The following is a 57671-nucleotide window of genomic DNA, read 5'->3' as shown; positions in this document are numbered from 1 at the left end:
ATCGGGTGTCCGCCTGTGAACACTCCGATGCCGTCGGCGTCGGACTGGTCGCGGCCGGGCTGGTCGCCGGCAGTGCGCTACAGCCGCCGAAATGCTTCAGCGATCCCTTCACGCTCTCGGCGCGCTATCTCAAGCCGAGTGCGGCTGAGGAGAAGGCAGCTTCACGCTGATCGATTCCTGGCTGCGGCGAACCCCGTCGGTGCCGTAGTAGATGGTCGTCTTCTTTCGGTGGTCGTAAACGGCGGTCAATTTCACACTCCGCGGCCCGTGCACGCAAAAGTACAACCCACACGATTCTCCGCCACGTAAGACCTGTCGACGTGTCATCGGAAACTGTCCCGGTTCCAATTGACCGAGCCGGCACAGGTAGGCTTCGACGTGTCGGCAAAATTTGTCGAAAGAAATGGTTTGCGAAGAAAACCCGATCATGTAGGCAGATTCACTTGGTGGTGGACGGACGAGGGGAGACGAATGCCCCGGCAGCCAGTCCACACCTTCGGTCGACCGGCCACCGTTGCAGCGTTGGTATCGGCGGCGGGGACGCGGAAAATTAGTTTCCGAGAAAAGCTATAGGTGGGAACGTCGAGCGTCTTGTTCGGTCACACGCTGGAAAATGTCCCTCAAAATCCGTTGTTCCAGTGAAGTGTCGCGGCCGAGTGAAATCCAACCCAAGGTCTGAGGGGAATCACCCGCGCCGCCGACCTGGCGAACGACGGTGCCGTCGTGGCGCCGCGTCGCAGTGGTCTCGGTGGCGTATTGCGTCCGGTCGGTGTCCTCAAGGTCCTTTTGAACGATCACCTCGACCGTGTAGGCGGCGCCGCGCGGGCGAACGATGACGGTCGCCTTGCGGCGGATCGATTGCAGCGTGCTTTGCAACGCTTCGAATCCCGCCGTGCTGTCCTTGCGCCACGGCTCCAACACCGACGCGCCGACGCGATACGACGTTTCCAACCGTCCGTCCAACAGATAGTTGGCCGAATTCTGCACCGGCTGTTCACGCGAGATGCGGAAGTAGTCGTCCACCGTGTCGACGACTTGAGACCAAACGAATTGGTCTTCTAGCGGCGGCAATTCCAACGGGTTGGGGATGAACTGCTCGGGCGCGCGGCGGTCCAATCGATAAGCCAATTGACCGCAACCGGCGACGACCAGCAAGCAGCCAATCACAAGCAGCAGCGATGCGACGTTTCGGAATCGTGGGACAAGCATCCTGCTAGGCACGGTTTGGTTTGGAGGAACTCAACAGGCCGTCAAGCCTTTCGCTTTTCGCGGCCGGCGAAACTCTTGGCGAGTTCCGCTACTGCAGTCTGCTAGTATTCCGCCGCAGCTTCACTTGCGGGTAGCCGAAGGGTTCGGAGAGTCGCCGTGTTCTCCGAACTCGGCACCCACAAAGCGAAGCGTTGCCACGCGCCGACCTCGGAGAGGACGGCGACTGTCCGGCCCAACCGAAAACCAAGCTGCGGCGGAATACTAGACGTTCCGATCACCTTATCGGTAATCCGAATCGCGTGTCGGCCCGGTCGCGATGCTGGTCGGACGCAGCGGTTTGGCACCGGGCATGTCGTCGGGATACATCGACCAGACCGGGACCTTCTTTTGCATCTCGCGCATCATCTTGGCTTGGGAGGCGGCGATCTTTTCTTGTTTGATCTTTTCGCGAATGTCATCCTGCACCTGGGCCAGTGGTGTCACTCCGGCCTCTTTTCGTTCCAAGACACGAATGATGTGCAGCCCCTGATCGTCCTCGATGATCTCGCTCATCTTGTTTAGCGGAATCGAAAACACTTGCTGTTCGATCGGCTTGGACGCCAGCGACCCTTCGGAGGTCCAATCGTGTTGCCCGCCGTCGGCTGCAAAGGGTTCTTCGCTCTTTCGTTTCGCAGTCTGAACCCAGCCCGAGTTGAAGTGGACTTCACGACCGATTTCGATGATCCGCTTCCTCGCTGCTTCCCGTGAGGGATGGTTGGCAAACAGCACCGAAAGTTGTTCCCATCGCGCTTTGGCTTTGTGGCGATAGGAATCCAAATCATGTTGGTAGGCGGCGTTGATTTCGGAGATCGTGACCGGCGGGTCTTTTTCGATCTTGCTGCGCATGTACATGTGGCCGAGCATCATGTCGGTGAACTCACGTTGACGCGCTCGCAACGACGTTCCCGTTTCCCGCAGCTTTGCGTCCAACTCGGTCAGGTCTTCGGTGCCGTACTTTTCCTTCAGCCCTTGGAGTTCGTTTTCGAAGAACATCTGTCGGGCGCGACTGGTCATCATCTCACTGACTTCACGGCGTTTTTCGGCAGCCTGGGTTCCGACCTGTTCCAGTAAGAACGACTCACTCATCATCTTGGTTTGGATCGCTTGGGTCAGCGCGCCGCGGGCCAGGTTCATGCGGGCCGGGGCGAGTTGTTCCGGAGGAAGTTTCAGGTTTTTCTCTTCGAGCACCTGGTTGATCCGGCCGTCCACCTTGGGCTGGATATCGCCCCACAGGATCGGCGATTGACCGACGACGGCCATGATCGTGGCCGGATCGTCGGGCAACGGGGCGACGTCGGCCGGCAGCGTCGGGACTTGCCCGTGCAGCACCGTCGGCGATTGACCGGTGACGCCGACCAGCAGGGCGGCCGCCAGCAGATGCAGGACGGCTCGGCGGATCGCCGGCCTCTGCAGCGGCGGTCGTGATTGCGAATTGATTTGAAAAGGGGACATCATCCGCCCGCAGCGAAAGGGTGGAACAAAAAATCATTGAGGAATTGAATTGCACGAATTGGCTTGTAGACACCGCCAAGCAATGAAAACAAGAGCATTCGCAGGGGAACGCCCCGAATCGCCCTCTCGCCGGTTACCAGCCTCCACGACGCTCATCATTCTGCCATCGCTCTCCCAGCTCCCACCTCCCAGCTCCCAGCGAGGTGACGGGACACCGAGGCCAGGTGGCGAGGTAGGAAGATTTTGGAGTTTAGAAAATTGACCCGATCGATTCGGCCTGCCGATCAGATCGCCATTGACAGCGGTGCATACCGGCGGCTATTTCGGCGTTTATGGCTTGGGTCGGACGGCCGTCGAGGCGACCGGTCCGAGCCGAACGACCGAATCAACACCGCACACACAGGCGGATTTCGAACGTAGGCAAACGTTTTGCGGGAATCGTTTCCTGTCCCCAGGTTTTCTGGGCGACGGAGCATTCAACGCGACTGACGACGGTTTCTGGGTCAACCGTCTTCGGTGGTAGCTCCACGCCGAAATCCGCCCGCATCGGGGCGCTGCACCGCAGCGCCCCGATGCTCGATCCACCGGCGGCCGCATCGCCCGGTCAACCAACGCGTCGGGCGATGGCACCGCTTATTTTCTCGGCCGCTTTGCTACCGGTCGCCCGCCAAAACTCGATTTCGTTGATCGGCCTGACACGCCGGACGTGAGACTTGGAAATTCTTTTTCCAAACCGTACACGAATCAATTGTCAGAATCTAATCTTGTGACCGTCTTCGCCGGCGGTAGCGTTTGACCGCTGCAAGTCTGGCCGATGGGCAAAGGGTCGCCAACGCATTTGTTGGTTCGACGCGTCACCTCTCTTGGTGTGATCATTCACATGCCAGCTTCTTTCGCTTTGGGGCTTCGAAGGTCGGCCTCAACGTCAGCTCACTCCGCCATCCCAACGAAAGCCAAAGGTCCTGCACAAACACTCCATCAGACGAAAAAGAATCTCGCGAAGCGACGACATTCGGACCGGCGATTATCAGTTGAAAGTTTAGAAGCGCGTCGTGTCTTGGCCAGCTTAGTCTTGCTCGACTTCACGCCCGACACAATTGCCGCGGAATGGAACACGGGGCGTTTCTCCGACGTGTTCGCACCCGCGTCCGTTTCTGTCACGAATCAGTTCCTGGACTACAACGGGGACAATCAAATCAGCGTTGCCGACGCCGAACTGGCGGCTCGAAAAATCACGGCTCGGGTCGGCCGGTTGCTTCAGCCGTTCAAACAGGCGGGCGTCAACGTCGTGACGATGTACACGCCGGATCTGACAGGGGCCGCCGATCCGGGAGAAGGCGAAACGCGACTGGCGCTCGGACGAGCCTCTGATACGGACAATACCTACGTCATCTATGTCGGTGATCAGAAGCCCCCGGCATCGCCATTTCGATTCGGTGTCGCATCGCAGGCCGCGGCCGGACAAAATCTTGAAACCTATGCCTACGTCTTCGCCGGCGAACTGGCTGATCGGTTTTCAGCCGGCGAATACGGGTGGAAAAAGGCTGGGGCGCTCAAGCCGATTGATTTTACCAATCAAGTGGCGTTCGGTATCGCGCACGAACTGGGGCACATGCTCGGATTGGGGCATCTGAAGGATGCCAAGACGGGACTCTTTCCTCGCAATTATCACGACGTGATGAATGCAATGAAATATGCGAACCCGGCGATTTCGACTTTCCGCACAGATGCCAAACACTTGATGGAGATCGGTGATTTCGCAACGCAGTCGTTCGACTACGTCGCTAATCTTAACGCGTTTGCCGAAGTGCACGATTCGATGAGCGTCGATTCGAACGGGAATTTCACGCAGGTGACTCTGCCAAACTCGCAATACCCTTACGTGCCGACGTTTCTAGAACTTTACGGATCGGAACTGGGACCGGCGTATGCGATTCCGGTGCCGAATTCGTCGGTGCCTCCGTCGACCGTGGGGCGGGCTTCGGATCACACGATCAATAGCATCGCCGGCGCGATCACCTCAGGATTCAACTCGCTTCGGTCGGACGTTTTGGGAAAGTTTTCCGATCGGTTTAACCTCCCCGAAAATGCATTGCCGTTGATCAACGGTGATCTTGGGGATCTGTTGCAACTTGGCAACGCTTTGTCAGCCACAATCCCCACGATCAATGCGTCCGCGTCGACGACGATGTCGCAAATGCGAACGACGCTGACCAATGCTGGATTTAACGTTGACTACGCATTAAGCGACGCGGAGTTCGTCGCACTCGCGAGTGAATCCCCGGCGGATTTCATTCGAGTGAGCCGCACGTACACGCTTGCCGAAATCGCGAAATCGGCAATGCTATCACCCGCGGCCTTGGGCGGCATCGGAGAACTCGCCGGCGTCAATTGGACGGGGCAGCTTGACGTTGCAGCCGACATCGCATTCACGATTTCTTTCGGCGTCGACTCCGGCGGTTTTTATCTCGTGCCCGGCAACGGCCTCGTGGGCAATCTTACTGTCGGCGGAAACCTAAATGCCACTCTCGGACTCGGCAGCGTGACTGGGAACGCAGCGATCTCGTTTTCTCCGTCAGTGCTACTAAGGACATCGGACGCTGACGGGCGAATTCGACTCGATTCCCTGTCCGACCAGTTTGCGACGTCATCGGAATTGATCGTCAACGGCGGGGCGGGCGTGAATCTGGATTTCAAGTATCCGATTCCAGGGTCGCCCGATTTTTCGTTCGGGGGAGATTGGGTCTGGGATTTGCAGCCTGACGGAAATGGTTTTGTATTGGATGCCGCGAATTCCGGATTCGACACCGACGCTTTTCTCAATTCATTGACGGATGCATTCGGCGTCGGCTTGAACAAACTGTCCGGGCAAGCGCAGGAGATGCTCGCGAAGGTCGATGACGTTCCGATTGTCGGATCGAGTCTAAACGCAGCAATCCTGCCACTGGTTTGCGACACCTTGTCCTACAACAACCAATGGGGAACGGCAGAATCCTATTTGGCGGAACGGGGAATACAGATCGTTTCCGTGGTCTCTCCACAGGACATCGTCAACGGAACCTATCTCCAGGGCGATCTGATTCAGCTGCAGTTTCAGCGTACGCTGACGCGCGACAATCCGATGACGTTCAACGCGACGGGGCAGAAACTGAAATTCGGAAACGGCCCTACACCGGTCACCGTTGGCGTTGCCGGTCAGGTGTCGGTGGATCCGATGTTGACATTCAATATGCAGTTCGGGCTCGATGCGACGCGTGGCCCATACGTGCTCGAAGGGGCGTCGATGGTCGGCCAGTTGCCCGTGACGATTCCGCATGCCACGCCGTTGATCGGAACGCTCGACATCGGAAATCTGTTGGCCGTCTCGGCGGTGGCCAGTGGTGCAATTGACGCATCGGCAACGTTTACCTTAAGTGATTTCGATGCCGATCCGAGCGAGCGGTTTTATCTGCGTGAACTCAATCTGGCGATCGAAAACCGACGCAACGGTGATCCGAATGATCCTCAGCAGCAGTCCGTCCGTACGGCTGGCGATCTGACGTTGGACTTGCAGCTATCCGTCAATTCGCCAAGTACCAGTTTGCCCGAAGTACTTCGCGACGTGATCACGGACAGTTTTTCTTGGCAGGCGGAAGTGACCTACCAGTGGCCCGGGAATGTCGGCAGCTACGAATTGGTGAGCTATCCAACGTTCCCGGATTTTGAAACGGCGCTACGCGACAAGTTTTTCCAGAAACTCGATCAGTTTAACCCGCTGCCGAAAGAATTGAGGAACTTTCTTGCACAGCCACTTCCATTTTTCAATCGAACCGTCGTCGATATCGTTTCGGCGAGCGAGGGGGCCAAGCTGTTCTTGAACTCCGCCCATCCAGACTATGCCAGCGGGGATGTCGAGTCGATGGTCGATCATCCTCCCGATGAACATGGTGAATACGTCGATTTAAACTACGACTTTACTGAAATTTCGAGCGTGATCGCGTTATTGAAAGGCGAACCCGCAAACCTCTTTTCACTGGACATCTACCAGATCTTTGCTTCCAAGGATTTCGAGTACGAGGCGTATCCCAGGACGACCGTCATGTCCTACATGGGTTTCGTCAATGGTGACATTGAGGTCAACTTGGTCGCGGGGCTTGAGTTCGGAGTCGATCTTTTCGTCGGTTTGGACACCAACGGCTTTTATTTGAGAAGCGACGCCGCGCCGGCCGTCTTCCTTTCTGCATCCATTGCCGCGCAGCCTATTTTGACAGGCAGCATTGCAAGTGCAATTGATTTTGCTGAACTCACGGGCGAAGTGACTTTGGTAGCAACAGGAGGTCTTGATGCGAGAATTCCCGAGCGAGATGTCCAATCGCACGCAGACGGGAAGATTCGCGGCAATGATCTGTACCGCAACGGAGAGCTGAACGAAAACTATGCCGAACTATCACTCACGCTCGATTTGAATTGGTCGCTCCAGGGACGCGTGTTCATCGAAGGTACTAGTCTGGAAAAGCAGACCGGTACCTATGCGGATACCAAGCGACTTTATGAAAAACGAGTGGGGGTCAGTGAACTAACGAGCGAAAACTTTTCGGACCAGTCGGATGACATGAAGAATCGCATTGATTCGATTCGCCTTTGTGGTGTCATCGGTGCAACGAACTATGCGCATCTCTGCCCGACCGAAGTGATGATCGACCCGGAGAAAGAGAAAGAGCGGGTGGCGGCAATCGTCAAAGGCGCTGTTGACAAGGCGGACCGGGACGGACAGATCGTCAAAGCAAACACCTATGACAAGTCGGATGAGGGACACAGGAGAGCATCCGAAGCTGACAACGGTCTTCGTAAGGGCGTTCCAGGGGCGGCGCTGCTGCGAGACTTTGAGTACTACCTGCAGCATCCGGACAAGCAACTTGAATTGCTGAAAGACGTCCAGGCGAAACTACCGACTCCGGTTCCGGCGACGCCGGACAATCCGCTTGGGCTTCCCCCGCCTCCGGACCCGCGCGACGTTTTTGGGCTGACCTGGGTGAGCACTCCGACCGCACCAGACGACCAGGCGACATTCTCCACCGATGTGCAAGGGAACACGCTGTACGTGACGTGGTTCGAGAATCACGGCTTCAACCTCTATCAGCAAGAGGACGACCTGGCAGCGACCCTGCGTGTCACGTACGAGGAGGGGAAGTTTGTGATCGATGGAATCGATTTTGTGACCGACGTGACCATCGCTCAGCAAATCAGCACCACGGTGGTTCACGATAGCGAAACGGCGCAAGTGATTTTCCCGAATCGTGTCACAGTCGATGCAGGAACCATCACACGCGTCGTTATCACTGGGTCATCGCGTTCAGACGTCATTTTGGTTGACGGCACGCTGCCCGTTCCCGTCACGATTCTGGGCGGCGAAGGCGACGATTATTTGCAAGGCTCCATGCACGATGACTTCATTTCCGGCGGTGGTGGAAATGACACCCTACTCGGAATGGCGGGCAACGATGAATTGGCCGGCGACGGAGATGACGACATTCTTTTCGGAGACTACGGGAACGATACACTCGATGGTGGTACGGGAAATGACACCCTTGATGAAGAAGTCGGCGACGATTACGGCGGACTCTTCTTGGTCCACCCGTCACGTGACGCAGAAATCAATTTCATGGTGGGTGGAAGCGGCGATGATTTGCTGTTGGGATCGCCGGGACAAGACCACATGGACGGTGGGGTGGGTAAAGATTTCTTGTTCGGCGCGGCGGGGCGGGACACCCTACGCGGCGGACCTGATTCGTTGCAGGTCGCTTACGTCGTCGAAGACGAATCCGATTCTCTCGATGGCGGGCACGGCAACGACACGTTGTTCGGAGGAATCGGAAACGATCTGCTGATCGGTGATCGCGGAGACGATGAGATTCATGGTGGCGCCGATGACGACATTGCCTACGGCGATGACGTGCAGCGAAAAGAGACCGGGGCCGATATCCTGCACGGCGATGATGGCGATGACGCACTTTTTGGCGGAGCGGATGTCGATCGGATCTATGGTGGACGCGGTGCCGACCACCTGCATGGCGAGGCAGGCGACGACACACTGATCGGAGCCATGTTGAACGACGAGGAAGCTGTCGGGGACGGCAACGACGCACTCTATGGCGGCGATGGCAACGATACATTGATTGCGGGGCGAAGTGGCGCAACGCTCCGCCGCTTCAGAGGTCTGGGCGATTCGCTGCCCTACGATTTGTTGCGCGGTGGTGATGGGGACGACTACCTTGCGGGCGGTTCAGGACGTGACGTCATGGACGGAGGACGCGGCGGGGATCTTCTCGAAGGAGATTCCGGCGACGACTACCTGTCGGCGGGCGGCGGGCCCGACGGTTCGGATCCCAACTCCAGCCAAGATGTACTTCGCGGTGGTGAGGGCAAAGACGAACTAGTGGGCAGCGATGGGATCATCATTGTCCAAGGCGTTCCAGTTGCCGTCGGTTCAAGACTGGAAGGCGGTGCTCAGGATGACGTCTTGATCGGCGGTGCGCGCGAAGCGGATGTGATGATGGGTGGGCCGGGATCAGATGAACTATTCGGTTTAGGCGGCAATGACCAACTGTACGGCCACGATGACTCGGGCCAGAACGATGACAACCTCCGTGATGTGCTGCACGGCGGTGATGGCGCTGATTTGTTGCATGGCAACGGAGGCCCCGATTTCGTCGACGGTGGACGAGGCGACGATCTGATCTTGGGGCAGGACGGGGACGACACGCTTTACGGGGATGAAGGGGATGACACGGTCTACGGTGGCAACGGTGATGACACAGTCTTCGCGGGCATCGGCAATGATCTGGTCGCCGGAAACGCCGGTGCGGACGAGCTGCGCGGCGGAGACGGGTACGATTTGATCTTCGGCCATAGCGAATCAGGAATCGGCGATGATGCAGCGGAGGATCATCTTTTTGGAGACGAGGGCAGCGATGAGCTTCACGGCCAAGCCGGGGATGACCATGTTTTTGGCGGCGAGCATGATGACTCCATTTTCGGAAGCCTCGGAAACGACCATCTTCGCGGTGGTTCAGGCAATGACCTGATCATCGGAGATGAGGGCGACGATACAATCGAAGGGAACGAAGGCGACGATACGATTGTCGGTGGAGAAGGCTCGGATACCATCGCCGCCGGTGCCGGAGATGACCTCGTCGAAAGTGGATCGGGAGACGATTTTCTGGCCGGAGACAGCGGTAACGACTTGTTGTACGGAGGTGACGGTGACGACGTGATTTACGGAGGAGAACACGACGACTGGATCGCAGGAGAGGCGGGGAACGACCAGATTTTTGGCAATGATGGCAACGATTATCTGGACGGCGGAAAGGGGAGTGATCTCATCGAGGGCGGTGCCGGAAACGACGTCTTGGTCGCCGGCCTCGGCATCGGCAACCTGCTCCGAGGAGACGGCGGCAACGATATCATCACCGGATCCGACGAAGGAGGTGAGCATGATCCGGATTTCACCGATTCCGTCTACTTCGGTGACTTCATCGATGGTGGAACGGGCGCAGACACCATCAACGCCCTCGGTGGTGCGGATCACATCCTCGGTGGCGAAGGAGATGATTCCATCAACGCCGGAGGGGGAAGCGACTTCGTCCAAGGCGGCTCGGGGGATGACCTGATCGATCTCGGTGGCGGGACCCACGACGTCGGCCACGGAAATGAGGGCAACGACGTCCTATACGGATCCGTGTTCGGCGACGACCTCCTGATCGGTCACAGCGGCGATGACAAACTATTCGGCCGCGGCGGCAACGACAGCCTGTACGGCGGAGACGGGGACGACCTGCTCGATGGCGGCACCGGAACGGATCTGATCCTTGGAGACGCCGGCGATGACGAGTTGATCGGCGGCGGTGGCGTCGGCGACCAACTGTCGGGCGGTGCAGGCAACGACGTCATCCGCGGCAGCGACGACGGTGCCGACATCGCCGACGGCGGATCCGGTAAAGACGTGATCTATGGTTACGGCGGAAACGATTCCTTAGCCGGTGGCGATGGCGACGATGTGATTCATGGCGGATCGGGCGACGACCTGATCGAAGGCGGACGCGGCAGCGACACCTTGCTCGGCGAAGCAGACCACGATGTGATTTACGGACACACCGTCGTCGGCAGCGATGACGACGCCGCGGTCGATTTTGTGTACGGTGACTTCGGCATCGGCAGCGTCGGCACAACCGTGCTGGTCACGTCGGGCAATCCCGGGCGGGATCAGCTGTTCGGCGGCGGCGGGAACGACTTGCTGTTCGGCGAAGGCGATGATGATGCGATCCATCCGGGCGCCGGGGCGAGTGATGTCGTCGATTTCGGTTCGGGTGAGTCCGCCGTCCCGAATGATTTTGTGGCACCAACGCCCACCCCCGCCCCCACGGTCCGGTCGCAGGGCTTGCCGCTATCGCAAGCGTCGACGCTCCCAACCGGCGCCGATGAAGCCGGACGATGGCACGGAGTCGGCGGTTCCAATGGGCCCGACGGGATCAGCGGACGTGTCGCGTTGGCAATTGAACCCTCGATCGCCATGCTTGGTGACGTTCGCTACATCGCCTGGGCGGACGACCGGTCGGGCACCTACCAGATCTACGTCGCACGCCATGACTCCGCCAGCGGCTGGACCGAGTTGGACCAGTCCGCCGGTTACGGCGGCATCTCCAACAGCGGAGCGTCTTCGCGCGCACCCTCGATCACGGTCGATGCCAGCGGCCGACCCGTGGTTGCCTGGACCGAGCGATCCGGGACTCAGTCGAACATCCATGTGGCGGTCTGGAATCCTGTTGACGGCCACTGGCAATCGCTCGCCGGGGCGGGGCAGTCGGTCCGTGCCAGCCAAAGCGGGCGGGCGTCTCAGCCCCAGATCGTTTCAACGTCCGCCGGCATCGTCGTCTTTTGGATCGATGAACTCACCGGCACACGTGATCTGGCGGTGTTTCGTTTTGATGGCGTGGCCAACCAGTGGGTCGGGCTGGACGGATCCTCCAACGGTTTTGGTGTTTGCCTGACACAAAACGTGCTGGACTATTCCGTCGATGTGGATGGTTCGAAGATCGCCATCGGATACACCAAAACCGATGGCACGGTCTCGAACGTCCATGTGAAAGAGTTCGGAGGAGCAAGTTGGACGGACTTGTCCACATCACCGGTCACCGGAATCAGCGCTGCGGCAGAATCCGCGTCCGAAGTGGCCGTCGCCTATCATCAAGGCGAACTGTTTGCGGCCTGGACCGATTCGCTTTCCGCCGACTCATTCGGCTCGGAAGTTTATGTTCTGCGCCGGACGGGGACGACGTGGACTGATGCGGGAACCGGATCGGCGACCGAACGAGGCGTTTCGGGGCCGATCCGCCAATCCGCCGGCAGGGTTCACGATCCCGTGCTTTCGTCGAACGCCGGGCGATTGTATCTCAGCTGGATCGACCACCGCGATGCGATTGATCCTGGCAAAGTGTTTTCGCTTCAATGGTCGGGGCTGCAATTCCAAGCGGCAATTGGCGGCGATGCGAACGGTGCGGGCATCGTCCGCGGGCAAGACAACATCGACACGATCGTGTCGTCGGTCGACTCGTCGGGGCGACTCTGGTTGACATGGGCGCGACAACATGACGGTGTCGGGTCGATCGGGTTGGTCGGTCAAGGCAACTCGGCAACGAACGTCTTTCTGGCCGATTCGACCAATACGGTCGCCAACATCCTGGCAACGACCGATCTGAATCCCGGCGACAGAATCTTGGTTGTTGGCGATCAACCCGTCGGATTCACGGTGCTCGCCGCGGACTCGGGCGTCCAGATCCTCGGTGCACCAGGAGTTTCAATCCATGGTCCCGTTGCCGTCGACGGCGCCACCGGCGTGCTGATGCAAAACCTGCAGCTTGAGTCTTCGTTGTCGATCCTCGACGCGTCAAATTTCACCATGCGTGATTCCTCGCTTCCGGTCGGCGGCGTGTTCGTCAACGGCGGAAACAACCTGAGTTTCATCCGCAATGACTTCGGCTTTCCCGTGACCCTGGCCGGTGGCGGCAACGGAATCTTGCTGTCGCAGAACCGTTTCGAATCGGGGCTGGAATTGACCGGGTATGTCGTCGACGTGGCAATCAACGACAACATCGTCGCGTCAGACGGGATCGATGTGATCGGCGTGACAAGCGGTGTCATGCGAGCCAATTCTGTCGTCGGCACACTCGATCTGCAAGCCGAATGGACGGGCGTGATCGAGGACAACCGTTTCCATGGTTCACCGGTCGGTGTGCGTTACGCGGCGCCCGCGCAACTGCGGGACAACCGAATCGATGGAAACCAGACCGGTGTGGTGGTCGACTGGAACGATCCCGTTTCCGGGTTCGGTCAGGTCGGCGCTGACGCGACCAATCAAATCGAACGCAATGGGACCGGCGTCTTGCTGAATACGACTGGCGCGACCGTTTCCGGGCAACAGATTCACAACAACGGCGTTGGCATCAGCGGCGTCGGCCGTGCGGGGGGCTTCGATCCGCAGCGGCCGAACCGATTGATCGGAAATTCAATCGGCATCGCCACAACTGGGCCGATCGAATTCAATACCATCATCGGCGGATCGGTCGGCATTAGCGCCGCGTCCACGCAAATGATTACGCACAACGTCTTTCAGAAGAGTGCGACATCGATCGACGTCAGCGGCACGACCAGCACGCGAATTCTGAACAATACTTTTATCGACACCAGCGGCACCCATGTCCACATCCACAACCAAGCGATGGAGACGGAGATTCGTGGGAACCTGATGTCGACGTCGGGAGGAACAAACATCGTCGTCGCACCCGATAGCGAGTCGGGGTTCTATTCCGATCACAATTTGCTGCACGCGGAAAACGGCGGGCATCTGGTGCGTTACTTGGTGACGGACTTCGATGACATCTTGGACTGGCAACGCGATCTCCACAAGTTCGGTTTGAACTCGTTCGGGACGACGGTGGTGTCCCCGACCGGCATCGAGCCGGTTTATTCGCTCGGGACATCGCCACCGGACCGTTTGACACCCGCCGCGGCGAATCAGCGTCGGACCGGTCCGGGAACCGACGGCGGATCGCCGTTGACGCCGGTGGCGACGTCGGTCGCGGCAAACACGATCGCGAATCCCGTGTTCTCCGGCGGCATGACCGGATGGACGGCGTCACCCACGCTGTCACGTTCGCTCAGTACCGAAGCATTCTATGAAGGCAACCAGTCGCTGCGGATCGCCACCTCGGTTTCAGGAACGCTTTCGCAAGTCGTTGGGCTCAATTCGGTCGGCATGGATTTGACGAAAGTCGACGCGGGACGAATGGATGCGATCGCATCCATTCGTGTACGCGTTGAAGGCGGCGGGCAATCGAAGTCAACGTTGCGGCTGGAGTTGGAGTTTCGTTCGGCATCCGATTCCGTCTTGAAGACGGTCCAGGTCGATGCCGACGCATCCAATGATCGCTGGTCTCTGGTCGGCGACCGTGTCGCGATCCCACCATTGACGCGCAGCGTGGCGTACCGCTTGGTGTCCGATGGTGCGGCGCCTGCTGGAACACAGGAATTGATCGACGACGCATCGCTGATCTTCGTTGCTGACGCCTTTGCGGCGGACCTTGGCGCGGGCGGCGGCTCCGAATCCGATGCCGGCCAGATCGCGGGACCACGTCTGTATCTCCGCCGTCCCGACTTGTATCTCGATTGGGAACGCGATGTCCCAAAAACGATTCACTGGGATTCACACGATGTGCCGACGAACGAACCGATTCGGATCGAATTGTGGCAAGACACAAGCGATGGGCCCGCCTTCCTGACGACGATCACAACCGCGACGGCAAACGATGGGCAATACACCTGGACTCCCGTGTCCAGCGGAATCGATTTCGGCACCCATGGCTTGCGGCTTCAATTGTCCCTGGCGAACGATCGGATCGTGTTTGACCGCAGCTTTGAATCGTTCAGCGTTCCGGAGCAATCCTCACAGTACTTCGTCAACGATGTCCTGAGCGGTGCAGACCAATACACGACGGCCGCCGGTAGCCACCGCAATACCGGCCGCTTGGCCGATCGTCCGAAACCGTCGATCGATTCGGTGCTGCAGGCATACATGTTGTCGGCCGGTGACACGCTTTACGCGGACAACGGAGATTACCGCTTGTTTTATCCCGTCACCATTTCGAATGTTCCCGGAGTCGGCGACGACGAAGGGTTCGTGATGCGCGGCGCTCAAAGTGGGACCACGACGCTGCGTCACGCCGGACCGTTGACCGTCGCGCCCTTGGTCGAGCTGATCGACGCCGATTTCGTCACCATTTCGGATTTCCGACTGAATGATGCCCAATACGGTTTGTTCGCGAGCGACGGAACGACCTCGCTGACGGCCGAGCGGCTTGAGGTCAGCGGTCATGACGTGGATGGCATCTATCTTGGCAGTGGACATGCACAGCGACTGGCCCAGATCACGGCGGCCGATAACGGGCGGTTCGGAATCTATTCTCAAGGAACGGTGGGCGAGTTGGTCGCCGCTGACGTCTTCGACAATGCCAGTGACGGCGTTCAGATCATCGGAAATGTGGGATTAGTCGACCACTCGTTGTTCTACGACAACGGCGGCAACGGGTTGAATTTGGGCCAGGCCGGGGCGGTCACGATCACATCCAGCGCGGCGTATCGCAACGACGAGCATGGTCTTTTTGCGTACGGATTAGTCGATGGTGCCGTGATCGGCAACAGCAACCTTTCGTCTAGTGCGGGCAATAAGTTCTATGAAAACGCGGGCGACGGTGTGTACGTCAGTGGACTCGCATTGATCGCCGGCAACGTCGCTTACGGCAATGCCTCCGGCGCTGGCATTCGAAACACGTCTGGCGGAACCGTTCGAAACAACGTTTCGTTTGGGAACCTGGTTGGAATCGATTCGTATGGGCCGGTGACCGGGAATCGCGTCTACGACAATCGCGACGGCGTTCGTGGATACTACGGTGAATCAATCCGCGACAATGTCATCTACTCAAACGATTTCGGCATCCTTGCTTACAATAGTTCCGGGGATGTCATCAACAACCTGATTTATGACGTTGCTGAGGTCGCGGTTTGGTTCAACCAACCACTGGCGACAACTCAGATTCGTAACAACACGATTGTGGTCGATGGCAACGCCGCGGCGGTGCGTGTCGTCAATGGCGGCGGTCCATCCATCACGAACAATGTTCTGGTGGTGGATGACGGCAGCGTGTTCGATTTAGATGGTCCTAGCCAGTTGACCCATCGGTCGAATTACAATTTGTACCATGTCACCGGAACGGGCAATTTGGGTGTCTGGGCCGGGGTGGCGCGAAACTCACTCACCGCGTGGCAACTTGTCAGTGGTGCCGATGGCTCCAGTTTGGTCGGCAACCCACACTTTGTCGACGTTGCCGGAGCCGATGGGATTGTTGGTGCCAGCGGAGCGGCTCACGGGTTTGACGACGATTTTCACTTGCAAAGCCAATTCGGCAGCTTGCATGGTCAGAGCTTTGGCCCCGTGATTGATCCCGTAAGCGGATTGCCGGTGTTGGCCGTCGGGACTTGGATGCTGGATGCGCAACAATCCATCGGAATCGACCGGGGGGATCAATCGATCCCGGTGGGGGCCGAACCGAGCGACAACGGCGGCTACATCAACTTGGGGGCCTATGGAGGAACCACCGCAGCATCCAAGAGCCCGACGCAGTTCATGTTGGTGACCAAACCGTCCGCGGCCGCCAACTGGCCAGCCGGTCAGTCCTTCCCCATTCATTGGCGCACCAGCGAGCCGGGCGGGACGGTTGACATTCAACTGGTTCCCGACGGTGGCGGCACGCCAATTTTGATTGCCGATGACACCACCAACGACGGGCAATTCACGTTCACCGTTGACACGTCCGTCCCTCCGGGAGCCTACAACGTCAGCGTTGAAACGGCGGCTGGCCTGGCCGGCATGACTCCATTCCCGATCCATGTGACCGGTCAAATCAATGCGTACTACGTCAATATTTCCGGCGACGCTGACCTGACCGACAACCAGTACACCACCGCCGCCGGCGACCCCTCATTCAGCGGCATCTCGCCCGATGCACCCAAGTCGTCGATCCGGGAGATCTTGTTCGCCTACGACCTGGAACCCGGAGACATTATCTTTGTCGATACGGGGCTGTACACCGTCGAAGCGAACATCGTGATCGATGCGGAAGATTCGGGGGTGCGTATCGCGGGTCCGACGGAAGTCGGCAAGGCGGCGATCCTGGATCGCGGCAACACCAACGCCGGCAGTTTCGTGTTCGACTTGGTGGGCACCGATTCGGTGACGCTCTCGAACCTGTCGATCAGGGGCGCCGATAGCGGGATTCATCTGGGCGCAAGTGCCGGCAACACGAACACGACGATCGTCGGCAACGATCTGTTCGGCAACCAAACGCACGGTGTGGTCGTGTTCGGCGGAAACACGGACACGTTGATCGAAGGCAACGCGGTTCACGATAACGTGTACTACGGTGTTTGGATCGACGGTGACCGGACGACGGTCTCGGGCAACCGCGTGTACGCGAACCAATACGGCGTGTGGGCTGGCTTTGTCGGCGCTCAGACCCAGCGGCGAATCATCGACAACGTGGTGTATTCCAACACGCACCAGGGCCTCTATCTTTCGGTCGGCACCGAGGCGATCGACAACGAGGTTTACGGTCACAGCGTGGGGGTTGGGATCCAGGTGGATCCGGGGGCGGTGGCGCGTGGCAACGTGGTTCGCGGCAACGATGTCGGGATCTACACCCAGTACAGCGCGACGGTCGATTCCAACCGTGTCTATGACAACCGGATCGGAATTCGCACCGCCAACGGCTTTGACACGGTGCTGGTCGGCAACCGGGTTTATTCCAACAGCGACGGGATCCGCGTTGAAGGCCAGAATTATGTCACGATTTCAAACAACCTGGTCTACGCCAACACGAACTCGGCCGTCTTTTTAGATGGCGGCTACCGTAGCGTTGACGCCCATCCGGGGATCATCGGCAACACGATCTACCAATCGGTCGGCGATGCGGTGACGATCGAAAAATCCAGCGATGTGCGTTTGTCGAACAACATTCTGTGGGTGGAAAACGGTGCGGCGATCAGTGTCGCCGCCGATGCTCAGGTCGGATTTGCCAGTGATTACAACCTGTTCCATCTGCCCGGAACGGGGATTTTGGCTCGCTGGGACGGACAGGGGATCGATGGCTTGGCCAGTTGGCGGTTTGAATTGGGATTTGATTTCAACGGGCTGGCCGGTGCCCCGATGTTCTTGGATGTTGATGGTGACGATGGCCTGGTCGGTTTCGGCCGCGACGTGCTTTCGACGACGATCATCGATGACGGTGACGCGGGATTCAGCACCACGGGAACCTGGACGACGTACACCACCGGTGGCGGCAACCCCGGCGGATTTGATGACGATTACCGGCAGGGAGATTTTGGTGACAACGGGACGGCCACCTGGACGTTCTCGGGCCTGTCCGCCGGCACGTCGTACCGACTGGCTGCGACGTGGCGGGGTGACTACTACGCCGACGCACAATACCGCATCAGCAGCGGTGGTCGAGAGATCGGAGTGGTCAACAAACGCCAGTACGAGTCCGGCGACGCGGCGGACGACTTCATCGCCGACGGGCACGGCTGGGAATGGTTCGGCCACTATGTGGCGTTGGGTGACACGATCCAGGTCACGCTGATCGATACCGGTGGGTTCCGCTATTCGTACGCCGATGCGATGCGTTTGGACGAGATCGCCGGGGATCGCGGGATCGACGATGATTTTCATTTGCGTAGCGGTTCGCCGGCGATCGACCGTGGCGATCCGCTCTCGCCGTACTTCCTGGAACCACTGCCCAGCGGCGACCGGATCAACCTGGGGGCCTACGGGAACACGTCCGAAGCGACGCCGAGCAACTCGCAAACCGTCCAGGTCACTTCGCCGGTGGGTCTGGAAAAGTGGACCGCGGGCGACACCGAAACGATCCAGTTCCGCAGCAGTGGCTTGACGGCGATGCGAACCGCGTTGGCGCTCAATGCCGGCGGAACGGCCGTCGGCGGTTGGAGTGAAAATGCTTTCCAGGGCAATTCGAACCAGGCCAGCGTCGCCCAACCGATCGATCTGACGGCGGTGACGAGCCCTGCACCGGCGGAGATCTATCAAAGCTATGCGTACAGCGTTAGCTCTGTCGATCCACTGCGTTACGAGTTGCCGCTTCGCAGCGGCAGTTACACCGTCCGGCTGCACTTTGTCTCGACACCCTACACGACGTTCGATTTGTCGCTGCAAGGTCAGTTGGCGGAATCAAGTGTCGATCTGAATGCCCAGGCCGGCGGAACGGAACGGGGGCTGGTCAAAGAGTTTGCGGTCACGGTGGTCGGCGAGGAAGGGCTGGTGATCGAGATGGCCAGTGTCAACGGCTGGTACGCCGAAGGCTTGGCGGGGATTGAGGTTTTGCAGCCCAATGCGGGCGGCACCGCCAACCCGACCGCGTCAATCGACGTCTCGACCGATGGCGGATCCAGCTGGACGGAGATCGCGACGGGAGTCGCGTTGAATACGCGCGGTCAAGGCCGCTACGACTGGACGATCCCCAGCGGATTCATCACCAGCGGATCGACGGCGCTGGTTCGTGCGCGCAGCGGCGGTGTCAGCGGTCGTTCAGCATCGGCGTTCATGATCACGCCGGCAGGCAACCAGTTTTACGTCAACGTCGCCGGTGACACGAACCTGACGGACAACCAGTACACGACCGCGGCCGGGGACAACGCGGCCAACGGCCGCTCGCCGGCGACGCCGATGGCATCGATCGCGGCGCTGCTGCGGGCCTATGACCTCAATCCCGGAGACACGGTTTATGTCGATACCGGGACGTACGACCTGCCGGCCAACATCGTGATCGATGCGGAAGATTCGGGGGTGCGTATCGTGGGTCCGACGGAAGTCGGCAAGGCGGCGATCCTGGATCGCGGCAACACCAACGCCGGCAGTTTCGTGTTCGACTTGGTGGGCACCGATTCGGTGACGCTCTCGAACCTGTCGATCAGGGGCGCCGATAGCGGGATTCATCTGGGCGCAAGTGCCGGCAACACAAACACGACGATCGTCGGCAACGATCTGTTCGGCAACCAAACGCACGGCGTGGTTGTGTTCGGCGGGAACACGGACACGTTGATCGAAGGCAACGCGGTTCACGACAACGTGAGCTACGGGATCTGGATCGACGGTGAATCGACGACCGTCTCGGGGAACCGCGTGTACGCCAACCAATACGGCGTGTGGGCTGGCTTTGTTGGGGCTCAGCTGCTGCGGACGGTCATCGGCAATGTGGTGCATTCCAACACGCATCAGGGCATCTATCTTTCCGCCGGCACCGAGGCGGTCGAGAACGAAGTCTACGGACATAGCAGCGGGGTCGGTATCCAAATGGATCCGGGCAGCGTGGCGCGTGGCAACGTGGTGCACGGCAACGATGTCGGGATCTACACCCAGTACAGCGCGACGGTCGATTCCAACCGTGTCTATGACAACCGGATCGGGATTCACACCGCCAACGGCTATGACACCGTGTTGGTCGGCAACCGGGTTTATTCCAACAGCGAGGGCATTCGGATTGACAGCCAGAACTATGTCACGATCACAAACAACCTGGTCTATGCCAACACGAACTCGGCGGTCTATTTGAAGGGGGGCTATCGTAGCGGCGATGCCCATCCGCGGATCACCGGCAACACGATCTACCAATCGGTCGGCGATGCGGTGACGATCGAACAGTCCAGCGATGTGAGTCTATCGAACAACATTCTGTGGGTGGAAAACGGCGCGGCGATCAGTGTCGCCGCCGATGCCCAGGTCGGATTCGCCAGCGATTACAACCTTGTTCACTTGGGAACCGGTTCTTCGGTCAGCTACGGCATTATTGCTGGGCAAGTTCAGAGTGATTTGGCGGCTTGGCAGGCGGCAACCGGCGATGCGGCACATTCGCTGGCCGCTGATCCGTTGTTCTTGGATGTCAACGGGATCGACAACCGACTCGGGTACGTCGACGGCCAGGACTACTCTCGGGACGACAACTGGTCGCTCGGAAAAACATCGCCGGCGATCGACAGCGGGCACAGCTGGTACGCGGGGTCGACGGACGCCGTGGGCTCGGCGCGTCGCGACGACATTGCGAGTCCGGATTCGGGATCGATCGATTACTTTCAGTCGCCGACGACCGACATGCCCTTTGTTTCGTCCGGAACGGCGATGAACTGGAAAGCCGGGTATCCCGATTACTCCAGCCAATACGTTCTTCCATTCGAATTTCCATTCTTCGACCGGTCTTACCAGACGGTGACGATCACCACGGGAGGTCTGATTCAGTTCGAAAATACAGGCTCGATCCACTGGGACGAGACGGCCGCGAATCGATTCTCCGATGCGGCTCAAATCGCCGCTTTGTGGGACAATTTGCGAACCAACGAAACGGACGATGACATTTTTATCGACGAATCGACTGCGGATCAGGTGACGATTCGTTGGGATGCGACCCATGTCGACGATGGGCGTGACGTCGATTTTGCGGTCACGCTGTATGCCAGCGGAGAATTCCGATTTAGCTATGGCAGCGAAGTCACCGGCAATCCGGTGGCCGGGTACGCGGACCCGCGATTCTTTCGGACACACTTCGCCCTGCCTACATCGACGCAACCGCCGATCACGAATCAGGCGATTGATTTCGAACTCAGGCCGGGTCAGGTGGATCGAGGCGCGCTGGAGTTTCGCGGGTCCAGTGACGACAGCCTGGCCCCCATCGTCACGTCAACATTCCCCGGTGCGATCGGTCAGCAACAACCGATCTCGGCTCTGATCGATTCGATTCGGATTCAGTTTAGCGAAGAAGTGAATTACTTTGACGCCGGCTCGTTTGCGGCGTATGAGTTGCGTGAGGCCGGGGCAAACGGGACGTTCGGCGATGGCGATGACGTCGTCTATCAGCTCGTACCACAGTTCAATCTAGGCGACTCGTTCGTCGATCTTCAAGTCTTGTTCGCTGCGGTCGCGCAAAGCCCACTCGTGGAAGGTCTGATCGCCCAAAGCTCGCCCGCGCAAAGTCCCGTCGGTCAAGGTCTCGCCCAGGTCCTCGGCGGGAATTATCTGCCCGAAGGCAATTACCGCTTTTCCATTCAAAGCGATCAGACTGGTGGGGTTCGTGATACCGCGGGATTGTTGATCGACGGCGACGGAGACTCCAATCCCGGCGGCAGCTACGTCCGAGAATTCGAGGTCTTTTTCCTGCCAGAGTTTTCGTCTCTTTTGCTTTCCGCCAATGTGAATGAAGGAGGGACGGCGACGCTTTCCGGGGAAATCATCGATTACAGCGCAGCGACGTCACCCTCGGTGCAAGTCGACTGGGGTGATGGCACGCCGCCTGCGATCTACGCGATTGCGGCCGGAGAGACGTCCTTTCAGATCAATCGCATCTATGCCCAGGACAGCGTGTCGGCAGTTGGGGGGCAATTCGCTGTCACCGCCACGTTGGTTAATGATCTGGGGCGATCCAGTGCCGCGAGCGACGCGTTTGGCATTGTCGTGCACAACGTTATTCCGATGGTCAGCAGTTTGACCGGGCCGAGCGATGTCACCGAGGGGCAGGAGTTCACGTTGACTGGGCAGTTCAGCGATCCGGGCACGGCAGACGCGCATGTGTTGATCATTGATTGGGGTGACGGCGGACCACCCCAACAGGTGGCGCTTCCATTGGGCAGTCGCCAGTTTTCGATGCCGCATACCTACCAAAACGTGCCTTCGCGTTTAGCGCCGATCGATCGCACCATTGCGGTCATGGTCCGTGATGACGGCTCCACCTCCGCCGCGGCGAGTCATTCGGTTCGATTGACCCCGATCAACGCGCCACCGTCAATTGACGATGCGGTGATGGTTGTCGCCGAGATGGCCGACGATGGACAGGTCGTCGGGCAAGTCGTCAACGCTGACTCTGATTTGATCGTCCCCAATGAAGACACACAATCGTTCGCCATCGTGGGCGGATCCGGGTTGGGGCGATTCCAGATCGACAACAGCGGTACCATCACGGTCGTCAACGGTGCGGCACTGGATTATGAATCGGTAAGTTCCTACTCCCTGGTCGTCGAAGTGACCGATGGTCATGGATTAAAGGACCAGGCGGTGATCACGATCCTTTTGGCGAACGTCCCGGAAGTCGAAGCGATCCAGATCGGCGACGGAACAGCCCAGCGGAGTGTTATCCGTAAAACCATCGTTCGATTTGATTCGCTGGTTGCTTTCGATCCCGGCGCGTTTGAAATCCAAAAGATCGGCGGCGAAGTGTTTCAGCCCGTCGTGGTGACCGAAGTGGTCAATGGGAAAACGGTCGCAACGCTCTCCTTCCAAGGTCAATCCACGATCGGCGGATCTCTCTCCGATGGCAACTACCGCTTACGGATTGTTCACGACAGGGTTGTCGCAGGCCAGATGCGGATGCGCGCCGACGCGGTCGACGATTTCTTCCGCTTCTTCGGCGACACCGACGGCGACCGGGACGTCGATGGCCAGGATTATGGTCGGCTCGGATTGACGTTCTTGAAATCGTCGACAAATCCAGCCTTCAATCCCGCCTATGATTTTGACGGAGATGGCGATGTCGATGGCCAGGATTACGCGAATTTCGGACTGCGGTTCCTGCGGAGACTTTCCCAGTAGAGGTCGTGCGGTTTTTGGATATCACCCTCCTGGCAGGAGGGTCGAGCGCAGCGAGGGGAGGTCGAACGGTGAATTGCCGAACAATTTTTCGTCCTCCGGTCGATTTTAATCGTGGATCAACCCTCCCCGCGTCGTCGCCACTCCTCCGCGACCTTCCCCGAGGGAGGGTGAAGGCGTAAACGCCTGATAGATAGGAGGTTAAAAACCGCACGACCTCAGTAGGGGAGTGCGGAGAAGAAGTGCCAAAAATCCGCGTCTGTGCGTGATTTGCACGCAACTTTGAACACAATGGTGCGTCAAATCAGTCTTGGCAGGCCAGGGGGCACCCTCGCCGAGCCCCCCCACCTGCACCCCTCCGTAGAGCTGGCCATCGGCACGGCTGACGACCATCGATTCACTCACGATTTTTCCGGAAGGATGAACCAACGTTTCAAGCACCGACGTCGCCGGTCGCCGTTTCAACGACGGTCGCGGCTGGAATCGTTGGAGGATCGGCGGTTGCTGGCCGCCACGATCTCCGTCACCGCAAAGTCTCCGGTCGCGATTGCCGAAGACCCGATCAAACGCATCGTCTATTCGCTGACACGCGACGAGACCGACGAGTTGCTGGCGGTCAAATTCCAGCTTTCCGGCGATGCGGTTTATGACGTCGACTACACCGCACGGGAAGTCGAAAACGACACGATCTTCTTTCCCGACGAGCCTCCGGCGACCGGGCCAGTCACTGCAACGGCGACTTTCTACCCGGGCGAATCGACGGTCGAACTGGCGGTCCGGCCGATCCGAGACTCGCTAATCGAACGCGACGAAGACATCATCGTGACGATCGTTTCGGCCGATGAGTTCGGGCCGGTCTATGGTGCGGCGGCACACTTCGTCACTCGTCAGCTGACCGATTACTACGTCGTCGATGAAGAAAACCGTCTGGCCACCGTGGATGTCCAAACGGGGTGCGTGCACGTCATCGGAACGATCAACGCGACGCAAACGATCACCGACATCGCGTTCACCGAAGACGGTGATCTGTTTGCGCTCACCGAAGACGATCTGTACCAAGTGCACCCGGACCAGATCGATGACGGGAGGATCGCGTCGACGTTCATCAATTCACACGGAATCTCCAGCGCCAACGCGTTGATCGACAGTCGCAACGGCGACTTCCGAAGCGAAGACGGCGACCTGTTTGCCGTCGGCGCGGATTTCTTGGACCTGCACCTGCTCGACCTGGAAGCCGCCGGCGAACAGTGGGTTCTCAACAATGTCACCACGGTCTTTGACATCGACGGCGCGCTCGCGTCGCGATTGCTGCCGAGCAACTACGTTTCCAGCGGCGATCTCGATTACGTTTCGGCCGGACACCTGGTCTTGTCCGCGAACCGCCCCGGCGAACCGGCCGATTCGCTGATCGAGATTCGCACGCCCGGAACCGGGGGCACGATCGAGACCGCGCCCAAACCTGCCCAAGATCCCGGTGAGAACTTTGCCGAAGTCTTCGGGTTGGCGTTTGACGGCAACGACAGCTATGCCTTTGCCGGACACACCTTGCTGACGGTCAACCAGTTCAGCCGTGACAGTTCACGGGAACTGGAGCTGACCGGTCGACCGTACATCGTCGGCGCACCGGCTTCGGCAACCGGGACGATCATCGGCGATCCGGTCGATCCGCCGGTCGTGACGATCAACAGCCTGCGCAGCGATCCGAGCGACCTGGGCCACGGAACGCAGCCGACGTCTTGGGCGAGACAACGCAGCCAATTGCGCGACATCGTGATCGAACTGGGTGATGAGATCGACGCGATCCCGTCGGGCGGAATCGTGCTCAGCAATTTGGGCGTGACCGGCGCGGGACCTCCCGTTGAAATCGCATTGCGTGGCGACCAAATCACATTCGTCCCCGGCAGCCGATTGATCACGATCCAGCTGGACGAGGCCCAGTTGCCCGACGGTCGCTACCGATTGGTGCTGTCACCCGAGGTCACGTCGGGGCCACAGTTCACTTTCAACGGGGACCGCGTCAATCGGTTCTTTTCACTCAAGGGCGATTGGAATGGCAACGCCCGCGTCGACCTGCTGGATTTTGCAACCTTTGCGTACTGGTTCGGGACTTCGACCGCTGTCGCGCCGGAGTATGTCGATCTGGATGATTCAGGTGCCGTCGATCAACTGGATTTCGGTCCCTTTGAGAACCAGTATGCCGCGACGGTCACGCTGCCAGGGGCACACGATCCGATCACGCCGGATCTGATCGACAAAGCCGAGTTGCAACGAGCACTCAACTCGGTGCTCAATCCGCTGGACGTCAATGGTCGTGACCAGGTGTCGCCGCTGGACGCGCTGACGGTCCTGAACCGGCTGGCGTCCGGTTTTGCGACGGCGACGGACTGGCGGTTCGATGTCAATCGCGATGGGAACATCACGCCCCGCGATGCGCTTCATGTCCTGAACTTCTTGGCGCTTCAGCCGCCGCCGGCGATGATGACATCGGAGTCGGCCGTTTTCTTTGAATTGATTGCACAAGATGATGAAGACCAGGATCGGAGGCGGTCGGTGGATGAGCTGTTTGCCGGGTTCGATGGATTGCGGTCGTTGAAGTAAGGCAAAGCACCGACGTCCTTGTTGATTTGGGTACGCAAATTCAATCAACAGCTGCCGGCGCGTTCCGTTACACGCCCGCCGAAACCACCGTGCTGCCGCGGGCGGGTGTTTCGGGCTGGGCCTGCAATCGCCGCCGAAACTTGACGTGACGCCGCCGTGTCAATTCCACCAGCGGTCGCCAGACGCGGGCCGTCTGACGGTACTTGATCAGCAAGTGCCACATCCAATTGGACCGCTTGTACAAGTAGGACATCGCCAGATAGGCGGGGACGGCGCGCCAGTCCCTCGGACGACGCCGCCAAATCGACGCGTGTGAAAACAGACGCTCGTAACAACGCGCATACCCGGCGGCCAGTTGCTGCTCGGTCATGTGTTTGGGGCGAAAGACCACGTTGGCGGTGTCATACTTGCTCCAATCGCGATGCAGCAGCCGGCCTTCGGATTCCATTTGTCGAAACAGCGGCGTTCCGGGATAGGGCGTCATGATGTGAAACGTTGCACACTCCAACCGGTTTTCTTCCACCCAGCGGATCGTGTTCTCAAAAACGTCCTCGCGATCGTGGTCGAATCCCAGCACAAAGCTGCCGTTGACCTGAATCCCGTTGTCGTGCAACAGCGCCACGCGTCGGGCATAGTCTTCCGTCCTGGGGCTCTTCTTCTTCGCGTCGGTGATGTTGTCGTTATGCAGTGATTCGAACCCGATGAAGACGCCCGTGCACCCCGCCAACGCCATCTCTCGGACCAGGCTGGGGTCATCGGTGACGTCGATACTGACGGCGGCACTCCAGATCTTTTCAAGCGGTCGCAGCGCTCGACACAACTGTCGCAGGTACTCCGGTTTGGAGCCCAGGTTGTTGTCGGTGAACACCGCATAGGGTTGCCCATCGCGCTGGAACTCGTCGGCGATCTGCTGGACATCGCGAACCAAGTACGGCATGTGCAGCCCCTTGGTCGACAGGTAGCAAAACCCACATCGGTTATGGCAACCGCGTGTTGCGATCAAGCTGGACGTCGTCAAGAAACTCTCACGGGGAAGCAGGTCGCGGCGCGGCGCAGGGTCATCACGATAGGGGCGGTGAAAATCGGCGCGGTAGATGGGTTGCAGGGTCCCGTTGTCAACGTCGCGTAGGATTTCCCCCCACAGGCTGACCCCGTCACCGATGGCCAGAGCGTCGGCGTGCGGCGCGGCCTCCTCGGGACACGAAATCACGTGCAGTCCGCCGAGGACCACGACCGCGCCTCGGGTGCGATACCATCGTGCAAGCTGATAGGCTCGCTCGGCAAAGGTCAGGTGGACCGTGATGCCGACCACCGCCGGCATCGGGTCGCCCGGCGGAGGCCCTTGCAGCAAGTTCTCGTCCCAATAACTCACCTCCCAATCCTCCGGCGTGGCGGCGGCTACGCTGGTCAATGCCAACGTCGGGGTCAACACGTGCTTTCCGAAACTGGCGTGCGGATCCTTGGGATAAAACGGGTTGATCAGCAACGCCTGTCGCTGGCGGATCGGAGCCGTCGGGGCGTGCGGATCAAGCGGAGGCGCGATCCGCATGGCGCGTGGGAGCCAGGGTTTCATGTCGTCGCTCTCCAATCGAGTCGGTGGAAGTGGGCGTTGCGGAAGCTTTGCAATGCAAAGTGAGGAGGGGTGAAAAAAGACCCGGAGATCAGGTCGCGGACCATCGGTGCGCGGCCCGGCGAGGGCCCTTCGGCCTCTCGGCGTGCGACGCGGCGTCACGTTGCGCGTCGGCGATGACGCGTTCCAATTCGTTGATGTAGTCGGCAAATCGGGAGTGGCCCAGTTCGGTCAGGCGGTACATGGTTTGGGGGCGCGACCCACCATTTCCTTTTCCGGACGCACCTTTCCAGGTCTCGACCAGTCCGGCGTCACTCAACACGCCCAGGTGACGACTGAGGTTGCCGTCGGTGAGCGAGCAGAGTTGTTTGAGATCGTTGAACAGCAACCCGGCGTCGTTCGCCGCCAGGGAGGCCAGAATTCCCAGCCGCGCCTTTTCGTGCAGGACGCGATCGAGACCGCTGTAGGCGAATCGCCCCGATTCAGCCGGGGCGGATTGGGATGCCGGGGCGGACTGGGATTTTTTCGGATCGGTTTTTCGTTTAGCCGGCATCGGGACGCTCCAAAGTCCAATAGAGGATCGAGGCGCTAAGCAGTTGCCCGCCGCCGAAGCTGATGAACATCAACCAAGGTGAAAACGCGTTCTCGCCCTGTCCGAAACGCAAGCAACCGCAGCCACAAGCGATGTAGTAGGCGCCGACCCAAAACACTTGACGCGGCATCAAGCGATAGGACGCAAACACGCCGAGTCCGAACACCAGGGCCCACAGCCCCGGCAACATCCAACCGATCTGGGGCGCGTAACGATAGATGAAGAGTGTCAGCAGCGCGCCGACGATGATGCAGGGGGAAAACTGTTCGACCGCCAAACGCGTCAACTCGCGCGAGCGGCCCGGACCGTTCCGCTCGCTTCGCCAGGCGAGTTCGGTGCCCACCACGATCACGCTGACCGCGGCGACCGCGATCCAGCCAGCCAAATAGCGCCCCAAATTTGTCGCCGGTGCGGCAACCCAATGCGGTTGCAATGCCGCGGCGATCATCCCGACGACGGCTGAAAACCCGACCGTTGCTGAGCGATAACCGCGAAACACTTCGCCGCGAGACAAACACGCGCGAATTTCGGAAATCTGGCGAAGTGCCTCGCGAAGTTCCATCACGGTGACCCGAATCGAAGTGGAATCAACTGGCTTTGCAATGCAAAGTATCCGGTGTTTCACTCCGCGTCAACTGTTTTTGGGGACCGGGAAGCAGCAAGTGATCTTGGAATCGTCTATCGTTGAGAAATACTTGGCCGATCTGGCAAGACGCGACGTGATCTCTCATCACGAGGCGGTCGCCCATGCCGCCAATCACGACACGTTCGACAAGACATCAGGACCGGGCATTTGACTGAAACGACGCGGGATCATTCGGAGAGTTTGCTGGCCGAGCATTTTCGCGAAACGCGTCGCCAGGTGCGGGGGTTGTTGCTGAAGATCTGGGGCGGCGGGTTTCTGGTCGTTCTGTTCGGATTCGCCCTGGCATGGTTTTTCATCCAGCCCGCTCCCCCGCGTCGGATCGTCATGGCGACCGGTCCGACCGACGGGGCCTACCATCGGTTCGCGCTCCAGTATCGCGATTACCTGGGACGTCAGGGAGTCACGTTGGAACTTCGTCCGACGGCCGGATCGATCGAAAATTACCAGTTGTTGGACTCCGATCCGCAGGTCACGTTGGCGATCGTTCAGGGTGGGACGGTGCCGGAAACGTTCGGCAATTCGGCCCGGATCGAATCGCTGGCCAGTTTGTATTTTGAACCGATCTGGGTGTTTTATCGGGGCGAAGCATCGCCGGCGGATTTGCGCGGCCTGGGCGGCAAGCGGATCGCGGTCGGCCGCCCGGGCAGCGGCACCGAATCGATCGCGAAATTGTTGTTGGACGAGAATGGGATCGATTCCGATTCGGGGGCGACCTTGGTCGGGTCGGGCGGCGTCGAAGCGGTCACACAATTGAAACAGGGACAAATCGATGCGGCCATCTTTGTCTTGCCGCCCGAATCCGGACTGATCCGCCAGCTGATCGCCGACCGAGACATCCATCTGATGAACTTTCAACGCGACGATGCCTACTCGCGACGACACCCGTTTCTCACCGCCGTCACGCTCCAGCGCGGCGTGATCGATTTGCAACACGACTATCCGCCGCGCGATGTTCAATTGATCGCACCGGCCGCCAATTTGATCGCCACCCGCTCGCTGCACGACGCATTGATCCCGCTGTTGTTGCGGGCCGCGACGCAAACGCACCGTGGCGAAGAGAGCCTGCTGCAACCGGGGCGGTTGCCGTCGACGGAGTTTGTCGAGTTTCCACTGAACCAATCCGCCCAGGTGTTCTTTGAAGACGGGCCACCGTTTCTGCAAAAGTACCTGCCGTTTTGGGTCGCGTCGGCCATCAACCGCGGCAAGATCTTGCTATTGCCCGCGGTGACGTTGCTGTTACCGCTGTTCCGCATGGCCCCGCCGCTGTATCGCTGGAGGATTCGCTCGAGGATCTATCGCTGGTACGAAATTCTGCGTGGCATCGAATCCGAGCTGCGCGGCGAAACGGACGTCGAACGTCTGGTCAAGGATGAGACGACGTTGGTGGAAATGCAAGGCGAACTGGATGACCTGAAATCGGTCCCGTTGTCTTACATGGAAGAGTTCTACAATCTGCGGCTGCACGTGGAATTTGTCCAACGTCGTGTCCGCAACGCGATCGAGGCACAAACGCAATCGCTTGCCAGCGACAGCCCGCCGTCGGCCGGCGCGAGCGAGAAAGCGATGGCCCCATCGGAGCAATCTCCCGACAATCCACAGCCTGCGGCGACACAGCCTGCAGCATCGACCGACTCGCCACCGTCCGGCCGAGCAAACGCTTCAAACAATCCCCCGCCCGAAGCAGCGTCTTGATCGATGCGGGGCAGCTCAGCGAATCGTGAACGCCGCGCGGACGTTGCTACCATTGCCAGCGGTGTGGATCCCCGGCGCCTACCACGCTCGGGCTATCGTGGCTACGCCACGATAGCGCGGTCCCGCTAAACCGCGGCGCGGGAAATCAAACGTTTGAAGAAACCGCCCAGCCCTTTCGGACGTGCGGTCTGGCTGGCGGGCGTTGGGGGCTCGGTTGCGGCCGGGCCAAAGTTTTCTCGCCAATCCTGTTCGGCGCGTTCCCAGCCGACGTCGTAGCCGGCTTTCTCGCTCATGAAGTACTTGTGTTGTTCGATTTGAGCGATCTGATCTTCACTAAGTGTCGACGGAGCGTTATTCATCATTGGCTTCCTTGACGTGATCGAATGGGATGATTTGCGTGTGCCAACCCCGACGCTTCAGCCCCTGACACGTACACCTTGTCAATGCACCTGTTGCCAACGTAAACGTGGGGCGTCGGTGAACTGGGGGAAACACGACTTGGCACAAGCCGGTCACCAGATTGTTCGATTCGCGATCGAATCGTCAATCGCATCTCGTCCAGGTTCTTCTCACGCCCCGCTAGCGGCATCCAGTTTCACCCTAAGTGGCGAGTAGGGAACGGCAGAAACTTACGTACAGTGTCTTCCTGCTTGGTCTTCCTGCTTGGTCTTCCTGCTTGGTCTTCGGGTAGTGGCCGAGGCGACGAGTCCATTCGGATTGCCAGATGTGAGGACTCCTCGCGTCGTCCACTACCGCTAACTCAAATCATAGGGCGCGTCTGGGCGTTGATCCCACACATCGCTTCCGCTCCCGGCAGCGCGAACCTCGGCTACTCGGCGGCCGGCTCCTGGTCGGCTTCCACGTTCGATTCCGCAGCCTCGCCGGTTTCATCGTCCGCCGCGGGTACCCCCGAATCAGTGTCCCCCGAATCGGCGTCTTTCGGCTCGGAGGCTTTGTCGCCCGACTCAGCTTGCTCGGCGTCGGCTTGCTCGTCCAGGTAGCTTTTCAGCGTCGCTTCGATTTGTTTCTGCCCATCGGAATGTTCGACCGCTTGACGCTGCCACTTGATCGCTTCGTCCAGCCGGCCGAGTTCGTAGTAGCAGCGTGCCACGGTGTCGAGGATCGAAGCGTCCTCGTTGTCTCGTAACTGTGACGCCCGCTTGGCCGCCTTGAGAGCGAGTTCTAGATCGGAGGGATCGCCGTTGGTTGCGGTGGTCCAAGCGATTTGGCTTAGCAGCATGGCATCGTCCCAAGCGGCTTGGACGAGGGCTTCGCGGGCGACGGCGGCTTCATTGGTGCGGCCGGCGATTTCCAGCACCCGGACACGATAGTTCAGAAGCGTCTTGGAGGTGCCTTCGGCTTTTTCGAACTGGTTCATCCGTTCCAATGCGGCGTCGTATTCTTGCTCGCGCAACATCGCACTCACCTCGGCGGCCAGTTCCTGCAGCTTTTCCTGTTGTTTGTACTCTGCGATGGCGGCCTGGCGGTCCCAGGTTCCGGCGACGATTTCCTGGAGCGGTTGGTCGATGGTTCCCGGGTGACCGATCCACTCGATGATACCGTCGCGGCCGACGACAAATGCACAGGGGATTCCGCCTTGCCCAGCGGCCTTCATGTAGGCGCGATTCATCCAGCCTTCGCTATCGATGGCCAAGCGATACTCAATGACGTCGTCCCATGTTTTGTCTTCCATCGCCGTTTGTCCGAGAAAGCCCGCAACGGTCGCTTCGTCCTCGTCAGTCACGCCGATGAACGTCACTTCATCGGCAAATTCGTTTTGCAGCTCGCTAATGTGTGGCATGCCGCTGCGGCAGGGGCCGCACCAAGTCGCCCAGAATTCAACCACGTGCACGCGGTCACGAAGTGGCGCCTGGACCGGCTCGCCACGGATCCAGTTCGCGATTTTCAACCCGGGGCTCGGGTCGCCGACACCCAGTTTTTCTGGGGGGCCGGGCAACGACGAAGGGTCCGAATCGGCCACCATGGCGTCGGATACGACGGGCGGCTGAAGGCCGTCGGCCGCATCGTCTTGGCTGGCATCTCTACAGCCGCTGGTCCATCCGATCACCCCCACCAGCAACAGCGCCGATACCAACGAACGTGGTTGAAACATCCGACGCGTAGATTCGCAAATGCTCGTGTTCATCACCCGTGACTCCCGTGAAACGTGTTGTTTGGGAGATCATCCCCCGAAGCGATCGATCCTATCGCCTGGCTAGATCAGTGGCAACTCTCGGCCGAGGCGAATTCCCCCGACGGCCCCGCATTTCGTTCTCGGTGCGGGATGCGTGGCGATGGGGGCAAGACGATGGGGTGCAGAAAGCAGCTAGTTTTGGAAAAAGGGATTCGCAGTTCCCGGAACATGTCGCGGATTCGACGACCGTGTTTCCAGGGGCGACGATTCGGTGGCATCGGCCGCCAGGGGGCTGGACGACTCGGTTGGTTGATACTGGCGATCATCAACCGCGGTCGCACTGGTTGAGGCAGCACTGGCTGACTGGTTCGAAATGCCAAGTGTCGGCTGCAGGAACGTTGCGGCTAGCAAAACGCCCGAGGTGCCGACTGCGGAAACGACCAGATGCAAGCTCATGATCACCAATGAGGTGAACAATTCCGACTTGGCCGCACAAGACGTCAGGTACAGTGTCAAGAAACCCGCCAACGGCAGCGTCACGATCGCGCTGGGATATCGCAGGATCGCTTCGACCACGAACGCCGCGGCATAATTTGCCGCGCCGATCACCAGCAACCACGCCGTGCACTGGACGTAACCCGGTGTGGCATCGCCGAACCAGGCGATCAAGACTTTGAAGGACGCGATCGTGACGACCGCGCACACCAACAGCGTCGCGATCGCGAAGGCGGGTTCGGCGGATGTCAAATGGTTCAGTGCAGTCAACGGGCCGAGTGACAGATCGTTCATGGCAATAGGGAGGGCTAAGTACACGTGCGGGTTTACCGACAACGAGCAATCAATAGCTTGCCATTAGCAGACGACGACCTAGCTCAGCACCACTTGAGCCAAAGTCGACCCGCGAAGAGGGGAGCGTCAGCCGCAGCATCGTTGCGACCCTCCCGAATCTCCTCATCCCTCTACATCATGCCCCCTCTGCGAAACGCACAGTGTAGAACCGTTGTCCCCAACTGTTCCCCTGAGCGCGACGCGGGCAGAGTGACGCGTCCGCACCAGAATCACGGCCGAACCGCACGTGTTGCGATGAAAGTGTCAATGAATTTGGACAGTGAATCGTTGTCCGCTGCCACCATTGGGGCCTCGTAGCCTCGGGGCAACAGAAAGCCCGCGGCGAGTTGTTTGTCCCCGGCCTGTCGGTTGTGTTTTGAGAGCTCAACGCCATTCATCGCGGATTTTCTGGCGTCATGTGATCGTTCGAGTCGTCCGGCTGCGGGGGGAAGAAACACGCTTCGGTCCGGCCGGAGCGGTGCAAACTGGCACGGTTTGTGACATCTTTGTCAAATGGGGGTGAAGAAACCGTCACAACTGTTCCAATCGGCAAATCCGTCCGCCAGAATGATCGGTGGGATTCCGTCCGGCGATGGCGAATCGGCGAAGCAGCGAGGGAGCGTTCATTTCTCTGGACTTGCGTCGCGCGGACACTCGATTCGTACAACGCATGAAGTGCAATGATGCCACAACAGCGCCGAGGGTTCGCCAAAGCGTCCCGCCAACGCAGAACCCAGTCTTGCAGAGCCCAGTCTTGCAGCCGAAGACGATCACTGTATCGACTCTTGGAGAAACAACGTCGGCTTCGCTTCGAACCGATGGAGCAGCGGATCCTGCTGGTCGGAGAGCCATTCATCGATCTGGTGTCCCCGCTGCCGAGCGACGGCGGCAACCTGTCCGCTGCGGTGGATCAATTGACGATCACGCTGAGCGAGAACTTTGATGCGTCGACCGTCAACAACGTCAATCACTGGCAACTGGTTTCCGCAGGTGCCGACGGCTCATTGGGAACAAGCGACGACCAGCCTCAAACCATCGCACTCGGCGAGACTTACGTCACCGGGCTGACCGTCTCGTTGGATCTCAACGGGCGGGCGGCACCGTTACAGGAAGGACTCTATCAATTCACTGCGTCAGCCGAATTGAAAGACACTGACGGGGTCGCCTTGGACGGGAACAAGGATGGCACGGTCGGCGACGATTTCCGCACCACATTCACCGTCGCCGCGGAACCGGGCCAAAGTATTGAATCCCCCAGCAACGACACACTTGCGACGGCGGACCGGATCTACCTCGTCGAATCCCCCGCCGGCAGCGGCGCGTGGAGCGGGCGTGGACTCGGGGCCATTGAAGTCGCCGGCGACGTCGACTACTGGACTTTCGATGCCCTTGCGGGCGATCGCGTTGCAATCGCCGTGGACACTCCCGACAGCGGGATGAATCCGTACGTGCGGCTGCGCAACTCTGCCGACGGCGATTTGGCGACCGACGACAACAGCGGTCCAAACAACGACGCCTACATCAGTTACTACACGATCCCCAGTTCGGGCAGCTACAGCGCACGAATCACATCACAGTCGAATTCGACCGGGGCCTACGAGGCTCGAGTCGAAATCGCTCGCGGGATCGATCTGGAATCCGACCCACAATACGCCAACGATAGCGTCGGCGGGGCGGATCGACTGGATCTCGATCGAATCGCCCCTGGCGAAGTCGTCGGGACGGTCGTCGGAACCGTGATGGAAACCGAAGGCTCCAACACGGACGAAGACACCTTCTCCCTCGGCAGGCTCGATCCTGGCAATACGGTCGATCTGGTTTCTCTGTTGCCGACCGGTAGCACACTCGATCCACGTGTCTCCGTCGTCGACAGCGCTGGCAACCCGGTGACCGATACCGTCGGCAGTGCCTTCGACGCGACTTTTTCCGGGACCATCACAGCAACCGGCGACTACTATGCGATCGTGGCTGCAAATTCCGGCGAAGGCCCGCGGGGCCAATATGTGACGTCGGTCTCGATCAACGATAACGTTGCCCCTCGCGTCCAAAACGTTAGCGGTTTGCCCGCCGAAGGTGCGACATCCTCTTCTGTGATCAGTTCGCTGTCGCTGACCTTCTCCGAACGCATGGATCCCGAGACGGTCACGGCAGCCGGAGCATTTGACCTGCGCGAAGCGGGACCAGACACTGTTTTCGGGACATCCGATGACGTCGTCATTTCATTGGGGCTTCAGTCGACGTTTGATGAATTTTCGCGGAGTGTCGACCTGCTTCCCCAGCAGGGCCCGCTGTCCAGCGGACTGTATCAATTCGCGGTCAACAACTCCGTCCGCGACCGAGCCGGCAATCAGATCGACGGGGACGGCGACGGAAACGGGGGTGATCGTTTCCTCCGAACGTTCACACTCGATCTTCCGGCCGAGTATGTTCTCGAAGGCCCGGACAACGGCACACGTTCGTCTGCCACACCGGTTCCGCTGTCGGATGCGACCGGCGACAACCAATTCTTCTTGGGATTTGGCCTCGGTTCGATCGATCCGTCGAATGACCTGGATTGGTGGAGCTTTGACGCCGAGGCGGGGGACCGTGTCGGCGTGGCCGTCGATACGCCCGACAGCGGCATCGCCGTGGGGCTGCGTCTGTACAACAGCTCCGGCAGCGAGGTCCGCAGCGGGTTCGGGGCCGGCCCCGATAACGACGGCTACATCAGCCACTACGCGATCCCCTCGACGGGCACCTACTACGTTCGGCTGGAACGCTGGACCAACAACAGCATCGGCAGCTACGAGCTGCGTGTCGAACTGGCCCGCGGGATCGATCTGGAATCCGACCAGAGCTACAACAACGACAGCTTTGACAACGCCGATGCGATCACGCTGATCCAGGACGGCAACGAGCGGAGTGGCACGATCGCCGGAACGATCATGGGCCGCGAAGGCGGCAACTTTGACGAGGACCGGTTCCGGCTGGGGCTGCTGAACGTCGGCAACCGGATCGAACTGGGGCTGACCCTGCCCAGCAGCAGCACGCTGATCCCACAGCTACGCGTCTTTGACAGTGCTGGGACGGAGCTACTCGATGAAGACGGCGACCCGACCAACGGGTTCCGTGCCGATGTGATCGCCGACGGAGAGTACTTTGCCCAGGTCAACAACGCCTATTGGGTGCGGTCCGGGCGTGCCTATCAGTTGCTCGGCAGCCAGAACTGGGCCAGTGCCCAAGCGGCCGCCGCGGCTCTGGGCGGCCACCTGGTGACGATCGACGATGCCCAAGAGAACGCCTACCTGCGGCGGGAATTCAGCTCTTGGGATTCCTGGATCGGATTCCACGATGCCGACGGGAGCAACACGTTCGTGTGGGACGACGGGACGGAGGTGAACTATACGAACTGGTTGCCCGGTGAACCGAACACGTCCAGCTATGATGGCGCGGTGATGCAGGGCAGCAGCGGTCAGTGGTACGACTACCCCAAGGGTTCCGGTCGCAACGCGATCGCCGAATGGGCGGCCGCGGCCGGCCAGACCGACGGCGGCCCGGGTTCGCTGTCGCAGTATGTGTTGGACGTGACGGTTTCCGACCCGATCCCGCCGCAAGTGACCGGTGTCTCGCGGCTTCCCGATGGCGGCACGACCGATCAATTGATTTCGACGTTCAACGTGACGGTGAGCGAGGAACTCAAAGCGACGACGGTCAACACGCCGCTGTATGACTACGAGATCCACGACGGTCACACGTATGTCCGCAGCTCGGGCAACATGACGTGGTGGGATGCTCGCAACTTTGCCGCCTCGCTCGGTGGCCACCTGGTGACGATCAACGAGCTTGCGGAAGAGGATTTTTTGCAGGGCCGCTTCGGGGACACCCATTTCTGGACGGGGCTGAACGACACACAGGTCGAAGGGACTTGGGCCTGGGATGACGGTGATCCGTCGGCCTATCGCAAGTGGGGCAGCACGTACAACGACGGCACGTACGACGCGGTCTATCACAACACCAACGGATTCTGGTACGCGGGGCGGCCGGAATGGAGCTATCGGGCGTTGGTAGAGATTCCGGCCGCCAGCGGCGATGCGGATTCCGACGGGATCGCGAACGAAGTGGACGCTTTCCCGGCCGATCCGCTGAACGGCTGGGACCTCCGCGAGGCCGGTGCCGACGGGATCTTCGACAGCGCGACGACACCCAGCAGCGACGACATCGTTTACGACCTGCGTCTGGCATCGACCTACAACACCGGCACCAGCATCGCGTTGCAGATCTTCGACGGTCCGCTGCATGACGGCAATTATCAGTTGACGATCACGTCGTCACTGAGCGACGTGGTCGGCAACCGGCTGGACGGTAACGGCGACGGGGTGGGCGGACTGGGTGATGATTACGTCCGCACCTTCACCGTCGACCTTCCCGACGTCTATGTTTACGAAGGCACCGACAACGGCAGCCGCACCAAGGCGACGCCGCTGCCGCTGACGGAGAACCCGATCGGCAGTGGGTTGTTTTTGACCGAGCAGTTCGGCCTCGGTTCGATCGATCCGTCGAATGACCTGGATTGGTGGAGCTTTGACGCCGAGGCGGGGGACCGTGTCGGCGTGGCCGTCGATACGCCCAACAGCGGCATCGCCGTGGGATTGCGGCTGTACAACAGCTCCGGCAGCGAGGTTCGCAGCGGGTTCGGGGCCGGCCCCGATAACGACGGCTACATCAGCCACTACGCGATCCCCTCGACGGGCACCTACTACGTCCGGCTGGAACGCTGGACCAACAACAGCATCGGCAGCTACGAGCTGCGTGTCGAACTGGCCCGCGGGATCGATCTGGAATCCGACCAGAGCTACAACAACGACAGCTTTGACAACGCCGATGCGATCACGCTGATCCAGGACGGCAACGAGCGGAGTGGCACGATCGCCGGAACGATCATGGGCCGCGAAGGCGGCAACTTTGACGAGGACCGGTTCCGGCTGGGGCTGCTGAACGTCGGCAACCGGATCGAACTGGGGCTGACCCTGCCCAGCAGCAGCACGCTGATCCCACAGCTACGCGTCTTTGACAGTGCTGGGACGGAGCTACTCGATGAAGACGGCGACCCGACCAACGGGTTCCGTGCCGATGTGATCGCCGACGGAGAGTACTTTGCCCAGGTCAACAACGCCTATTGGGTGCGGTCCGGGCGTGCCTATCAGTTGCTCGGCAGCCAGAACTGGGCCAGTGCCCAAGCGGCCGCCGCGGCTCTGGGCGGCCACCTGGTGACGATCGACGATGCCCAAGAGAACGCCTACCTGCGGCGGGAATTCAGCTCTTGGGATTCCTGGATCGGATTCCACGATGCCGACGGGAGCAACACGTTCGTGTGGGACGACGGGACGGAGGTGAACTATACGAACTGGTTGCCCGGTGAACCGAACACGTCCAGCTATGATGGCGCGGTGATGCAGGGCAGCAGCGGTCAGTGGTACGACTACCCCAAGGGTTCCGGTCGCAACGCGATCGCCGAATGGGCGGCCGCGGCCGGCCAGACCGACGGCGGCCCGGGTTCGCTGTCGCAGTATGTGTTGGACGTGACGGTTTCCGACCCGATCCCGCCGCAAGTGACCGGTGTCTCGCGGCTTCCCGATGGCGGCACGACCGATCAATTGATTTCGACGTTCAACGTGACGGTGAGCGAGGAACTCAAAGCGACGACGGTCAACACGCCGCTGTATGACTACGAGATCCACGACGGTCACACGTATGTCCGCAGCTCGGGCAACATGACGTGGTGGGATGCTCGCAACTTTGCCGCCTCGCTCGGTGGCCACCTGGTGACGATCAACGAGCTTGCGGAAGAGGATTTTTTGCAGGGCCGCTTCGGGGACACCCATTTCTGGACGGGGCTGAACGACACACAGGTCGAAGGGACTTGGGCCTGGGATGACGGTGATCCGTCGGCCTATCGCAAGTGGGGCAGCACGTACAACGACGGCACGTACGACGCGGTCTATCACAACACCAACGGATTCTGGTACGCGGGGCGGCCGGAATGGAGCTATCGGGCGTTGGTAGAGATTCCGGCCGCCAGCGGCGATGCGGATTCCGACGGGATCGCGAACGAAGTGGACGCTTTCCCGGCCGATCCGCTGAACGGCTGGGACCTCCGCGAGGCCGGTGCCGACGGGATCTTCGACAGCGCGACGACACCCAGCAGCGACGACATCGTTTACGACCTGCGTCTGGCATCGACCTACAACACCGGCACCAGCATCGCGTTGCAGATCTTCGACGGTCCGCTGCATGACGGCAATTATCAGTTGACGATCACGTCGTCACTGAGCGACGTGGTCGGCAACCGGCTGGACGGTAACGGCGACGGGGTGGGCGGACTGGGTGATGATTACGTCCGCACCTTCACCGTCGACCTTCCCGACGTCTATGTTTACGAAGGCACCGACAACGGCAGCCGCACCAAGGCGACGCCGCTGCCGCTGACGGAGAACCCGATCGGCAGTGGGTTGTTTTTGACCGAGCAGTTCGGCCTCGGTTCGATCGATCCGTCGAATGACCTGGATTGGTGGAGCTTTGACGCCGAGGCGGGGGACCGTGTCGGCGTGGCCGTCGATACGCCCAACAGCGGCATCGCCGTGGGATTGCGGCTGTACAACAGCTCCGGCAGCGAGGTTCGCAGCGGGTTCGGGGCCGGCCCCGATAACGACGGCTACATCAGCCACTACGCGATCCCCTCGACGGGCACCTACTACGTCCGGCTGGAACGCTGGACCAACAACAGCATCGGCAGCTACGAGCTGCGTGTCGAACTGGCCCGCGGGATCGATCTGGAATCCGACCAGAGCTACAACAACGACAGCTTTGACAACGCCGATGCGATCACGCTGATCCAGGACGGCAACGAGCGGAGTGGCACGATCGCCGGAACGATCATGGGCCGCGAAGGCGGCAACTTTGACGAGGACCGGTTCCGGCTGGGGCTGCTGAACGTCGGCAACCGGATCGAACTGGGGCTGACCCTGCCCAGCAGCAGCACGCTGATCCCACAGCTACGCGTCTTTGACAGTGCTGGGACGGAGCTACTCGATGAAGACGGCGACCCGACCAACGGGTTCCGTGCCGATGTGATCGCCGACGGAGAGTACTTTGCCCAGGTCAACAACGCCTATTGGGTGCGGTCCGGGCGTGCCTATCAGTTGCTCGGCAGCCAGAACTGGGCCAGTGCCCAAGCGGCCGCCGCGGCTCTGGGCGGCCACCTGGTGACGATCGACGATGCCCAAGAGAACGCCTACCTGCGGCGGGAATTCAGCTCTTGGGATTCCTGGATCGGATTCCACGATGCCGACGGGAGCAACACGTTCGTGTGGGACGACGGGACGGAGGTGAACTATACGAACTGGTTGCCCGGTGAACCGAACACGTCCAGCTATGATGGCGCGGTGATGCAGGGCAGCAGCGGTCAGTGGTACGACTACCCCAAGGGTTCCGGTCGCAACGCGATCGCCGAATGGGCGGCCGCGGCCGGCCAGACCGACGGCGGCCCGGGTTCGCTGTCGCAGTATGTGTTGGACGTGACGGTTTCCGACCCGATCCCGCCGCAAGTGACCGGTGTCTCGCGGCTTCCCGATGGCGGCACGACCGATCAATTGATTTCGACGTTCAACGTGACGGTGAGCGAGGAACTCAAAGCGACGACGGTCAACACGCCGCTGTATGACTACGAGATCCACGACGGTCACACGTATGTCCGCAGCTCGGGCAACATGACGTGGTGGGATGCTCGCAACTTTGCCGCCTCGCTCGGTGGCCACCTGGTGACGATCAACGAGCTTGCGGAAGAGGATTTTTTGCAGGGCCGCTTCGGGGACACCCATTTCTGGACGGGGCTGAACGACACACAGGTCGAAGGGACTTGGGCCTGGGATGACGGTGATCCGTCGGCCTATCGCAAGTGGGGCAGCACGTACAACGACGGCACGTACGACGCGGTCTATCACAACACCAACGGATTCTGGTACGCGGGGCGGCCGGAATGGAGCTATCGGGCGTTGGTAGAGATTCCGGCCGCCAGCGGCGATGCGGATTCCGACGGGATCGCGAACGAAGTGGACGCTTTCCCGGCCGATCCGCTGAACGGCTGGGACCTCCGCGAGGCCGGTGCCGACGGGATCTTCGACAGCGCGACGACACCCAGCAGCGACGACATCGTTTACGACCTGCGTCTGGCATCGACCTACAACACCGGCACCAACATCGCGTTGCAGATCTACGACGGTCCGCTGCGGGAAGGGAACTACCGCCTGATGGTGACCCCATCGATCAAGGACTTGGTCGACAATCCGCTGGACCACTACACTCGAAGCTTTGTGGTGGATTTTGATTCGACGCGGACCTTGGAAGGCAGTTCGAACGGATCGCGTGCTGTGGCAACACCGCTGCCGTTGAACCAAGACCCCGGAGGCAGCGGCCTCTACCTCGGGCGGGGCGTCGGATCGATCGATCCGTCGAACGACTTGGATTGGTGGAGTTTTGAGGCGTTGGCCGGGGACCGCGTCGCCGTTGCGGCGGACACCGCAGGCGGGCTGCGGATCGGACCACGGCTTTACAATTCTGGCGGCGGCGAGGTCGCGAGCGGGTTTGGTGCCGGTCCGAATGATGACGGGTATATCAGTCATTACCAAATCCCTGCCGACGGCACCTACTATGTCAGGCTGGAACGATGGACCGGAAGCAGCATCGGCGACTATGACTTTCGGATCGAACTCGCACGCGGAATCGATCTGGAATCCGACGCCGACTACAACAACGATTCGACGTCTGGAGCCGATCCGTTGACATTTACCGCGTCGGGAAACCAGCGAACGTCGAGTGTCGCTGGAACGATCATGAGCGGTCAAAGTGGCAACGTGGACGAGGATTATTTTTCGTTGGGGACCGTGGAAGCGGGAGAAACCGTTTTCTCACAAGTGTCGTTGCCCACGACCAGCACGTTGGCGCCGGTGATCGAGATTCGCAATTCGGCAAACCAAGTCGTTTCGATCAATCCCAATCCGACCGACGCATCGATCGCACGTTACGACATCACGACCACCGGCGAATACTTCGTCGTGATCTTGGGCCAGGGCGGGCGTGGTCCCGATGGGCAATACCTTTTGGACACGACGATCGGCCCGACGAGTGAATTGCAATTCGCCGACTTGAGTGTTTCTGACATCACGCTACCGGTCCCTGCAACGGCCAACTCGGGTGACGTCATCACGGTGGGGTGGACCGTGGGGAACTTCGGAACCGCCACCACGGACGTGTCATCCTGGTATGACCGAGTCGTGTTATCGGCCAATGACGTTTACGGTGATGGCGACGATCGTTACATCGGTTCGGTGCTGCACGGCGGTTCGTTGGATGTCGGCCAAACCTACACCGCAACGGTCGACGTGACGTTGCCGCTGGATGCGTCCGGGCCCTATTTCATTTTTGTCGAAACGGATGAGCAGGGTGATGTTTTCGAATTTACGTTGACCGACAACAACGTGACACGAAGCGAGACGCTGGACGTGACACTCTCTGAACTACCGGATTTGGAGGTCCAGGGGCTCTCTGTCAGCGGACCGGATTCGGCCGGCGTGTTCACGTTCACTTGGCAAACGACCAACGCCGGCAGCGGCGACGCGACCGGCGGCTTCGGCGAACGCTTGCGGATCACCAACACGGCCGGTGGGCAAGTGGTTGCCGAACAATTGTTTGACGTCGGTGACGTCGCGGCCGGGGCCAGTGCGAGCGGATCGGCGCAGGTCACGCTGAGCGTTCCGGGCAACTACGAAGTCGCGGTGCTGACCGACCGCATTGATGCAATCTTTGAACACAACTCTGCCGGTCACCTCGCCGCCGAGCAGAACAACACGTCGGCGGTCACCTTCGATGCGACGACAGATTTGGTGATCGACAACCTGACCATCAGCCCTCCGATTCTTGCGCCCGGCGACTTGGTCACGGTCAGTTGGGACACGATCAACGACGGCAATTTGGCTGCGATCGGCGATTTCACCGAACGGGTGTTGGTGACTCGGTTAGAGAATCTGGGCCAGTCGCTTTCGCAATTCACGATCGCCGATCTGGTCGTCAGCCAGGACGGCGGCCCGCTGGATCCGGGGCAATCCCGTCGATCGTCCGTGCAGGTTGCTTTGCCACAAGGAATCAACGGCGTCGGCGAGATCGAATTCCGTTTGACGACCGATCGCACCAATGCGGTCACCGAGCACTCGTCGACCGCAGTTGCGGAGTCGAACAACGTCACAACGACGGTCGTCACGTCATCGATTCCATTTGCCGATTTGATTCCGACCTTGAATGTCTCACCGGCCCATGGCGACGTCGCCCGCACGATTGACCTGGCTTGGACCGTTACCAACGACGCGGCCAACGCTTCCGGTGTTACTCCCGCGACTTCCTGGACCGACGCGATTTGGTTCAGCATTGACAATGTCGCCGGAAACGCCGATGACATTCGTTTGGCGGAAATCCGGCACAACGGCCAGTTGGTGTTGGGGCAAAGTTACACCGATGCGGTGACGGTCACGTTGCCTGACGATCTGTTCGGCCAGGCGTATTTGTTCGTCGAAACCGATTGGCAGAACGAAGTCTATGAGTTTGAGTACGACGTCAACAATTTGACCGCCGTTGTGCCGATCGAAATCCTTGCTCCCGATCTGCAAGTCGACGCCGAATTGACAACCTTTAGCGGCGTGTTCGGCGAAACGATTCCGCTGAATTATACGGTCACCAATCATGGAACCGGTTCAGCCTACGAATCGTTCGTGGATCGGATTTGGTTGAGTTCGAACACGGTTTTGGGATCCGACGATCGGCTGTTGGCGACGGCAGCGGCGGGCACCGTTCCCCTGCAGGCCGGAGCAAGCTATTCACAAGACGGCTATCTGGTCAATTTGCCGCTGGATGCATCGTTGCCGGTCGGAACGTATTACTTGATCGTCGAAACCGACGCGACAGGCGTCCAGCCGGAAAGTAACGAGACGAACAATCGATCGACGACGGCGGCGAGTATCGCGTTGGATTTCCCACCGCTGCCCGATCTTCAGATTCAAACGATCGGTGTCGCCGAATCAACGCCGACGGCCGGGGACGCATTGACGATTCAGTGGCAAACGGTCAATGATGGTGGTGCCGCGGTCACGTCGTCATTGCTGGAACGTGTGACGATCATTAACGAGACGACCGGGCAAACGCTGCTTGATGCCACCGTGCCGCTGGAGATCGCGACCGGCGAGACCATCGCCGCCGGACAGGCGATCAATCGAAGTTTTGCATGGACTCTTCCCGATGGGTTGCCGGGGGCGGGAGACCTAACCATCACGGTCGCCACCGATGTGACGGACCTGGTGGTGGAAAGTTTCACCGGGGACACGCCGGAGAGCAACAACACGTCGTCGGTCGGTATCCTTGCAACACTGCCACCCTACCCCGATCTGACCGTCTCCGATGGCGTCGCCGACCCGTCGAATCTGCAGACCGGCGAAGAATTGGACCTGACTTGGAGAATCAACAACGTCGGGACTGCGGACACGACCGTCGATTTCCAACAGCGATTGCGTGTCGTGAATTCGTCCAACGGACAAACGTTGGTCGACGAACTGGTCGTTTATGAAGTGGCGACCAGTGGCGTGCTTGTGGTCGGTGCGTCCAACGATCAATCCGCCACGATTCGGATTCCCGATGGATCGGCAAGCGTCGGCGATCTCGTGATCACGATCACTGCCGATTCCACGGATTCGGTGTTCGAATTGAACGCTTCCGGGACCGCGGAGACCAACAATGAGGGGCACGCGAATGCGACGACGACGCTCGCGCCCTATCCCGATTTGGCAGTTTCGGGCGTCGTCGCGCCGACCGAGACGATCGCCGATCCGGCGAATGTGACTGTCAGCTGGCGAGTCGACAACCTGGGAACGTTGTCCGCCCAGGGAGACGATTGGTTCGACGCCGTGATCGCGTCGACGGACGAGATCATCGGTGACAGCGACGATCGTGTGGTCGCCATGTTCCAGCGGACCGAGGCCCTGGGCGTCGGCCAGTCCTACACCCGCACCGAAACGTTCCAATTGCCGCCGGCTTTCACCGGACGGTATTACTTGTATGTCCAAGCAGACCGGAATGATTCGGTTTTTGAAGATGGACGGCTGGCCAATAATGCGGATCGATCACCCGACGTGTTTGATGTGATGCCGATCCCGTACGCGGATCTGGTGGTCACGTCGGTCGCCGATCCTGTGCTTCCTGGACACAGCGGCCAGCCGATCGAAGTCTCCTGGCGCGTCGAGAACCAGGGGATCGGGCTGACCAATCTCGCCAACTGGAACGACATCGTTTACCTGGCCACGGAGTCCTCCGGCGGCAACCGCATTCGCACGCTGGGAACGTTTCCGCATCTGGGACAGCTGGCCGTCGGGGATGGCTACGACCGCACCGTCAACGTCACGCTTCCCGACGGGATTTCCGGCGAACACTTCATCGTCGTCCGCACCGGTGGCGGTGTGTTTGAATTCATTCATGACGACAATAACGAAACGGTGTCGGATGGTTTCAACGTTGACCTGAGCGATTCACCGGACCTGATCGTGACCAACATTGAGGCGCCGACCGAAGCGGTGCTCGAAGGGACGCTGATCGATATCCAGTGGACGGTCAAAAATGACGGCGTTGGGGGTGCCGACGGGTACTGGGAAGACAGCGTCTTTTTACGAAAAGTCGGTGAACCGAACGCACCCACGATTTCGCTGGGATCCTACCGCTACGACGGGCCGCTGGATCCGGGCATCACCTACACCCGGCAGGAACAGGTGCGGTTGCCGGTGCGGACGTTCGGCTTGTACGAAGCCGTGGTGACGACCAATTTCCGCGGCACGTTGTATGAACACGGTGCGACGGACAACAACACGCGGGTCGACGATACTGCGATTCCCATCACGGTGCGACCTCGTCCGGACCTGCAGATTATCGACATCACTGCACCGGCGGCGGTGGATCCGGGTCAGACGGTCGCCTTGGACTTTACCGTCATCAACCAGGGCAGTGTCGCGACGACGGTCCCGAATTGGACCGACCGTGTTTACCTGTCGCTCGACCCGGTGATCACCTCCGATGACATCTTGATCGCATCGGTCGGCAACCAGTCGGCATTGGATCCCGGCGCACAGTATCGCACCCAAACCGAATCGGCCGTCGTGCCGCTGCGTTTTCGTGGGACGGTCTACCTGATCGTGCAGACCGATGCCGGCGGATCGATGGAGGAATGGCCCAACGACGGAAACAACACGGCTTACACCGAACTCTATGTGACCCCACAGCCGTTGCCGGACTTGGTCACCTCGGATGTGATCGCCCCGGTCCAGGCCGTCACGGGCGCGAGCGTGGAAGTCCGTTACACGGTGACCAACCTGGGCCCCGGTGAGACGCCCGTTCCCAACTGGACGGACACGATCTGGCTGACCCGCGACAAGAATCGTCCCCACCCCGGTCAGGGAGATCACCTGCTGAAATCGATTGGGCATTCCGGGTCGCTGGTCAACAAAGCCGGTTACGACGTGGTCACGACGGTCACCATTCCGACCGGCCTGACCTCGGGCACCTACTACATCACGCCCTGGACGGATCCTTACGCGGTGGTGTTGGAGGACACGCTGGCAATCAACGTCAATCCCGACGATCCGACGGAGATCGACAACAACAATTATAAAGCTCGCGCGATCGACATCATCGCACTGTCGACGCCCGACCCGGATTTGTTGGTCCAGGACGTCACGGTCGCGGCCACCGGGATCGGCGGCGAGGAGTACACCGTTGATTGGAGTGTCTTCAACCAGGGCAAAGGCGATGCGTCAGGAAGTTGGGTGGATCAGATTTGGCTGACTGACGATCCCACACAGATTCCCAATACGTTCAACAGCTTGCTACTGGCTTCGGTGCCCCATTCGGCCCTCGGCGACAAGGAATCCTACAGTGATTCGGTGACCGTCACGTTGACTCCGTCGGCGCGTGGCAGCCACATCGTGGTGGTCACCGACGGCAGGTTTCAGGTCGGAGAAACGGATGAATCGAACAACACCAAGGTCGCCGACAGTCTGGTTGAACCGCGTCTGGCCGATTTGCAGGTGGTGGACATTCAAGTCCCGACCGGCGCACGAAGCGGCGAAGAAATTACGATCCAATACACCGTTGAAAATACCGGCGCGCATCCGGTTTGGCCGGGCACGGATTACTGGTCTGATTCGGTGTGGATCTCCGCCGACGTTCAATTCCTTGCACACCGCGCTTCACTGCTGGGCAGTGCGGTCAAGTCCAACGCCCAGCCGTTGATGCCGGGCGAGCAGTACACGGTCGAGATCACGGGCAGGTTGCCCGAAGGCATCGGCGGTGATTTCTTTGCCTACGTTCACCTGAATCATCACAACCAGTACGGAAAAACCGTCCAAACGAGCTGGTGGCCAGCCGAGACCGGGACCAACGACAATCTGACCAGCTACTTCAGTCGCTGGGCCTACGACGATCCCTTCAACAACATCCAATCACAGCCCTTCGCGGTGGATTACTACGAAGCGGACTTGGTGATCAGTGATTTGGTCGTTCCCACAGGCCTGACGTCCGGCCAAACGGTCTCCATCGATTACCTGGTCACCAATTCCGGCACCCGCGCGACGCGCACGGATTCATGGGTTGATCGCGTGTTTCTATCGCGGGACGCGTCGCTGGATCGATTCGACACAATGATCGGCCAGCGGTCGCACGACGGCGTGTTGGAAATTGGTGAATCGTACAATGAGTCGATCGAGGTTCGCATACCCGACGGAATCGACGGCGACTTTTATGTGCTGGTGCTGACCGATTCGCCGGCGTACGCTTCGGGACTGTACCCTGGCAGCAACATCGGATTCGGCAATCGCGGCGTCGGCTTTGAGGAGCCCCGGCGGCTACCCTCGTTTGATCGCCTGAGCGAAACACAACGATTGCTGGCCCGGGGGGCCGTGCTTGAGTACCAGGAGGAAGGCAACAATACGATCTCGTCGATCGTGGATGTGACGCTGGCGACACCGCCGGACTTGCAAGTGACCGCGTTGTCGGCGCCTGAACGTGTGCGGGCCGGCCAGACGTTTGATGTTTCGTACACGGTCAGCAACCTCGGCGGCGAGACTCCGGCGACGCAGCCCGACTGGGACGATTTGGTCTATTTTTCGCGGGATCCATTCCTGGATCTCCGCGCCGATCGATTCCTCGGTTCGATTCGGCACGAGGGCGGATTGGTGGCCGGAGGAACCTATGACGTCACACGCAGCTATCGTGCCCCGAGCGGATTCGCCGACCAGACCGAAGAGTATTACGTGTTTGTGATCACCGATCCGCCGCGGAAATCGACGATCGGGGAGGTCTTTGAGCTGGATGCCGAAACGAACAATGATCGGCACACCGTCACACCGGTCATCATTGAGTTGCCGCCGCCAACCGATTTGCAGGTAACCAGTGTCGACGTTCCGGCCGACGCGCGGTCGGGTGAACCGGTGACGGTCAGTTGGACGGTTGCCAATCTCAGCGGCAATGACCCCAGCGATCCGGACGCCGAACCGGCAACGGGCACGTGGTCGGACACGCTGTACCTTTCCACCGATGCGACGTGGGACATCGGCGATGTGCCGCTGGGCCGATTGAGTTTTTCGGGGAGCTTACAGGCCGGTGAAAGTTACACCCAATCCTTCACCACGCTGCTGCCGCCTGCGACACCGGGGCAATACCGGGTGATCGGGCGAACCGATATTTTTAATCAAGTATACGAGCGTGAATTCGACGCCAACAACACCCTGGCGTCGGCCGAAACGTTGGCGGTTACCGTTGACCAATTGCAACTCGGCGTGCCACTGGACACGACCTTGTCGACGGGACAGTCACGGTTGTTCCAGATCACCGTTCCACATGACCAGACCCTGCGGGTGTCGTTGACGACCGAAGCGGAAGGGGCGGCCAACGAGTTGTTCTTGCGGTACGACGCCGCGCCGACGATCGCCGCGTTCGATGCGGCCTATCAAGGCGGCCTTGACAGCGATCTGCAAGCGGTGATCCCCTCGACCAGTCCGGGCACCTACTACGTCTTAGTACGCGGATTCAATGAACCCGCCGACGACACACCGATTCGCCTGTTGGCAGAACTGTTGCCGTTGGTGATTACGGACATCAACACCGACGTCGGGGGTGATTCAAAGTTTGTCACCACGACCATCGAAGGGGCGCGTTTTCATGAGAACGCGGTGGTCAAGTTGATTCGACCGGGTTTCGACGAGTTTGTTCCGGTCAATTACGAAGTCATCGACTCGACGAAGATCATTGCGACGTTTGATTTTACCGATGCCACCCACGGCTTGTATGACGTTGCCGTGATCAATCCCGGCGACGAGATGGCCGTCGTCCCCTATCGCTTTTTGATCGAACAGGCCATTGAGCCAGATGTCACGATCGGCATCGGCGGTCCGCGAACGATCCTGGCCGGCGAGGTCGGGACCTACAGTGTTGCGTTGCAAAGTGTGTCCAACCTGGACACACCGTACGTTTATTTCGAAGTCGGCATCCCGGAAATGCTGACCAATGAGTTCGTCTATGGATTGCCATTCGTGCGATTCAATTCGAATGTTCGCGGTGCACCCGACGGGGCCGACGACGTGCCTTGGGCGGAGATCGATTCGGTCATCAATGCCGGTGACCTTGCTGATTCTTCCCGATCACCGGGCTACCTGTTCGATCATGACGCCAACGGGTTTACCGGCTTTAGTTTTAATGTTTCGACCTACCCGGGGCTGGAAGAGTTGCATGACCGGGCGTGGGAGCAACTGGTCAACCAGGTCTATGCGGCCTTTCCGGATCTGGCCGATGAAGGGGCGCTCGACGACGGACCGGAGGGACTGGACAAGATCTATCCGGGGCTGGCGGATTTGTACAACATGACCGGAGCGGTCCCCAGCGAATGCGAAATCCCGTTCATTCCATTCCGGTTCCATTTGACCGCGGCCGCGACGGCGATGACGCGTCAGGAGTTCATCAACCATTCACTCGGCGAAGCGGAAGTGCTGCGACAGGCGATCATCGATGACGACAGTAGCGTCACACCAGCGCTGACCACGCTGGCGGCCAATCGAGAGGACTGGGGGAATCTGTTCCTGGCCGCTCTGGAAGAAGGTGGTTTGCTACGCGACGAGGCGGGCATCCCACCGATTCGCCAGCAGGAACGAATCGTCAGCCTGATGTCGACACTCGCCTCTGGGATCTTGATCGGACCGGCCGGGCAAGAGATCCGCAGCTCCGGCGATCTACTGGGCTTTTTTGACCAGATCCGCGAGTGGTATGGTCATGATGCGGGACAAATGGGTGAGGTCGAATTCTATGATCCCCGCAGCAGCCGATGTTATGACGGCGAAATCCCGGTCCCGGCGATCAGTGAATTCGAAGACTATGATTTGGGGCTTTCCAGCGAGACGCATTTTGAGTCGTTCCGCGTGTACGTTCCCTGGATGGCGTTCGAAGATCGCGGCGCGGGGCTTCCCCCGGAATATCAAATCAATGGGCCGCAACCGGTCGACGGCGATGAGTTTGCACAGTTGGATCTGTCGCAATTTCTCGCCGGTCAAGCGAACCAGGGACTCGCTTCGATCACGGGGCCACAGACGGTGGACACCGAAGGCTGGTTGCCGCTGGCCCAGCGGTTGCCCTACACGGTCACGTTTGCCAATTCGCCCGAAGCGTCGCAATACGTTCAAGAGGTCCGCGTGGTCACGGAATTGGATGAGGATCTGGACATCTATTCGTTCCGGCTCGGTGACATCAACATCGGCAAGATCAACGTCCACATCCCCTCGGATCGCGCGTTGTTCCAAGGCGAGTTTGACTTCACCAACAGCGAAGGATTCTTGCTGAGGGTTAGCGCCGGGGTGGATCAGGTGGCCCGCCAGGCGACCTGGTTGCTGCAAGCGATCGATCCGTTGACGGGTGAATTGTTGCAAGACGAAACGCGCGGCTTGCTGGCCCCCAACAACGCCCAGGGCGACGGTGCGGCCTTCGTCTCCTACACGATTTTGCCTGATGCGGACGTGGCCGAAACGGGCAGCGAGATCTCGGCGAGCGCGCGGGTGTTGTTCAACAACGCGCCTCCGGAAGACACGCCCGTGCTGTCGCAAAAGGTCGATGCGGTCGCTCCCGGTACGGCACTGGATGTCTCGTTGGTCGCCGGTCAAAACGACAATTATCTGGTCGATTGGTCGGTGGCCGACGACGACGACGGATCGGGATTCCGGCACGTGACGTTGTATGTCGCGACCGATGGCGGAGACTATCGAATTTGGCAGCGGCAATTGACCGATGCGACCGGATCGTTGGTGTTCGAGGGAATCGCCGGTTCGACCTACGAGTTCTTGGCATTGGCGACCGACATCGCCGGCAATCAACAATCCCCCGGACCGGGAGTCAGCGCCGAAAGCGACGGGACGAGCATCAACCTTGGCGGCCCGCAAACCGTTCCCGACACGACGCCGCCGAATTTCGGAATCCCTCCCGAGCCGACGATGGAACCGTCGACGAATCCGTTGTTCACGATCGCCGAGCAGCTGGTGCCGGCCGCCGAAATCACGTTCTCACGTCCGGAATACGACGAAGTGTTGCGGCCGTTCGTGGGACGGTCCTTTGTGACGGGAATCGAGCAGAGTTTTGCCGACATCGGCCCGATGGCGATCGTCGAGACACCCGACGGCGAGTTCATCATCAGCGGCGGCCCGAGTCGAAGTTCGTTGTTCCGCTTCGGCCGTGATGGTGGCGACGCCCTGAATGCGTGGGTCACCCTGCCGTATCCGGTCTTCAACATGGAATTTGATTCCCAAGGCCGGCTGTGGGCAACCACCGGCGGCGGACCGTTGCTGCAGCTGGATCCCGATACCGGAGCGATCGTTGCCCAGCACGGCGACGGTATCACGATGGCATTGGCGGTGGAACCTGGCACCGGCATGATCTACGTCGCTTCGGGCGTCGTCTGGTCCGGTGGCGTCAACGGAAACTACGGCGGCCCGGGAGGCGTGCTGGTTTTCGATCCGGAAACGGAGACCTTCACTCAATACAACCGCGACCTCAATCTGCGCGTCGCCTCGCTCGATTTTGACAACGAGGGCCACCTGTGGGCGACGACTTGGCCGGATCGCAGCCAGGTGGTTCGGTTCACGCCGCAGCGACGCGCCGAGTTGATGCTCGACTTCGATGCGCCGGTCGATTCGCTGTCGTTCGGTCAGGTGGGAACCGAGTTGGATGGGTTGCTGTTCGTTTCGCACAACCAGGGCTCAAACGATCATCCGGGAAGCGAGTTGACCATGGTGGACACCGCGACTCTGCGACGCGTCACCGTTGCCGATGGCGGAACGCGTGGCGATGTCGTCGTCACAACGTCTGATGGCCGCGTGTTGGTCAGCCAATCCGATCAGGTCGATGTTTTGAATCCGGCGGTCGCACCGCTGGTGATTGCGACGAATCCGCCGGCCAACGGAATCGCGGTCTTGCCGATTTCGACCCTGACGGTGACCTTCGACCAGCAAATGTTTACCGGCGTCGGTGGCGAAGCGGCATCGGTTTTGAATCCGGACAATTATCTGTTGGTCGGCGACAACGTCGGCGTCGTGCCGATCGGCGAGGTGATTTACGTTTCGAGTGCCAACACGGTGCATTTGTTGCCGGGGCTATTGGAAAGTGACACGTACACGTTGACGGTCCAGTCGGGCGTCAGCAGCATCGAACGGCTGCCGATGGAGCAGGATTACACGACGACCTTTTCCACGGTGTCCGACTTCACCAGCTATGTCGACATCGACTTTGCCAATGTCCGCAGCGATCGGATGTCCGATTGGGTGTCGTGGGACGTCGTGATCACCAACACCAGCCCGTTCGATTTGAAATTGCCGGTGCTGTTGCTCCTGGATCCGGCCGATGGGTACCCCGGCGTACCGATCGATGCCGCCGGCCAAGCCCCCGATGGTCGCTGGTTCATCGAGCTGACGACAATCGATCTGGTCCCGGGGGCTTCCACGACGGCACAAACCGTCACGATCTACAACGCGGATGATCGTCGCGTGGATGTCGGAGTCGGTGTCGGAGCGAATCCGGGCGTCAACCAGCGACCGGTGTTCACGTCGACGCCGATCACCCAGGCACGCGTCGGCAGCCCGTACATCTATGACGCCGACGCGACCGATCCCGATTCGACGGTGACCGACCCGACGGTCGCCCAACTGTATTACTTCCTTTATTCGGGGCCGGAGGGCATGCAGGTCGATCCGGTCAGCGGTGATGTCACCTGGACCCCCGGACCCGATGCGTCACGTGTCTCGTCGGTCGTGCTGCACGTCTATGACACGCGGGGCGGGCGGGCGGTTCAGGCATTTGACATCGAGGTCGCCGACGGTAATCAGATGCCGGTGATGGCCGATTTGCCGGGCGTAATCGAAGGACGCGAAGGCGAAACGATCGAGTTCGCGTTGCCGGTGAGCGATCCCGATGGCGATCCGCTGGCCGCCTGGATTGATCAGATGCCTCCCGGTGCGCTACTGGATCCCGTGCGATTGGTGTTCCGCTGGACTCCCGACTTTGAGTCCGCCGGGACGTACCCCGGAGTGATCTTCAATGTGACCGACGGGGTGCATCACGTCGGTTCTCAATCGACGTTTGTGATCGCGCCGGCGGATCATCCGCCGCAACTGGTGCTGCCGGAAGAACGGATTTTGCGCGAGGGAGACACGTTGAAGTTTGCCGTCGCCGGAGAAGACCCCGATGGCAATCCCGTCGAATTCTCAAGCCCGATGTTGCCGCCCGGGGCGACGCTGCACCCGACGACGGGGATTTTCCAGTGGACACCGGAGTATTACCAACACAACGACGTCCCTTACGAGATTCCAATCACGGTCACCAGCAACGATGTTTCGGTCACCAAGACGATGTCGGTGACGGTCATCAATGCCAACGGGGTCCCCGTGTTTGACGATCTGACCGGATGGCGGATCTTTGAAAGTCAACCGATGGCGTTTTCCGCTTTTGCATTCGATCCGGACAACCCGGGCTACGAACCGCCGGTCCCCGAGGAAGACGGAAGCCTTTCCGATCGCACGCCCGAGTGGCCGGCAACGGTGACTTACACGGTCGATGGTTTGCCGGCCGGGGCGAGTTTTGATCCGGTTTCGACGTTGTTCTTCTGGCAACCGGAATTCGACCAAGCCGGCATGTACACGTTGACCTTCACCGCCACCGACGACGGCGATTCAACAGGCATCCCGCTGCAAACCATCGCGACGGTTCAAATCGAAGTGATGAATTTGAATCGAGCACCCGAGATCGCGGAGTTTGACAACCAGATCGTCACGCGCGACCAGGTGCTGGAGATTCCCGTGTCGGCCGTCGACCCCGACGGAAACCCGATCGAGCTGCGCGCCGAAAACGCGCAACCCGGATTCCCCTTGCCCGACTTTGTCACCTTCGTCGACAACGGTGATGGAACCGGATTGTTCCGCCTGGCTCCGACCGTGGGTGACCGCGGCGATTACGGACTGACCGTGATTGCCCGCGATGATGGGGATGGCGGTGGAGCATGGGCGCCGTTGGAGACGCCGTTCACGTTCATCGCCACGGTCGATTCGCCGAACGAACCGCCGCGTTGGGAATTCGTCGGCGATAAAGTCGCGGTCGTCGGTGAACCGTTCTCGTTCACGTTGCAAGCCGCCGATGCGGATCAAGAACCGCTGCTGTATGCGTTGGCTGGTCTGCCGGCCGGTGCCGTGATCACCCCCGAGGCGACCTATGGCCGGGCCACGATCACGTGGACGCCAGGTGCCGGCGATCTGGGGATCTACAACGTCACCGCATCGGTCCAAGATGGCGGCAACGGCGGGCAGACCGCTCCGGCGACGGATGATGCGTCATTCAATCTGGTCGTGCGTTCGGCCAATGCCAGTCCGGTTTTGTCTCCGATCGCCAACGCCATCATCGAAGAAGGGCAGACGTTCACCTTTGTCGCTACAGCCAGCGACCCCGACGGCGATCCGTTGACCTATCGGGGCGAGAACCTTCCCGAAGGCGCGACGCTGGACCCGTCCAGCGGGACGTTGACCTGGACGCCGAGTTTTCAACAAGCCGGCAACTACCAAAACCTTCGCATCATCGTCGGCGACGGTCACCGCAGTCGTTTCCAAGACTTCGAGATTTTTGTCACCAACGTTAACCGCGCCCCGGTGATTGTTCCGCGTGAGCCGTTGTTCATGCGTGAAGGCGGGTTGCTTGACTTCACCATGACGGCCGGCGATCTCGACGGAGACCCGATCGCTTACAGCGCGACGAATCTGCCCGCCGGGGCCGAATTTGATGCAGCCGGCCGATTCCGCTGGACGCCCGGGTACGAGCAATCCGGTGACTACGTCGTGACCTTTACCGCGACCGACCCGTCGGGGCTTTCGGATTCGACCGACGTGACGGTGCGGATCGACAATATCAATCGTGCCCCGGTTCTGGACACCTCCTTCCACGCCGTTCGGCTAGGCGAAGAATTGCGGCTCAACATCGAAGCGTCCGATCCCGATTCCGGGACGACGCTGACGTACGATGCAACCGATCTTCCCGCCGGCGCGTCGGTCGACGAAGTGACCGGTGAAGTGGTTTGGACGCCGGGGCCGGGACAAGCCGGTGAGTACTTGGTCCGTGTTTTCGCCAGCGACGGCCAGACGACGACGTCGCAGATCATTGTGATTCTGGCCGACGTCGAATTGCCGACGCCCGAGGTCAGTGTGATCGTCACCCCCAGTTTCCCGTCTCCGCCCGGCGAAGACATTCTGGTGCATGCGATCGCGGATTCGCTGGCAAAGATCGCGATGGTAACGTTGACATTGGATGGACAAAGTGTTGCGTTGGACGAAAACGGGCGAGCCCGATTCACCGTCGCCCAACCGGGACGTTACGAATTGGTCGCGACGGCGACGGACGTTGACGCCCTGGTGGGCGTGGCGACAACGACGTTGAAGGTGCGTGATCCGAGCGATGTTGATTTGCCCGTCGTGTCGTTGGCCGCACCCGATTTTTCGATCATCGAAGACGGCGCCATCATCGGATCGATCCAAGACACGAATTTGGATCAGTGGACGCTGGAGATGCGTCGACTGGGTGAACCCGACTTCCGAGTGATCGCCAGCGGGCATGAAGCGTTGTCGAATGCAGTTTTAGCGACGCTCGATGTCGGCGACATGCCCAATGACTTTTACGTGTTGCGTCTGACCGCTCGCGACATCGCCCGCCGTGCGGGGCGCGCCGAAACGATCATCGAACTCTATAGCGAGACCAAGCGAAACATCGTCCTGAACGAAGTCGACTTCAGCGCCGTGATCGGCGGAGTCGACGTTCAGATTGCTCGGCAGTACGATTCGGTCGAACGGGATCGTGAAGGCAGATTCGGCAATGGATGGCGTTGGACCAATCGCGATGTGAACTTGCGAAGCAGTGCCCGCGTCACCGGATTGGAGTCCCAGGGTCTGTATTCGGCCTATCGTGAAGGCACGCGTTTGTTCCTGGATGTCCCCAGTGGCGACAAACTGGGATTCACGTTCCAGCCGGCCGAACAATCCATCCCCGGGCTGATCTACTACACGGCTGATTGGCAACCGTTGCCAAGTAATCCGGCCGGCTGGTCGCTCCAGTCGCCGGATTTAAAGCTGATGCGGGGTGGGGATCAGTTCTTTGAATTGTCCAGCGGTTACCCGTACAACCCGGCGAGCCCCTTGTTTGCGGGCGACGACTTTGTCTTGATCGGCCCCGATGCGACGCGATACACGGTCGATGCCCAACTCGGCGTGACCAGCCAAACCGATTCGCTGGGAAACACGGTTTACTTGGGTGACAGCGGTATCGTCGCGGTGGGCGGCCACGCGGTTCAGATCGTTACCGACGCGGACGGGCGGGTTTCGCGGTTGATCGGCCCCGACGGTGAAATCTTGAACTATCACTATGACGTTCAGGGCAACCTGGTCGCGGCCAGGCAGCCGGAGTCGGGCGAAACCGATCGGTATGGCTATCGTGCCGACCAGCCCGGACGGCTGGAAATCGCCGTCGACGGCAGCGGCGGTGGATCCGCGTTTGGTTATTCCG

Annotated in this window: 15 protein-coding genes (2 of these 15 cut by a window edge); 6 read left to right on the top strand and 9 right to left on the bottom strand. The window is 59.9% G+C overall.

The features are described 5' to 3' along the window. On the top strand, nt 1-170 hold the end of the coding sequence (gene tsaB / locus H1B37_RS07095; RefSeq protein ID WP_182865932.1) for a tRNA (adenosine(37)-N6)-threonylcarbamoyltransferase complex dimerization subunit type 1 TsaB. The gene continues 544 nt to the left of window position 1, outside the view; the window shows 170 of its 714 coding nt (coding positions 545-714); the start codon falls outside the window, past its left edge; its stop codon occupies nt 168-170. Here tsaB and H1B37_RS07090 read toward each other — a convergent pair. From H1B37_RS07090 to H1B37_RS07080, 3 genes are all read right to left on the bottom strand, one after another. Further along, on the bottom strand, nt 130-429 hold the full coding sequence (locus H1B37_RS07090; protein WP_182865931.1) for a hypothetical protein: 300 nt from the start codon (nt 427-429) through the stop codon (nt 130-132). The genes tsaB and H1B37_RS07090 overlap by 41 nt on opposite strands. 138 nt (nt 430-567) lie before the next feature. Beyond that, nucleotides 568-1209, bottom strand: coding sequence for a hypothetical protein (locus H1B37_RS07085; protein ID WP_182865930.1), 642 nt, complete (start codon nt 1207-1209; stop codon nt 568-570). A gap of 279 nt (nt 1210-1488) precedes the next feature. Next, nucleotides 1489-2703, bottom strand: a complete 1215-nt coding sequence (locus H1B37_RS07080) for a peptidylprolyl isomerase (RefSeq protein ID WP_286177497.1) — start codon at nt 2701-2703, stop codon at nt 1489-1491. A gap of 1054 nt (nt 2704-3757) precedes the next feature. On the opposite strand from H1B37_RS07080, the gene H1B37_RS07075 reads away from it, so the two are divergent. Continuing rightward, nucleotides 3758-23431 carry a right-handed parallel beta-helix repeat-containing protein gene (locus tag H1B37_RS07075; RefSeq protein WP_182865929.1) on the top strand — a complete coding sequence of 6558 codons (19674 nt, stop codon included), beginning with the start codon at nt 3758-3760 and terminating at the stop codon, nt 23429-23431. A gap of 417 nt (nt 23432-23848) precedes the next feature. Then, complete coding sequence (locus tag H1B37_RS07070) at nt 23849-26026, top strand: dockerin type I domain-containing protein (RefSeq protein ID WP_182865928.1); 2178 nt, start codon at nt 23849-23851, stop codon at nt 26024-26026. 67 nt (nt 26027-26093) lie between these two features. On the opposite strand, the gene H1B37_RS07065 is transcribed toward H1B37_RS07070, so the two are convergent. From H1B37_RS07065 to H1B37_RS07055, 3 genes are all read right to left on the bottom strand, one after another. Then, the gene (locus H1B37_RS07065; RefSeq protein WP_182865927.1) at nt 26094-27599 is read right to left on the bottom strand and encodes a B12-binding domain-containing radical SAM protein; all 1506 of its coding nucleotides are present in this window, start codon (nt 27597-27599) and stop codon (nt 26094-26096) included. Nucleotides 27600-27687: 88 nt separating this feature from the next. After that, nucleotides 27688-28149 carry a transcriptional regulator gene (locus tag H1B37_RS07060; protein ID WP_182865926.1) on the bottom strand — a complete coding sequence of 154 codons (462 nt, stop codon included), beginning with the start codon at nt 28147-28149 and terminating at the stop codon, nt 27688-27690. Next, a complete protein-coding gene (locus H1B37_RS07055) occupies nt 28139-28753 on the bottom strand; it encodes a hypothetical protein (protein WP_220498082.1) in 615 nt (204 codons plus the stop codon). The genes H1B37_RS07060 and H1B37_RS07055 overlap by 11 nt, the downstream gene beginning before the upstream one ends. 16 nt (nt 28754-28769) lie before the next feature. On the opposite strand from H1B37_RS07055, the gene H1B37_RS07050 reads away from it, so the two are divergent. Together H1B37_RS07050 and H1B37_RS07045 are read left to right on the top strand one after the other, a co-directional pair. Then, on the top strand, nt 28770-28985 hold the full coding sequence (locus tag H1B37_RS07050; RefSeq protein ID WP_220498081.1) for a hypothetical protein: 216 nt from the start codon (nt 28770-28772) through the stop codon (nt 28983-28985). Then, entirely contained in the window at nt 28982-30526 is a 1545-nt protein-coding gene (locus tag H1B37_RS07045) for a TAXI family TRAP transporter solute-binding subunit (protein WP_182865924.1), read from the top strand. Before H1B37_RS07050 ends, H1B37_RS07045 begins: the two co-directional genes overlap by 4 nt. A gap of 125 nt (nt 30527-30651) precedes the next feature. Here the strand turns inward: H1B37_RS07045 and H1B37_RS07040 are convergent, their stop codons facing one another. The 3 genes from H1B37_RS07040 to H1B37_RS07030 all read right to left on the bottom strand — a co-directional run bounded on the left by H1B37_RS07040 (nt 30652) and on the right by H1B37_RS07030 (nt 33449). After that, complete coding sequence (locus tag H1B37_RS07040) at nt 30652-30888, bottom strand: hypothetical protein (protein ID WP_182865923.1); 237 nt, start codon at nt 30886-30888, stop codon at nt 30652-30654. Between the two features lie 467 nt (nt 30889-31355). Next, nucleotides 31356-32639: a redoxin domain-containing protein gene (locus H1B37_RS07035; RefSeq protein WP_182865922.1), complete on the bottom strand. Its 1284-nt coding sequence runs from the start codon at nt 32637-32639 to the stop codon at nt 31356-31358. Nucleotides 32640-32852: 213 nt separating this feature from the next. Next, on the bottom strand, nt 32853-33449 hold the full coding sequence (locus H1B37_RS07030; RefSeq protein ID WP_182865921.1) for a hypothetical protein: 597 nt from the start codon (nt 33447-33449) through the stop codon (nt 32853-32855). An 824-nt stretch (nt 33450-34273) separates the two neighbouring features. On the opposite strand from H1B37_RS07030, the gene H1B37_RS07025 reads away from it, so the two are divergent. After that, nucleotides 34274-57671, top strand: partial view of a CARDB domain-containing protein gene (locus H1B37_RS07025; RefSeq protein ID WP_182865920.1) — the 5' portion only. Its footprint extends 13448 nt past the window's final position; 23398 of the gene's 36846 nt are visible here — the first part of the coding sequence; the start codon lies at nt 34274-34276; the stop codon falls past the right edge of the window.

It is taken from the genome of Stieleria mannarensis, assembly GCF_014154935.1.
Classification (GTDB): domain Bacteria; phylum Planctomycetota; class Planctomycetia; order Pirellulales; family Pirellulaceae; genus Stieleria; species Stieleria mannarensis.
This window is presented reverse-complemented; position numbering and strand designations above follow the sequence as displayed.

Bases quoted from the DNA above. Each gene is read 5' to 3' on its own strand.
- H1B37_RS07090 (WP_182865931.1), bottom strand. From the start codon at position 429: ATGATCGGGTTTTCTTCGCAAACCATTTCTTTCGACAAATTTTGCCGA.
- H1B37_RS07085 (WP_182865930.1), bottom strand. From the start codon at position 1,209: ATGCTTGTCCCACGATTCCGAAACGTCGCATCGCTGCTGCTTGTGATT.
- H1B37_RS07080 (WP_286177497.1), bottom strand. From the start codon at position 2,703: ATGATGTCCCCTTTTCAAATCAATTCGCAATCACGACCGCCGCTGCAG.
- H1B37_RS07070 (WP_182865928.1), top strand. From the start codon at position 23,849: ATGAACCAACGTTTCAAGCACCGACGTCGCCGGTCGCCGTTTCAACGA.
- H1B37_RS07065 (WP_182865927.1), bottom strand. From the start codon at position 27,599: ATGAAACCCTGGCTCCCACGCGCCATGCGGATCGCGCCTCCGCTTGAT.
- H1B37_RS07060 (WP_182865926.1), bottom strand. From the start codon at position 28,149: ATGCCGGCTAAACGAAAAACCGATCCGAAAAAATCCCAGTCCGCCCCG.
- H1B37_RS07040 (WP_182865923.1), bottom strand. From the start codon at position 30,888: ATGATGAATAACGCTCCGTCGACACTTAGTGAAGATCAGATCGCTCAA.
- H1B37_RS07035 (WP_182865922.1), bottom strand. From the start codon at position 32,639: ATGTTTCAACCACGTTCGTTGGTATCGGCGCTGTTGCTGGTGGGGGTG.
- H1B37_RS07030 (WP_182865921.1), bottom strand. From the start codon at position 33,449: ATGAACGATCTGTCACTCGGCCCGTTGACTGCACTGAACCATTTGACA.